Source organism: Kitasatospora sp. NPDC001261 (assembly GCF_042896795.1).
Classification (GTDB): Bacteria; Actinomycetota; Actinomycetes; order Streptomycetales; family Streptomycetaceae; genus Kitasatospora.
This window is the reverse complement of the sequence record NZ_JBIAXP010000044.1, coordinates 1-55,718: the sequence shown is the minus strand read 5'-3', so window position 1 is coordinate 55,718 and position 55,718 is coordinate 1. Positions and strand designations below refer to the sequence as shown.

54 protein-coding genes are annotated in these 55,718 nt (G+C 73.5%); 37 read left to right on the top strand and 17 right to left on the bottom strand.

Annotated elements, in window-relative coordinates; translation table 11 throughout:
• Nucleotides 1–106 precede the first annotated feature (106 nt).
• The 6 genes from ACFY4B_RS39935 (at nt 107) to ACFY4B_RS39910 (ending at nt 7,695) form a co-directional block, all read left to right on the top strand.
• Complete coding sequence (locus tag ACFY4B_RS39935; RefSeq protein WP_049654299.1) at nt 107–457, top strand: hypothetical protein; 351 nt, start codon at nt 107–109, stop codon at nt 455–457.
• A 167-nt stretch (nt 458–624) separates the two neighbouring features.
• Entirely contained in the window at nt 625–1,440 is an 816-nt protein-coding gene (locus ACFY4B_RS39930) for a hypothetical protein (protein ID WP_387976291.1), read from the top strand.
• A gap of 220 nt (nt 1,441–1,660) precedes the next feature.
• On the top strand, nt 1,661–2,704 hold the full coding sequence (locus tag ACFY4B_RS39925; protein ID WP_380777461.1) for a hypothetical protein: 1,044 nt from the start codon (nt 1,661–1,663) through the stop codon (nt 2,702–2,704).
• A 7-nt stretch (nt 2,705–2,711) separates the two neighbouring features.
• Complete coding sequence (locus ACFY4B_RS39920) at nt 2,712–4,286, top strand: SCO6880 family protein (RefSeq protein ID WP_049654294.1); 1,575 nt, start codon at nt 2,712–2,714, stop codon at nt 4,284–4,286.
• Between the two features lie 74 nt (nt 4,287–4,360).
• Nucleotides 4,361–5,710 carry an ATP-binding protein gene (locus tag ACFY4B_RS39915; protein WP_380777462.1) on the top strand — a complete coding sequence of 450 codons (1,350 nt, stop codon included), beginning with the start codon at nt 4,361–4,363 and terminating at the stop codon, nt 5,708–5,710.
• 191 nt (nt 5,711–5,901) lie between these two features.
• On the top strand, nt 5,902–7,695 hold the full coding sequence (locus tag ACFY4B_RS39910) for a bifunctional metallophosphatase/5'-nucleotidase (protein ID WP_387976288.1): 1,794 nt from the start codon (nt 5,902–5,904) through the stop codon (nt 7,693–7,695).
• An 87-nt stretch (nt 7,696–7,782) separates the two neighbouring features.
• Here ACFY4B_RS39910 and ACFY4B_RS39905 read toward each other — a convergent pair whose 3' ends face one another.
• The 5 genes from ACFY4B_RS39905 to ACFY4B_RS39885 all read right to left on the bottom strand — a co-directional run bounded on the left by ACFY4B_RS39905 (nt 7,783) and on the right by ACFY4B_RS39885 (nt 13,449).
• Complete coding sequence (locus ACFY4B_RS39905; protein ID WP_387976285.1) at nt 7,783–9,288, bottom strand: ATP-binding protein; 1,506 nt, start codon at nt 9,286–9,288, stop codon at nt 7,783–7,785.
• Nucleotides 9,285–10,055, bottom strand: coding sequence for a response regulator transcription factor (locus tag ACFY4B_RS39900; RefSeq protein WP_074006426.1), 771 nt, complete (start codon nt 10,053–10,055; stop codon nt 9,285–9,287). Before ACFY4B_RS39900 ends, ACFY4B_RS39905 begins: the two co-directional genes overlap by 4 nt.
• Nucleotides 10,056–10,123: 68 nt before the next feature.
• Nucleotides 10,124–11,380, bottom strand: coding sequence for a S1C family serine protease (locus tag ACFY4B_RS39895; RefSeq protein WP_117489014.1), 1,257 nt, complete (start codon nt 11,378–11,380; stop codon nt 10,124–10,126).
• Between the two features lie 153 nt (nt 11,381–11,533).
• Nucleotides 11,534–12,592 carry a LacI family DNA-binding transcriptional regulator gene (locus ACFY4B_RS39890; RefSeq protein WP_380666580.1) on the bottom strand — a complete coding sequence of 353 codons (1,059 nt, stop codon included), beginning with the start codon at nt 12,590–12,592 and terminating at the stop codon, nt 11,534–11,536.
• 125 nt (nt 12,593–12,717) lie between these two features.
• Complete coding sequence (locus tag ACFY4B_RS39885) at nt 12,718–13,449, bottom strand: response regulator transcription factor (RefSeq protein ID WP_074006427.1); 732 nt, start codon at nt 13,447–13,449, stop codon at nt 12,718–12,720.
• Nucleotides 13,450–14,190: 741 nt separating this feature from the next.
• Between ACFY4B_RS39885 and ACFY4B_RS39880 the strand changes: the two genes are divergently transcribed.
• The 7 genes from ACFY4B_RS39880 (at nt 14,191) to ACFY4B_RS39850 (ending at nt 18,964) form a co-directional block, all read left to right on the top strand.
• Complete coding sequence (locus tag ACFY4B_RS39880; RefSeq protein ID WP_049659718.1) at nt 14,191–14,484, top strand: MoaD/ThiS family protein; 294 nt, start codon at nt 14,191–14,193, stop codon at nt 14,482–14,484.
• A gap of 5 nt (nt 14,485–14,489) precedes the next feature.
• Nucleotides 14,490–15,932 (top strand): hypothetical protein, encoded by a 1,443-nt coding sequence (locus ACFY4B_RS39875; RefSeq protein WP_387976280.1) that lies wholly within the window; start codon nt 14,490–14,492, stop codon nt 15,930–15,932.
• Between the two features lie 189 nt (nt 15,933–16,121).
• Nucleotides 16,122–16,856, top strand: a complete 735-nt coding sequence (locus ACFY4B_RS39870; RefSeq protein ID WP_387976278.1) for a DUF2993 domain-containing protein — start codon at nt 16,122–16,124, stop codon at nt 16,854–16,856.
• 281 nt (nt 16,857–17,137) lie between these two features.
• On the top strand, nt 17,138–17,218 hold the full coding sequence (locus tag ACFY4B_RS39865) for an Ms5788A family Cys-rich leader peptide (protein ID WP_350517234.1): 81 nt from the start codon (nt 17,138–17,140) through the stop codon (nt 17,216–17,218).
• A gap of 233 nt (nt 17,219–17,451) precedes the next feature.
• Nucleotides 17,452–18,288 (top strand): sulfurtransferase, encoded by an 837-nt coding sequence (locus tag ACFY4B_RS39860; RefSeq protein ID WP_049656251.1) that lies wholly within the window; start codon nt 17,452–17,454, stop codon nt 18,286–18,288.
• A gap of 37 nt (nt 18,289–18,325) precedes the next feature.
• Nucleotides 18,326–18,616 carry a DUF1416 domain-containing protein gene (locus tag ACFY4B_RS39855; protein ID WP_030059605.1) on the top strand — a complete coding sequence of 97 codons (291 nt, stop codon included), beginning with the start codon at nt 18,326–18,328 and terminating at the stop codon, nt 18,614–18,616.
• Nucleotides 18,617–18,691: 75 nt separating this feature from the next.
• Entirely contained in the window at nt 18,692–18,964 is a 273-nt protein-coding gene (locus ACFY4B_RS39850) for a DUF3099 domain-containing protein (protein WP_082346012.1), read from the top strand.
• A 20-nt stretch (nt 18,965–18,984) separates the two neighbouring features.
• On the opposite strand, the gene ACFY4B_RS39845 is transcribed toward ACFY4B_RS39850, so the two are convergent.
• Complete coding sequence (locus tag ACFY4B_RS39845; protein WP_049656255.1) at nt 18,985–19,347, bottom strand: DsrE family protein; 363 nt, start codon at nt 19,345–19,347, stop codon at nt 18,985–18,987.
• Between the two features lie 348 nt (nt 19,348–19,695).
• Here ACFY4B_RS39845 and ACFY4B_RS39840 point away from each other — a divergent pair, with 348 nt between their 5' ends.
• The 3 genes from ACFY4B_RS39840 (at nt 19,696) to ACFY4B_RS39830 (ending at nt 21,830) form a co-directional block, all read left to right on the top strand.
• Entirely contained in the window at nt 19,696–20,280 is a 585-nt protein-coding gene (locus tag ACFY4B_RS39840) for an FABP family protein (RefSeq protein ID WP_049656257.1), read from the top strand.
• Nucleotides 20,281–20,383: 103 nt separating this feature from the next.
• The gene (locus ACFY4B_RS39835) at nt 20,384–20,848 is read left to right on the top strand and encodes a Fur family transcriptional regulator (RefSeq protein WP_049656259.1); all 465 of its coding nucleotides are present in this window, start codon (nt 20,384–20,386) and stop codon (nt 20,846–20,848) included.
• A 19-nt stretch (nt 20,849–20,867) separates the two neighbouring features.
• On the top strand, nt 20,868–21,830 hold the full coding sequence (locus ACFY4B_RS39830; protein WP_117491889.1) for a folate-binding protein YgfZ: 963 nt from the start codon (nt 20,868–20,870) through the stop codon (nt 21,828–21,830).
• 66 nt (nt 21,831–21,896) lie between these two features.
• Here the strand turns inward: ACFY4B_RS39830 and dtd are convergent, their stop codons facing one another.
• Nucleotides 21,897–22,337 carry a D-aminoacyl-tRNA deacylase gene (dtd, locus tag ACFY4B_RS39825; RefSeq protein ID WP_049656260.1) on the bottom strand — a complete coding sequence of 147 codons (441 nt, stop codon included), beginning with the start codon at nt 22,335–22,337 and terminating at the stop codon, nt 21,897–21,899.
• Between the two features lie 626 nt (nt 22,338–22,963).
• Between dtd and ACFY4B_RS39820 the strand changes: the two genes are divergently transcribed.
• The 3 genes from ACFY4B_RS39820 (at nt 22,964) to ACFY4B_RS39810 (ending at nt 24,929) form a co-directional block, all read left to right on the top strand.
• Complete coding sequence (locus tag ACFY4B_RS39820; protein ID WP_234348561.1) at nt 22,964–23,584, top strand: ABC transporter substrate-binding protein; 621 nt, start codon at nt 22,964–22,966, stop codon at nt 23,582–23,584.
• Between the two features lie 75 nt (nt 23,585–23,659).
• Nucleotides 23,660–24,619, top strand: a complete 960-nt coding sequence (locus tag ACFY4B_RS39815; RefSeq protein ID WP_074006429.1) for an asparaginase — start codon at nt 23,660–23,662, stop codon at nt 24,617–24,619.
• A 100-nt stretch (nt 24,620–24,719) separates the two neighbouring features.
• Nucleotides 24,720–24,929, top strand: coding sequence for a dodecin (locus ACFY4B_RS39810; protein ID WP_049661518.1), 210 nt, complete (start codon nt 24,720–24,722; stop codon nt 24,927–24,929).
• 15 nt (nt 24,930–24,944) lie between these two features.
• On the opposite strand, the gene ACFY4B_RS39805 is transcribed toward ACFY4B_RS39810, so the two are convergent.
• From ACFY4B_RS39805 to ACFY4B_RS39795, 3 genes are read right to left on the bottom strand one after another with little or no spacing between them, the layout of a single operon-like run.
• Nucleotides 24,945–25,754 (bottom strand): heme ABC transporter ATP-binding protein, encoded by an 810-nt coding sequence (locus ACFY4B_RS39805; protein WP_259316906.1) that lies wholly within the window; start codon nt 25,752–25,754, stop codon nt 24,945–24,947.
• A 2-nt stretch (nt 25,755–25,756) separates the two neighbouring features.
• Nucleotides 25,757–26,845, bottom strand: coding sequence for a FecCD family ABC transporter permease (locus ACFY4B_RS39800; protein WP_387976276.1), 1,089 nt, complete (start codon nt 26,843–26,845; stop codon nt 25,757–25,759).
• Nucleotides 26,842–27,867: a hemin ABC transporter substrate-binding protein gene (locus ACFY4B_RS39795; protein ID WP_387976273.1), complete on the bottom strand. Its 1,026-nt coding sequence runs from the start codon at nt 27,865–27,867 to the stop codon at nt 26,842–26,844. Before ACFY4B_RS39795 ends, ACFY4B_RS39800 begins: the two co-directional genes overlap by 4 nt.
• A gap of 172 nt (nt 27,868–28,039) precedes the next feature.
• Between ACFY4B_RS39795 and ACFY4B_RS39790 the strand changes: the two genes are divergently transcribed.
• Both ACFY4B_RS39790 and ACFY4B_RS39785 read left to right on the top strand, forming a co-directional pair.
• Nucleotides 28,040–29,593 (top strand): HtaA domain-containing protein, encoded by a 1,554-nt coding sequence (locus ACFY4B_RS39790; protein ID WP_387976271.1) that lies wholly within the window; start codon nt 28,040–28,042, stop codon nt 29,591–29,593.
• A gap of 53 nt (nt 29,594–29,646) precedes the next feature.
• Entirely contained in the window at nt 29,647–31,293 is a 1,647-nt protein-coding gene (locus ACFY4B_RS39785) for an HtaA domain-containing protein (protein WP_387976268.1), read from the top strand.
• Nucleotides 31,294–31,375: 82 nt separating this feature from the next.
• Here ACFY4B_RS39785 and ACFY4B_RS39780 read toward each other — a convergent pair whose 3' ends face one another.
• Together ACFY4B_RS39780 and ACFY4B_RS39775 are read right to left on the bottom strand one after the other, a co-directional pair.
• The gene (locus ACFY4B_RS39780; protein ID WP_387976265.1) at nt 31,376–32,044 is read right to left on the bottom strand and encodes a heme oxygenase (biliverdin-producing); all 669 of its coding nucleotides are present in this window, start codon (nt 32,042–32,044) and stop codon (nt 31,376–31,378) included.
• Nucleotides 32,045–32,258: 214 nt separating this feature from the next.
• Entirely contained in the window at nt 32,259–32,750 is a 492-nt protein-coding gene (locus ACFY4B_RS39775; RefSeq protein ID WP_030244505.1) for an inorganic diphosphatase, read from the bottom strand.
• Between the two features lie 76 nt (nt 32,751–32,826).
• On the opposite strand from ACFY4B_RS39775, the gene dacB reads away from it, so the two are divergent.
• From dacB to folE, 6 genes are all read left to right on the top strand, one after another.
• Nucleotides 32,827–34,482 (top strand): D-alanyl-D-alanine carboxypeptidase/D-alanyl-D-alanine-endopeptidase, encoded by a 1,656-nt coding sequence (gene dacB, locus ACFY4B_RS39770; RefSeq protein WP_387976262.1) that lies wholly within the window; start codon nt 32,827–32,829, stop codon nt 34,480–34,482.
• Between the two features lie 131 nt (nt 34,483–34,613).
• Complete coding sequence (locus ACFY4B_RS39765) at nt 34,614–35,786, top strand: zinc-dependent metalloprotease (protein ID WP_049659916.1); 1,173 nt, start codon at nt 34,614–34,616, stop codon at nt 35,784–35,786.
• A gap of 284 nt (nt 35,787–36,070) precedes the next feature.
• Complete coding sequence (gene tilS / locus ACFY4B_RS39760; RefSeq protein WP_074006435.1) at nt 36,071–37,198, top strand: tRNA lysidine(34) synthetase TilS; 1,128 nt, start codon at nt 36,071–36,073, stop codon at nt 37,196–37,198.
• Nucleotides 37,199–37,269: 71 nt separating this feature from the next.
• Nucleotides 37,270–37,824 carry a hypoxanthine phosphoribosyltransferase gene (gene hpt / locus ACFY4B_RS39755; protein WP_049654051.1) on the top strand — a complete coding sequence of 185 codons (555 nt, stop codon included), beginning with the start codon at nt 37,270–37,272 and terminating at the stop codon, nt 37,822–37,824.
• A gap of 229 nt (nt 37,825–38,053) precedes the next feature.
• Nucleotides 38,054–40,108 carry an ATP-dependent zinc metalloprotease FtsH gene (gene ftsH / locus ACFY4B_RS39750; protein WP_074006436.1) on the top strand — a complete coding sequence of 685 codons (2,055 nt, stop codon included), beginning with the start codon at nt 38,054–38,056 and terminating at the stop codon, nt 40,106–40,108.
• 106 nt (nt 40,109–40,214) lie between these two features.
• The gene (gene folE, locus ACFY4B_RS39745; RefSeq protein WP_049654054.1) at nt 40,215–40,820 is read left to right on the top strand and encodes a GTP cyclohydrolase I FolE; all 606 of its coding nucleotides are present in this window, start codon (nt 40,215–40,217) and stop codon (nt 40,818–40,820) included.
• A gap of 20 nt (nt 40,821–40,840) precedes the next feature.
• On the opposite strand, the gene ACFY4B_RS39740 is transcribed toward folE, so the two are convergent.
• On the bottom strand, nt 40,841–41,635 hold the full coding sequence (locus ACFY4B_RS39740) for a ferritin-like domain-containing protein (RefSeq protein ID WP_387976260.1): 795 nt from the start codon (nt 41,633–41,635) through the stop codon (nt 40,841–40,843).
• Nucleotides 41,636–41,748: 113 nt separating this feature from the next.
• On the bottom strand, nt 41,749–42,903 hold the full coding sequence (locus ACFY4B_RS39735) for an esterase family protein (protein ID WP_063780220.1): 1,155 nt from the start codon (nt 42,901–42,903) through the stop codon (nt 41,749–41,751).
• 377 nt (nt 42,904–43,280) lie between these two features.
• Here ACFY4B_RS39735 and ACFY4B_RS39730 point away from each other — a divergent pair, with 377 nt between their 5' ends.
• From ACFY4B_RS39730 to ACFY4B_RS39700, 7 genes are all read left to right on the top strand, one after another.
• Nucleotides 43,281–45,122, top strand: a complete 1,842-nt coding sequence (locus ACFY4B_RS39730; protein WP_380741892.1) for a phosphatidylglycerol lysyltransferase domain-containing protein — start codon at nt 43,281–43,283, stop codon at nt 45,120–45,122.
• Nucleotides 45,123–45,212: 90 nt separating this feature from the next.
• Entirely contained in the window at nt 45,213–46,085 is an 873-nt protein-coding gene (folP, locus tag ACFY4B_RS39725; protein WP_049654059.1) for a dihydropteroate synthase, read from the top strand.
• Nucleotides 46,086–46,113: 28 nt separating this feature from the next.
• Nucleotides 46,114–46,593: a nuclear transport factor 2 family protein gene (locus ACFY4B_RS39720; protein WP_049654066.1), complete on the top strand. Its 480-nt coding sequence runs from the start codon at nt 46,114–46,116 to the stop codon at nt 46,591–46,593.
• Nucleotides 46,594–46,839: 246 nt separating this feature from the next.
• Nucleotides 46,840–47,199 (top strand): dihydroneopterin aldolase, encoded by a 360-nt coding sequence (gene folB / locus ACFY4B_RS39715; RefSeq protein WP_049654068.1) that lies wholly within the window; start codon nt 46,840–46,842, stop codon nt 47,197–47,199.
• 120 nt (nt 47,200–47,319) lie between these two features.
• On the top strand, nt 47,320–47,919 hold the full coding sequence (gene folK / locus ACFY4B_RS39710) for a 2-amino-4-hydroxy-6-hydroxymethyldihydropteridine diphosphokinase (RefSeq protein ID WP_049654060.1): 600 nt from the start codon (nt 47,320–47,322) through the stop codon (nt 47,917–47,919).
• Between the two features lie 178 nt (nt 47,920–48,097).
• On the top strand, nt 48,098–48,586 hold the full coding sequence (locus tag ACFY4B_RS39705; RefSeq protein ID WP_049654061.1) for a DUF3180 domain-containing protein: 489 nt from the start codon (nt 48,098–48,100) through the stop codon (nt 48,584–48,586).
• Between the two features lie 214 nt (nt 48,587–48,800).
• Nucleotides 48,801–49,901: a hypothetical protein gene (locus ACFY4B_RS39700; RefSeq protein WP_387976256.1), complete on the top strand. Its 1,101-nt coding sequence runs from the start codon at nt 48,801–48,803 to the stop codon at nt 49,899–49,901.
• Between the two features lie 88 nt (nt 49,902–49,989).
• On the opposite strand, the gene ACFY4B_RS39695 is transcribed toward ACFY4B_RS39700, so the two are convergent.
• A complete protein-coding gene (locus ACFY4B_RS39695) occupies nt 49,990–50,565 on the bottom strand; it encodes a TerD family protein (protein WP_117489042.1) in 576 nt (191 codons plus the stop codon).
• Between the two features lie 134 nt (nt 50,566–50,699).
• Entirely contained in the window at nt 50,700–51,197 is a 498-nt protein-coding gene (locus ACFY4B_RS39690; protein WP_369808326.1) for a hypothetical protein, read from the bottom strand.
• Between the two features lie 98 nt (nt 51,198–51,295).
• Here ACFY4B_RS39690 and arfB point away from each other — a divergent pair, with 98 nt between their 5' ends.
• Entirely contained in the window at nt 51,296–51,730 is a 435-nt protein-coding gene (arfB, locus tag ACFY4B_RS39685; protein ID WP_117489044.1) for an alternative ribosome rescue aminoacyl-tRNA hydrolase ArfB, read from the top strand.
• An 11-nt stretch (nt 51,731–51,741) separates the two neighbouring features.
• On the opposite strand, the gene ACFY4B_RS39680 is transcribed toward arfB, so the two are convergent.
• Nucleotides 51,742–52,278: a flavin reductase family protein gene (locus ACFY4B_RS39680; RefSeq protein WP_369808329.1), complete on the bottom strand. Its 537-nt coding sequence runs from the start codon at nt 52,276–52,278 to the stop codon at nt 51,742–51,744.
• Between the two features lie 362 nt (nt 52,279–52,640).
• Here ACFY4B_RS39680 and ACFY4B_RS39675 point away from each other — a divergent pair, with 362 nt between their 5' ends.
• The gene (locus ACFY4B_RS39675; protein ID WP_387976252.1) at nt 52,641–54,428 is read left to right on the top strand and encodes a diguanylate cyclase domain-containing protein; all 1,788 of its coding nucleotides are present in this window, start codon (nt 52,641–52,643) and stop codon (nt 54,426–54,428) included.
• Nucleotides 54,429–54,585: 157 nt separating this feature from the next.
• The gene (locus ACFY4B_RS39670) at nt 54,586–55,599 is read left to right on the top strand and encodes a hypothetical protein (RefSeq protein WP_387976249.1); all 1,014 of its coding nucleotides are present in this window, start codon (nt 54,586–54,588) and stop codon (nt 55,597–55,599) included.
• Nucleotides 55,600–55,718 lie beyond the last annotated feature (119 nt).

Here is a 55,718-nt window from a genome sequence, read left to right as displayed (position 1 = left end):
GAGAAGTAGCCAAGTCGACATCAGATCTGGCCAAGAATAGGTACCGACCCTTCGCGCGGGCCGGGTCCGGGCCCTTGAATTTGCCTGATCGGGCGGTGAGATGGAAATGAACCTGAGCAGCGTGCACACCAATGCGGTCAGCCACCTGGCCGAGGACCCCCCCAAGAAGCCGAACATCGACACCATCATCGGCGGAATCGCCCCGGACTGGGGGCCGTTCGCGACCCTCGGGTCGGAGGCGCGGGTGATGGTCGAGGTCATCATGGCCGTCGCCATCCTCCTCTGCCTCGGCATCGCGGTCTGGGGCGCGGCCAAGCAGCGGATCGGGGCGACCGCGATGCGCGACAGCTTCGGCGCCGAACAGGGCAAGGGGCTGATCGTCGCCGGACTGACCGGCGTGTTCATCATCGGATCACTCGGCACTCTGTTCACCATTGTCTACGGCATGGCGATCTGACGATCGGACAGCAGTAGTCCGACCTGCCTGAGACCGGGTCCCCGTCCGGACCCCCTCCGACGGCCGGCCCGCCAGGACCCCACCCCCGTTCCCACCCTCCGCTCGCGCCCGCCCCCGGGCGGAGGGCCCCCGGAGCCGCCCCGGCTCCCCGCACCAGGAGGGCCGCCGTGCCGTTGTCCGACGACCAGCCGCGCACCCGTACGCGCCTGCCGGTCGGCGAACAGTCCTCCCCCCAGCAGAACCACCGTCAGTCCCGCCCGCTGCGCGCCCTGCTGGCCGTCCTCGTGGTCGTCACCCTGCTCGTCGTGGCCATCGCCATCGCCAACCGGGTCACACCCGGCAGCGGAAGCGGCACCGGAGGCGGCGGCGCCTCCGCCGACCGCGCCGGTTCCGGCGCCGGCCCCGCCCCCAGCGGCGACCAGCCCGTCGGCACCACCGTCAACGGCATCCCCACCGGCTACCCGCACACCGAACCCGGCGCCCAGTCGGCCGCCACCAACTACGCGGTGGCGATCGGCTCCGCGGACATGTTCCGCACCGACAGCCGGCACGGCATCATCGCCACCATCGCCGACCCGGACGCCCTGGCAGGGCTCCAGGGCCGGCTGGACCAGGGCTTCGGCGGCGACACCGCCACCCGCTACGGCCTCGACGCCCAGGGCCACGCGCCCAAGGGCCTCACCTTCGTCAGCCGCACGGTGCCGGTCGGCACCAAGTCGACGGGCTACAGCGACGGCGACGCCAAGGTCGAGGTGTGGTGCACCGGCCTCACCGGCCTCGCCGGCGAGCACTCCGTCCAGCCGGTGACCACCAACTGGTTCACCCTCACGCTCTCGCTGCACTGGACGGGCAGCGACTGGAAGCTCACCGACTTCACTCGTAAGTCAGGCCCGGCCCCCCTGCCGGGCGACCAGCAGGCGGCCACAGCGGATGAGATCGCCGGATCAGCAGAGCAGTTCGGAGGGTTCCGCTATGCGCGTTGACGGTGAGATCAGGAAACGGCTTCCTCGGTTCGGCCGGGTCGTCACGGCCTTCGCTCTCTTCCAGGCCGCAGCCATCGGTATGGCGTCCCGGGCCATCGCGGACCCGAGCCCGAGCCCTTCGGCCAGCAACAACTGCGACGTCCTACCGTTGCCCGGTAGCGACGTCTACTGTGCCTCCAAGCCCGGAGGTTCGGTCCCCGGGGGCGGCGCCGTCGGGGCCGTGACCGATCCGCTCGGGTCGTTGGCCAAGAGCTGTGCGCAGGCCGCGGCGTGGGTGGTGCGGAAGCTGTCGGGGGCGATCGACGGGACGACGCAGGTGGACTTCACCAACGCGTCGTTCCTGCAGCAGTACGCCGTGGTGTTCGCCGTGTCGACGGTGATCACGCTGGTGCTGTGGCTGCTGGCGGTGGCGAAGCGGGCGGTGCGGGGGGCGCCGTTGGCGACGGCGTTCTCGGAGGCGATCGGCTTCCTGTGGCTGACGGTGGTGGCGTCCGCGTTCACGCCGTTGATCCTGTACACCGTGGTGAGCGTGACGGACGGGCTGACCAAGGCGATCGCGGTCGGGACGAAGACGGACACCGGGTCGTACCTGGGGGGCTTCGCCGACACGCTGGAGAAGGGTGACGTGGGCGGCGGCCCGCTGATACTCGTGATCGTGTCGCTGGTCGCGGTGCTGGCGGCGGCGGTGCTCTGGGTGGAGCTGCTGATCCGGGCGGCGATGCTGTACGTCGGCGCGCTGCTGGGTACGGCGGTGTACGCGGGGCTGGTGGACCGGCAGCTGTGGAAGCACGTGCGGCGCTGGGCGGGGGTGATGCTGGCGGTGGACCTGGCGAAGCCGATCATCGTGGTCATCCTGGGCCTGGCGGGCGCGGTGGCGACCGGCTCCGGGGCTGACGACGACTTCGCCCGGGTGCTGTCCGGGCTGGCGATCCTGTTCCTGTCGATCTTCGCGAGCGCCTCGGTCTACCGCTTCGTGCCGGGCTTCGGCGACGAGATGCTGAACATGCGCGGGGCCCGGGCCAATGCCGTGCAGGCCGGTTCGGCGATGATCAACGGCACTGCGAACCTGATGAAGCAGGGCATCAGCACCCACGGCGACCGCGGTCAGGCGGCCGGTACGGGGGGTGGCGGGGGTGCCGGCGGCGGTTCGGTCGCGCCGGGCATTGCCGCGCACGCCGGGCGGACGCCGTCCCCGCCGCCGCAGGGCGGGCCGAAGCAGGGCCCGGTTCCGATCCGCGACAGCAATCCAGCGAAGGGAGGGTGACGGGTAAGTGAGCAGTGAACCGCTCGGCCAGTACGGTGCCCAGTACGCCCAGCCGTACGTCCACCAGCGCCGCACCTACCTGATCGGCAAGGCCCGCCCGAACGCGCCGATCGGCCGGAACCGGGAGTCCGGCGAGATCGTGCTGATCATCTTCGGGGCCTTCCTCGGCATGCTCTGGGGCCTGCTGATGCCGGTCCTGCCGCTGCGGATCGGCGGTCTGGTCGGTCTGCCGGCGCTCGCCATCGCGGCGGTGTACGTGCCGTACCGCAGGCGGACGTTCTACAAGTGGGTGGAGATCAACCGCACCTACCGCCGGACGGTCCGCAGCGGGCGGGCGGTGTGGCGTTCGGACGTGATGGACGCGGGCACCCGGCTGGACGGCCGGGAGGTGGAGGTCGGCCCGCCGCCGGGGGTGGGGCGGCTGCGCTGGCTGACGGCGCCGTTCGGGCCGGACGAGGTCGGGGTGCTGATGCACCTGGAGCGGCGCACGGTGACGGCCGCGATCGAGATCGAGGGCCCGGGCGTGGGCCTGCGGGACTCGGAGGACCAGGAGGCCCTGGTCGACCGCTTCGGGACGCTGCTGAAGCACGTCGCCAACGGGGACGGCTTCGTGACCCGGCTGCAGATCCTGGCCCGGACCCTGCCGGCCGACCCGGACGCGCACGCCAAGGACGTCGAGCGGCGCGGCGACCCGTCCTCGCCGCGCTGGCTGCAGGACTCGTACGACCAGCTCCAGTCGATGGTGTCGACCTCCTCGGAGCAGCACCGGGCGTACCTGGTGGCCTGCATGCACTACACCCGTGACCTGGCCGCCGAGGCGCACGCGATGGGCCGGACGGCCACCGGGCGGCGGGCGCGGGACGACGAGGGGCTGGCGGCCGTCATGGCGCGCGAACTGACCGACATCTGCGCCCGGCTGGCCGAGGCGGACATCCGGGTGCGCCAGCCGCTGGGCCAGGCCCGGCTCTCCTCGCTGCTGCACTCGATGTACGACCCGGACCACCCGATCGACCACATCCAGGCGATGTCCCGGCGCAACGCCTGGCCGGCCGAGCTGGACGCGACCGACCCGCAGTACCTGCAGGCGAAGACCCGGGAGTCGGCGACCCGGGAGCCGTGGTGCCACGCGACCGCGTGGATCAAGGAGTGGCCGCTCACCCCGGTGGGCGTCAACTTCCTGGCGCCGCTGCTGGTGCACACCCCGGACGTGATCCGGACGGTCGCGGTGACGATGGACCTGGAGCCCACCGACGTCGCGATCGAGCGGATGCTGACCGAGAAGACCAACGACGAGGCCGAGGCGAGCCGCGCGGCCAAGATGAACCGCACGGTCGACCCGCGCGACCTGGCCCACACCGGCCGGGTGGACCAGCGCGGCGACGACCTGGCCTCCGGCGCGGCCGGGGTGAACCTGGTCGGCTACATCACGGTCTCCTCGCGCAACCCCGACGCGCTGGCCCGCGACAAGCGGACCATCCGGGCCTCGGCCGGCAAGAGCTACCTCAAGCTGGAGTGGTGCGACCGCGAGCACCACCGGGCCTTCGTCAACACCCTCCCGTTCGCCACCGGCATCCGCCGCTGAGCGGACGCACCCGCGCACCCGTGCACCCGCACATCCGTACGTCCGTCCACCGCTGACCCGTCAGGAGCCCGCCCATGGCGCTCGGCAACCTCTCCGAGGCGTTCACCAGCCTGATGTTCGGCAAGGTGGAGACCACCCGTCTGCCGGTGCGCACCTCCACCGGCCAGGCGCAGGCCGTCTACCTGCCGACCGCCGCGCCGGGGCTGGGCGACTCCGGGGTGATCATCGGGCGTGAGGTGTACAGCGGCAAGGGGTACGTCTACGACCCGTTCCAGCTGTACGGGCAGCAGCTGCCCGCCCCGCACTGGCTGGTGCTCGGCGAGTCCGGCAACGGCAAGTCGGCGCTGGAGAAGACGTACGTGCTGCGGCAGCTGAGGTTCCGCGACCGCCAGGTCGTGGTGCTGGACGCGCAGGGCGAGGACGGCGTGGGCGAGTGGAACCTGATCGCCAACGCGCTGGGCATAAAGCCGGTCCGGCTGGACCCGATGGCGGCCCGGGACGGCGGGGTGAAGCTCAACCCGCTGGACCCGGCGATCACCCAGAACGGCCAGCTGTCGCTGCTGCGCACGATCGTCGAGGTGGCGATGGGGCGCGGGCTGGAGGAGCGGGCCGGCTTCGCGCTGAAGGCCGCGCACGCCCACGTGGTGGCCTCGGTGAGGGACCGCCAGCCGGTGCTGGACGACATCATCGACACCCTGCGCAACCCCGAGCTGTCCTCGGTGGAGTCGCTGGGTGTGGCGGTGGGCGAGGTGCAGTCCTGGGGCCTGGACGTGGCGCTGGTGCTGGACCGGCTGGTCGACGGCGACCTGCGGGGCATGTTCGACGGGTCGACGACCGACGGCATCGACCTGGACGCGCCGCTGATCGTCTTCGACCTCTCGCACATCGACCGCAACTCGATCGCGATGCCGATCCTGATGGCGATCGTCGGGGTGTGGCTGGAGCACACCTGGATCCGGCCGGACCGGAAGAAGCGCATCTTCCTGGTCGAGGAGGCCTGGCACATCATCAACAGCCCGTTCGTGGCCCAGCTGTTCCAGCGGCTGCTGAAGTTCGGCCGCCGGCTCGGCCTGTCCTTCGTCGCGGTGGTCCACCACCTGTCCGACGTGGTGGACGGCGCGGCGGCCAAGGAGGCCTCGGCGATCCTGAAGATGGCCTCGACCCGGACGATCTACATGCAGAAGGCCGAGGAGGCGCGGGCCACCGGCCGGGTGCTGGGCCTGCCGCGCTGGGCGGTGGAGATCATCCCGACCCTGTCGCCGGGCATCGCGGTCTGGGACGTCAACAGCAACGTCCAGGTGGTCAAACACATCATCACGGAGGCGGAGCGCCCGCTGGTCTACACCGACCGCGCGATGACCGAGGACGCGGTGGCCGAACGGGTGCGCGCGGACCAGAAGTTGGCGGCCGAGCCGGGGGTCTGAGGGGCCTTCTCCGCAGGCTCCGCACCCGGCGGACGGTGACGGTTCGTCCGTAGGTAATCCTCTCGTTACGTTCCACGTCCTGACAGCTACGCGCGTTGACCCTAGGCTTCGCAGTCGCAACACATGTCACACGCCCGAACGCCGCCGCTGTCCGCAGCCGGTGCTCCCTCCAAGGTGCAGGGGAACCCTTCATGCTCACCGTCAGATCCCGACGGACGGCGCTCGCCGTCGTCGCCGCCGCTGGTCTGTTCGGCACGGTCGTCGTGCCGACGGCCGCCCAGGCCGCCGACGCCAAGCGCCACAAGACCGTCAACCTCCAGCTGCTGGCGATCAACGACTTCCACGGAAACCTGGAGCCTCCGGCCGGTTCGTCCGGCACGATCAAGGAGATCGACCCGGCCACCGGCAAGGAGATCGCCACCCCGGCCGGCGGCATCGAGTACCTGGCCACCGAGCTGCGCAAGGCGCGCATCCCGGCCGACGACTCGATCACCGTCGCGGCCGGCGACATCATCGGCGCCAGCCCGCTGACCTCGGCGCTCTTCCACGACGAGCCGACCATCGAGGCGATGGACAAGCTCGGCCTGGACGTCACCTCCGTGGGCAACCACGAGTTCGACGAGGGCGCGCAGGAGCTGCGTCGCATGCAGGACGGCGGCTGCCACCCGACCGACGGCTGCTACGAGCCCGGCCGCACCTTCAAGGGTGCCAACTTCAACTACCTGTCGGCCAACGTCACCGACGAGAAGACCGGCAAGCCGCTGCTGGCGCCCTACTGGGTGACCAAGTCCCAGGGCGTGAAGGTCGGCTTCATCGGCGTCACCCTGGAGGGCACGCCGAACATCGTGACCGCCGAGGGCGTCAAGGGCCTGAAGTTCGCCAACGAGGTCACCACGATCAACAAGTACGCCGCCGAGCTCAAGGCCAAGGGCGTCAACTCGATCGTCGCGCTGATCCACGAGGGCGGCTACCCGGCCAGCAGCGTCTACAACTACGACTGCGGCGCGGCCGGTCAGGGCATCTCCGGCCCGATCGTCGACATCGCCAAGAAGATCGACCCGGCGGTCGGCGCCATCGTCACCGGCCACACCCACAACGCGTACGCCTGCAGCATCCCCGACCCCGACGGCGTCCCGCGCTCGGTGACCAGTGCCGCCTCCTTCGGCCGGCTCTTCACCGAGATCGACATGAAGCTGGACAAGACCACCGGCGAGATCGTGCGCCCCTCGGTCAAGGCCGAGAACCACGTGGTGCGCCGCACGGTCGAGAAGGCGTCCGACATGACGGCGCTGGTCGACCACTACTCCAAGCTGGCCGCCCCGATCGCCAACCGTCCGGTCGGCTACGTCGCCGCGGACATCAACGGCCGCGGCAGCAACGACCTGGAGAAGCCGCTCGGTGACGTGATCGCCGACTCGCAGCTCGCCGGGCTGGCCCCGGCCGACAAGGGCGGCGCGCAGGTCGCCTTCATGAACCCCGGCGGCATCCGCTCCGACCTGGTCTACAAGGCCTCCGGCGGCGAGGGCAACGGCGTGGTGACCTACGGCGAGGCGTTCACCGTCCAGCCGTTCACCAACATGATGCAGGTCAAGACGCTGACCGGGGCCCAGCTGATCCAGCTGCTCCAGCAGCAGGTGAGCGGTTCCAACGCGGCCGCGCCGAAGGTCCTCCAGGTGTCCTCGAACCTGCACTACACCCTGGACATGCGCAAGACCGGTGCGGACCGGGTGGTCGTGGACTCGGTGCGGCTGAACGGCGCACCGGTCGACCCGGCGGCCACTTACCGGGTCGCGGCCAACGAGTTCCTGGCCGGCGGCGGCGACGGCTTCCCGGCCTTCGCGGCCGGCACCGACAAGCTGGTCGGCGCCTCGGACCTGGACGTCTTCGTGGCCTACCTGAGCGCCCACAGCACGGCGGCCTCGCCGCTCCAGGCTCCGGCGCGGGACCGGATCAAGATCATCGGCCCGGGCAGCGACATCGACTGACTGTGAGCCGGCTCCGGGGCGTGAGCCCTGGGACGGGGGCGGGTGGGGCGCTGTCGGGGCGCCCCACCCGCCCCTTTCGTCATTCCGTCATTCCGGGGCGGGGCCGCCGGGCAGGCGGACGGTGGCCAGCGCACCCGGACCGCCGTCGGCGGCCGGGCCGAGGGTGACCTCGCCACCCGCCTCCCGGACGCTCTGCGCGACGATCGACAGCCCGAGGCCGGAGCCGGGCAGCTGGCGCGAGGAGGGCGAGCGCCAGAACCGGTCGAAGACGTACTGGAGCTCGTCCGGCGGGATGCCGGGGCCGTGGTCGCGGACGGTCAGCACGCCTCGGTGCAGCCGGACGTCGATGGTGCCGCCGGGCGGGCTGTACTTGACCGCGTTGTCCAGCAGGTTGATCACCGCCCGTTCCAGCCCGGCCGCGTCGCCGTGCACGTACCAGGGCTCGGTGTCGGTCTCGAAGACCAGCCCCGGGCCGCGCAGCTTGGCCCGTTCGACGGCCCGTCCGGCGAGCTCGTGCAGGGCGACCACGGTGGGGGCCGGGCCGCTCTTCGGGGTGTCCGGGCGGGAGAGCTGGAGCAGGTCGCCGATCAGCACGGTGAGCTCCTGCATCTGCGCCTTCATGTTGCCGAGCAGCTTGGTCTTGGTGGCGGCGGGCAGCGGGCGGCCGGTGTCGTTGCTGCGGATCAGCAGGTCGACGTTGGTGCGCAGGGAGGTCAGCGGGGTGCGGAGCTCGTGCCCGGCGTCGGCTATCAGCCGGGTCTGCCGCTCGCGGGAGTTGGCGAGGGCGGTGCTCATCGAGTTGAAGGACGTGGAGAGGCGGGCGATCTCGTCGTGTCCGTTGACCGGGATGGTGGTGCCCACCTCCTCGGTCCGGGCGATGTGCTCGACGGCGTCGGTGAGCTGGTCGACGGGCTTGAGGGAGGAGCGGGCGACCAGCCGGCCGGCGATGGCGGCGAGCAGGATGCCGCCGGCGGAGACGGAGCCGAGCAGGATGGCGAGGCCCTGGAGGGAGTCCTCGACGGGCTGGGTGGAGGTGGCCACCATCAGCAGGGCCGGGCGCGATGGGAAATGGGTCAGTGAGATCCGGACGACCGCAGGCGTGCCATCGGTGAACCGGCCGTCGCGGATGATCGATTGGCCGTTCTTGAGGCTGAACCCTGCCGAGTCACTGGGCTTGAGCTCGATCGCCTTGGTCGCGTACGGGGGCAGGCAGACGCCCGTCGGGTTGGCCACGACGTACTGGGTGTCCCGGACGACCGCTGCGCTGTTCTCCGCAGCGGTGCCGCTCGGCTGGTTCTGCAGGGCCTGGTCCGGCGTCGCGTAGCACGGGAGGCCGAGTACTCCACGAGGCGGCGGCGGCAGCGTCGCGTTGGCCAGGTCGGTCCGCACCTGGTCGTAGAGCTGCTTCTCCACGATGAACCAGCACGCCAGCGCCGACAGCGCGATCGCCACCGCCACCGCCGCCGCGCTCAGGAAGGTGAGGCGGCTGCGCAGCGAGCGGGAGCGGAACCAGTGGAGGAGGCGCTGTCGGCGGCGGGGCGTGCGGGGCGGTGCCAGCGGGGGTGCCAGCGGTGGGGGCGGGACGTGGTTCACGCGCTCGTGCCGGCGGCCGGGCGCAGGGCGTAGCCGACGCCGCGTACGGTCTGGATCAGGCGGGGCATGCCGCCCTGCTCGGTCTTGCGGCGCAGGTACATCACGTACACGTCGAGGGAGTTGGAGGAGGGCTCGAAGTCGAAGCCCCAGACCGCCTTGAGGATCTGTTCGCGGGTGAGGACCTGGCGGGGGTGGGCGAGGAACATCTCCAGCAGCATGAACTCGGTGCGGGTGAGCTCGATCGGCTTGCCGGCCCGGGTGACCTCGCGGGTGGCGGTGTTCATCCGCAGGTCGGCGAAGGCGAGCACCTCGCTCTCGTCCTCGACGGCGGCGCGGGCGGCGGCCTCGGCGGCGAGGGCGTTGCGGCGCAGCAGGGCGCGGACGCGGGCGAGCAGTTCGTCGAGCTCGAAGGGCTTGGCGAGGTAGTCGTCGGCGCCGACGTCGAGACCGGTGACGCGGTCGCCGACGGCGTCGCGGGCGGTCAGCATCAGCACCGGGACGGTGTCGCCGCGCGAGCGCATCCGGCGGACGGCGGTGAGGCCGTCCATCCGGGGCATCATGATGTCCAGCAGGACGAGGTCGGGCCGGTCGCGTTCGACGGATTCCAGGGCTTCGTAGCCGTCGGTGGCGGTGGCGACCTCGTACCCCTCGAAGGCGAGGCTGCTCTCCAAGGCGTCCCGGAGGGCGGGTTCGTCGTCGACCACGAGGAGCCGGGCGAAGGGGTGGCCGGCCTCGGCGGTGGTGCGGTCGTCGGCGGACGGGGTCATGGGCGGGTGCCCTTTCTCGTCGGGTGGAGGGCCTGCTGGGAGCAATTGTCCGTCTCAGGGAGCGGTGCTCACAGGTTCTGGCCGGCTTCGAGCTTCGGCAGGACCTGCTTGATGTCGTTGATCGGGATGGCGAAGCCGAGGCCGACGCTGCCGGCCGAGCCGCCGGAGGAGCCGGAGCCGCCGGGCGCGTACATCGCCGAGTTGATGGCGATGACCTGGCCGTTGGCGTTGATGAGCGGGCCGCCGGAGTTGCCGGGGTTGAGCGCGGCGTCGGTCTGGAAGGCCTTGTAGGTGGTGGTGCTGCCGCTGTCGGACTGCGGGGCGGTGCCGCGCAGGCCGGGCACGCCGGGCAGGTAGGGGAGGCCGAAGCCGCCGTTGTTGCTGGTGCTGCCCTCGTCGAGCTGGACGGTGACGTCGCGGTTCTCGGCGCTGATGATGCCGGAGGTGACGGTGCCGGTGAGGCCGTCGGGGTTGCCGATGGCGACGACCGGGTCGCCGATGGCCACGGTGGAGGAGTCGCCGAGGACGGCGGGGGTGAGGTTCTTCGCGCCGGTGGCGGTGATCACGGCGACGTCGAGGGCCTTGTCGGTGCCGGTGACGGTGGCCTGGGCGGTGGAGCCGTCCTTGAAGGTGACGGTGATCCGGCCGCCGGCGGACGCGGTGTCGATCACGTGGTAGTTAGTGAGGATCTGTCCGTCGGTGTTCAGGACGACGCCGGTGCCGGTGGCGGTGCCGTTGCCGGTCTTGACGGTGATCTCGACGGTGCTGGGCGAGACGGCGGCGGCGACGGCGGCCACGTCGGCGGTGCCGTCGGAGCGGGCGGAGACCGGGCTGGCGATGGTGCCGACGCGGTTCTCGGCGCTCTGGTGGTCGGCGGCGACCAGGCCGCCGGTGACCCCGCCGAGGACGGCCGCGACCGCGGCGACGGCGGTGACCAGGGCGAGCCGGCCGCGCAGCAGTCCGCGCCGGGCCCGGCCGCCGTGGTGGCCGGGGCCCTCGGGGGAGCCCGGTCCGAGGATCGTGGGCGGCTCGGGCGGGATCGGCGGGGGCGGCGGCGGGGCGTCGAAGCCGCCGTCGGAGTGGTCCTCGCGGTAGCTGTACCCGGGCCCGTACCCGTCCGCGCCGGTGGTGCCGGAGCCGCCGGCGGCCGGGCCGCTGCCGAGCACGGTGCCCTCGATCACCCGGGGCTCCTGGGCCTCGTACTGCCCGTGGGCCTGGTACTGGCCGTGCTGCCCGTACCGGCCGTGGGCCTGGTAGGGGTCGTACTGCTCGTGGGGCTCGTACGGGCCGTACTGCTCGCTGGGGTGCTGCTGCTTCTCGCTCATGTCGACCAAGCTCGGCCCGGTGCATGAGGAGTGGATGAGAACCGGCTCAGAACGGGGAGAGAAGCCCGTTGGGTTCTCATAAAGCCTGGTCAGCCCGCCTGCCGAGCGGAACCGGCCGTTCCGGTACGGGCCCGCCGCTCCGGTCCGGGCCGGCTACTCCGGTACGGACCGGCCGGGGGCGTCGCCGCCGCAGCCGCAGGAACGGCGGATGACCAGCCGGGACGGGAAGGTGCGGACCCGCTCGGTGTCCGAGCCGGGCACCATCAGCGAGTCGTCCAGCACCAGGTCCACGGCGGCCCGGGCCATCGCGTCGCGGTCGGAGGCGACGGTGGTCAGCGGCGGGTCGGCGAGCGCGGCCTCCGGCACGTCGTCGAAGCCGGCCACCGCGAGGTCCTCCGGGACCCGCAGGCCGACCTCGCGGGCGGCCCGCAGCACGCCGATCGCCTGGTCGTCGGTGGAGCAGAAGATCGCCCGCGGCCGGTCCGGCGAGCGGAGCACGCCGAGCGCGACGTCGTAGGCGCCGTAGCGGTGGAAGGGCGCGTCGATCAGGTGCGGCTCGGTGGGGACGCCGTGCGCGTCCATGGCGCGCTGCCAGCCCTCGACGTGGTCGATGACCGGGTCGCCGGGGGCGGGGGACTCGACCGGGCCGCCGAAGCAGGCCACGTACGGGTGCCCGTGCACCTCCAGCAGGTGGCGCACGATCGCCTCGGCGCCCGCCACGTCGTCGGTGACCACCGCGACGTCGTCGATCGCCTCGGGCCGGCGGTGCAGCAGCACGACCTTGGCGCCCTCCATCGCGGCGAACTCCTCGGCGGCGCGCTGCGAGGGGCCCTGGCTGACCAGGATCAGGCCGGAGACGCGCATCCCGAGGAAGGCGCGGACGTAGTGCACCTCGCGGTCGTCCACGTAGTCGGAGTTGCCGATCAGCACGAGCTTGCCGCGCTCGGAGGCGGCCCGTTCCACGGCGTGCGCCATCTCGGCGAAGAAGGGCTGGCGGGCGTCCGGGACGACCATGCCGATCAGGTTGGTGCGCCGGGAGGCCATCGCCTGGGCGACGCTGTTCGGCCGGTAGCCGAGCTGGTCGATCGCCGCGAGGACCTTCTCCCGGGTCGCGGGTGCGACCGGGCGCGGACCGTTGTTGATGACGTAGCTGACGACCGCGGTCGAGGTACCAGCCAGCCGGGCTACATCGTCGCGCGTCACTTTGGCCACGGGGGGAGTCTACGCGTGTGGCCTCCGGGGCGGCAGGGGGAGCTGGGGCCTTGTTCGGCAGGCCGGCGGGCGGCTCCGGGAGGAACCGGACAAGCCGGGCGGGGGACGGCCCGCCCGGCCGGTCCTCAGGCGTCCAGGGGGGTGGCGGGGCGCTGGGCGAGCTCCGGCCGTTCGCCCTTCTCGGGCTTCTCCGGGACGACGAAGCGGTAGCCGACGTTGCGCACCGTGCCGATCAGCTGCTCGTGCTCCACGCCGAGCTTGGCGCGCAGCCGCCGGACGTGCACGTCCACCGTCCGGGTGCCGCCGAAGTAGTCGTAGCCCCAGACCTCCTGCAGCAGCTGCGCCCGGGTGAAGACCCGGCCGGGGTGCTGCGCGAGGTACTTGATCAGCTCGAACTCCTTGAAGGTGAGGTCGAGCGCCCGGCCCTTGAGCTTGGCGGAGTAGGTCGCCTCGTCGACCGAGAGGTCGCCGTTGCGGATCTCCATCGGGCTGTCGTCGGTGACGACCTGGAGGCGGCCGAGCGCGAGCCGCAGCCGGGCCTCGACCTCGGCCGGGCCCGCGGTGTCCAGCAGGACGTCGTCGATGCCCCACTCGGCGGTGACGGCGGCCAGGCCGCCCTCGGTGACCACCAGGATCAGCGGGCAGCCGATGCCGGTGGACCGCAGCAGCTGGCAGAGGCTGCGGATCTGCGGCAGGTCCCGCCGGCCGTCGACCAGGATGACGTCCGCGCTGGGCGTGTCCACCAGGGCCGAGCCCTCGGCGGGGGCCACCCGGACGTTGTGCAGCAGCAGTCCGAGGGCGGGCAGCACTTCGGCGGACGGTTGCAGCGCATTGGTGAGGAGGAGGAGAGAACTCATACCCGGTGGTCCCCTTTCCGGGTCGTCGCGGTCGCGTGACGGCTGCCGCCACAGCCGGATGGCGCACGTGCTGAGGGGGAGGGGAGGACGACGGCCGGTCGCGGCGGACCGGGGGAGCGGACGGCGTGCGGGGCGCGACGGCGGGTCCGCCGGGGGTCCCGCAACCCCGGGCGCACCGTTTCTGCCCTGTTCCTCACCGCGAACCCTCCGGTCTGGTCCGGCGCCGGGTGGCGGCCCGGTGCCGGGTGGCGATGCCCCGGCCGGCCGGGGCACGTCGTTGTGCCGCGCCGGCCGGGAGGTCCCTGCTGCGCGCCGGGGGTGGGCCGACGAATCGCAAGAACGTCCGTACCGGCGTCCTGGAAGCACAAAAGGACCCGGGGGCGACTCTGCCCGGATCCCTCTTGGTGGTCGAGGATAGCCGACCGCCCCCTCCGCCGGGAGTGCCGGAATCCGGCGGTTCGCCCAATTCGGGCGTGCGCCGGGTGAGGCTGGACACAGCTTCGAGCGCCGGTCCGGCGCTGGTCCGGCGCCTCCGGGTGGCGGTCCGGTGCGAGGCCGGTGCGTACTCCGTGCCGGTCCGGCCAGGGCGATTGCCGCTCGTGGTGGCCGACACGCCATCATGGGGGGCGCACATCGGAGGCGCTGTTCGGGTCCATCGTTCGGGTGGTCGGGCGGCCGTCGCGGTGGCGAGCCGGACCGGGGTACCGGAGCCGGGCGAGGACGACGAGAAGGGGTGGCCCGATGGGCGCGACCACCGAGCCCGCGAGCGGCGCCCGGGTGCGCGGGACGATCCGCTACTGGGCGGCGGCGAAGTCCGAGGCCGGGCTGGCCGAGGAGCCGTACGAGGCGGCGACCCTGGCGGAGGCGCTGGCGGCGGCCAGGGCGCGGCACGCCGACCGGCCGAAGCTCGTCCAGCTGCTCGGGCACTGCTCGTACCTGGTCGACGGGGCCCAGGTGGGCGGCCGCGACCACGCGACCGTCGCCCTGACCGAGGGCGGGACGGTCGAGGTCCTCCCGCCGTTCGCGGGAGGCTGAGCGGCGTGACGGACATGAACAACCCGAACCACCCGAACCACGGCGGCCACGGCGAGTGGCCGCAGCAGCCCCACCAGCCGTACCCGCCGCAGGGACAGCAGCCGTACCCGCAGCAGCAGCAGCAGCAGCCGTACGTCCCGCCGCAGCAGCCCGGCCACCAGCCGCCGTACGGCTACCCGGTGGACGACGCGGCGGCGACCGCGGTGCTGCCGGCGGTGCCCGCGTTCGACGACGCGGCCGCGACCACCCTGCTGCCGCCGGTGCCGGCGGTGAGCGACGCCGAGGCGACGGCGCTGCTGCCGCCGGTGGTGGTGTCCGGTCCGCTGTCGGGCGCGCCCCGGCCGCAGGGTCACCAGCCGCATCAGCCGCAGGGTCACCAGCCGCAGCAGGCCCACCAGCCGTACCAGCCGCCCCAGGTCCCGCAGGCCCAGCAGCCCCAGCAGGTCCCGCAGCCGCAGCAGGCCCCGCAGCCGCGGCAGCGGCGGCGGCCGCCGGAGCAGCCGGTGCAGCCCCAGCCGGATCCGACGATCCAGCTGCAGCTCCCCCGGCCGCCGGGGCCGCGGGCCCGGCACGCGGCCCCGGCGCCGCAGCAGGCCCCCGCGCAGCAGGCGGCGGAGGCCTTCGACCCGCCGACCATGACGCTCAAGCGCCCGGTCGCCCCCGGCCCGCTGGGCGCCCCCGCCGCGCCGCCGTACGGGGCCGTCCCGCCGCAGGCGGCGCCGCCCGCCGGTCCGCGCGGCCGGACCGGCTCGCCGATCATCGACCCGGGCCTGCAGCCGGCCCTGATCACGGTGGGCATCGCCGCGCTGCTGGCCGGCGGTGCCGCACTCGGGCAGGTCGCGCTGGCCCTGGTGGTCGCGCCGCTCCAGCTGCTGACGGCGGCCGGCTGGTTCCGGCTGAACGGCATGTGGCCGGCCCGGCAGGGCATCCTGCTCGCCGCGCTGGCGGGCCTGACGGCGGACGTGGCGGTGCTGCTGGCGGACTCCGACGGCGGCGTGGCGGCCGTGGTGGGCACCCTGGGCGGGTTCTTCCTGCTCGTCCTGGTGCTGCAGACGTTCCGCCCGTCGGACCCGAAGGAGCGGTTCTACGCGCTGACCGTGCTCGGCTCGGCCACCGTGGTGACGGTGCTGTGCACCGCGCTGCTGCTGGCCGACTGGGTGCCGGCCGCGGTGGGCGCGGTGGCGCTGGCCACCCTGCTGGCCGCGGCGCCGCTGCCCGGGCCGAAGCAACTGGGCCCGGTGCTGGGCCTGGCCGCGGCGGTGCTGCTGGGCCTGCTGGTCGGGGCCCCACCGGCGCTCGGTGTGCTGGCCGGGCTGGGTGCGCTGGTCGGCCGTCGGGTCGCGGCGTACGACTTCCCGTCCCGCTTCGTGCACATGACGGCGGGCGTGGCGCTGCCGCTGGCGGTGGCCGCGCCGCTGGCCTGGATCGCCACGGAGCTGCTGGCCTGAGCCACCCGTACCCACCCGTCCAGGCCTGTTCAGGTCGAATTCCCGCCCCGGAACCATGTTCCGGGGCGGGACGTCGTACGGTCGTGCGAGGGCGGACGTGTCCTGCGTCCGCCACGGAACGGTGAACGACCCACTGCGAACGACCACAGCGACGAACGACCACAGCGACCGGCGACGACGGGGGACACGATGCGCGGATGGCTGAAGGCCACGATCGGTCTGGCGGTGCTCTCCGGCCTGCTGCTGGGTGCGGACCGGATCGCGGTGGGCGTGGCCGAGGACGAGGCCGCCGACCGGATCGTGAAGAGCGGCCGGATGAGCCAGCGCCCGGACGTCTCGATCGAGGGCTTCCCGTTCCTCACCCAGGTGCTGTCGATGAAGCTGGACGACGTCCGGATCTCCTCCGACGGCCTGGCCGTCGGCGACGGCAGCCACCAGGTGGCGCTGCACTCGTTCAAGGCGAGGCTCGCCGGGGTCAAGGTCAGCGACAGCATGAGCAGTGCCACGGTGGACAGCGGCACCGGCAGCGGGGTGATCTCCTACCCGGACCTCGCGCAGCTGCTGCCGCCCGCCTCCCAGCTGCTGCACGGGGCCAAGCTGCCGGTGGGCGGCAACTCCCGGCTGAGCCTGGCCTACGCTGGTCCGGGCAAGGTCAAGGCCTCGCTGGGTCCGATCGAGATCGGCGAGGGCAGCGTGCGCAACAAGGGGAACACCCTCACGGTGGACGGCTTCCGGCTGAGCTCGCTGGCGGGGCTGGTGGCCGGCGCCACCAACCAGCAGCTGGAGCCGATGAGCTTCACCCTGGACTCGCTGCCGGCCGGGCTGAAGCTGGCCGACAAGGAGGGCGGGGGCGGCGGTGTGACGCCGCTGCCGGAGGGCCTCCAGCTGACCTTCGACGGCAAGGACGTCAAGCTCCTGGGCTGATCCCGGCCCGTGCGCGGCCCGTGCCCAGTCCATCCCCGGCCCATACCCGGCCCGGTCCCGGGGCCCGCCCACGGCTGTGCCGAATCGTTCCGCTCCGCGAGACGCGCTGTCCAGCGCGGGCCGTGGAGCGGTGTCGTTCGCGCCCCGCGCACGCCCTCCGGGGGCCGCCGGCCGGGCCCGGACAGGCCGGACCGGGGGTAAATCCCATCATCCGGTCGTTCTGATCCCACTATTCGATACGCTGATGACAGCGGGCCTCCGGTGTCCCTAGCATCGTCGGCATGAAGCGACAGACGGACCTCACGAAGCGGCGGGCGGTAGACCTGTGCCGCGTGGCCGCCTGTCTGTGTCGAATGCGCTGATTCGGCGCCCCCGGCAGGGCAGTTGACGCCCGCCGCCGATCTTTCCGGCGACCGCGCCCGGCCCCCCGGGCCGGCGGTCGCCGAGGTACTCCGCAGTCTCCTGCCCGGCCGCACCGGCCCACCCCCTCGTCCCGCTATTCGGACAGGGTTTCGGACCGCACCCTCCCGGGCACCCTGCAGCACCCTCCTGAGCAGCACCTTCCGCACAACCGCCCTCGGATGGAGAACCCACCATGAGCCGCAGCGACGTCCTGGTCGACGCCGACTGGGTCCAGGCCCACCTGGACGACCCGAAGGTCGTCATCGTCGAGGTCGACGAGGACACCTCCGCGTACGAGAAGAACCACATCCGCAACGCCGTCCGGATCGACTGGAAGCAGGACCTCCAGGACCCGGTCCGCCGCGACTTCATCGACCAGGCCGGCTTCGAGGCCCTGCTGAGCGCCAAGGGCATCGCCAACGACCAGACCGTCGTGCTGTACGGCGGCAACAACAACTGGTTCGCCTCGTACGCCTACTGGTACTTCAAGCTGTACGGCCACGGCGACGTCCGCCTGCTGGACGGCGGCCGCAAGAAGTGGGAGCTGGACTCCCGCGACCTGGTCGCCGAGGTGCCGGCCCGCCCGGCCACCGAGTACACGGCGCAGGCCGCCGACGCCTCGATCCGCGCCTTCCGCGACGACGTGATCGCCGCCATCGGCACCCTGAACCTGGTCGACGTCCGCTCGCCCGACGAGTTCTCCGGCAAGCTGCTCGCCCCGGCGCACCTCCCGCAGGAGCAGTCGCAGCGCCCCGGCCACGTGCCGAGCGCCCGCAACATCCCGTGGGCCAAGAACGCCAACGACGACGGCACCTTCAAGAGCGACGACGAGCTCAAGGCGCTGTACGAGGCCGAGGGCATCGACCTGGCGAAGGACACCATCGCCTACTGCCGCATCGGCGAGCGCTCCGCGCTCACCTGGTTCGTGCTGCACGAGCTGCTCGGCCAGGAGAACGTCAAGAACTACGACGGCTCGTGGACCGAGTACGGCAGCCTGGTCGGCGTGCCGATCGAGCTCGGCAGCAACTGAGCCCCCGGCTCGACCCGTAAGTCAGAAGGAGACAGACATGTGCGGTGCGAAGGCCGGCGGCCCGGACCTGGCAGGAGTTGACGTGGCGAACGAGACGATCATCCAGGGTTCGGTGACCCGCGACGGAGAGCCGGTCAACGGCTACGTGCGGCTGCTGGACGAGGGCGGCGAGTTCACGGCCGAGGTGCCCACCTCGGCGACCGGCCAGTTCCGGTTCTTCGCCCGCCCGGGCAAGTGGACCCTGCGCGCGCTGGTGCCGGGCCAGACCGTGGACCGTCAGGTGGTGGCCTCCCAGGGCACCGCCGTCGAGGTCGCGATCGCGGTCTGACCGGAGCCGGGACGATCCCGGACCAGACTCCGAGGGCCCCTGCCGAGCAGGGGCCCTCGGTCGTACCGTGGAGGGGTGCAGGCAAGGCGGCGGCGTCGCTACTACTTCGCCATGATGGGCGTGTGTCTGGGCCTGTTCGTCATGGCCTGGGGCGTGGTGCGGTTCTTCTCGGTCGGCGCGGCGATCGGCATGTGCGTGGTCGCGATGGTCATCCCGCCGGCCGCCGCGGTGTTCGCCAACAAGCGCGACCCGGACGACGACTGGTGGAACGACCCGCGCTGGGACGACCCGAAGTGGGACGAGCCCGGCCACGACCGGGACCGCCCCGACCACGAGGAACGCCCGTAGGCGTCGATACGCGAGGTGCCTCAGTACACGAGCGCCTGGACGTTGTCCGACATGATCTCGCTGACGAAGACCTGGGCGCCCGCGATGCGGACACCCTCGACGGTGTCCTGCTGCGTGATCCCGCGCCGGGCCGCGCACTGGGTGCACAGCGTCACCGAGCCGGCCGCCAGGATCGACTCCAGCAGGTCCGGCAGCGGCGCCGCGTGCGGCAGTTCGAACTCCGCGGCCCGGCCCGGCAGCGCGAACCAGGAGGACTCCCCGGTCAGCCAGAGCGAGACCTCGATCCCGCTGGCGACGGCCACCGCCGCCACCGTGAACGCCTGCGAGCACCGCTCCGGCGCGTCCGCCCCTGCGGTGACCTTGATGACCAGTTTCTTCGCCATGGCGCCACCTTAGAGGTGCCGGCGCCCCCGCCGTCCGGCATCCCCGGAAGCCTTGGGCAAAGCTTGAGCAGCCGCGGGAGGACGGCGCGAACGGCGACGTGGTGGGGCTCACCGCGACCCTCCGGAACCCGGCGGATAGAGTGAGCCGAGCACAATCCACCACACTGTCGCCGCCTGGGAGCCACCCGTGTCCGGTCTGGAAATCTTCTTCGACGGTCTGCTGGCCCTCATGGCCGTGCTGATCACCTGGTTCGCCATCTTCTCGGTGATGAAGCTGTACCAGGGCCAGCGCTGAGACTGCCGTACGGTTGAGGCAGTCCCACACCGACGAGAACAGCGACCAGGAACATGATCGAGATCCCTTCTGACCTCCACAGGGACGTCGTCCCGCTCGCCTTCCTCCTCGGCACCTGGGAGGGCGCGGGCGTCTACGACTTCCCGGGCGCGGAGAAGTGCAACTTCGGCCAGGAGATCGTGATCCGCCACGACGGCCGCCCCTTCCTGGAGTTCCGCTCCCGGACCTGGGTGCTGGACAGCGAGGGCGAGAAGGTCCGTCCGCTGGAGAACGAGCACGCGTTCTGGCGCATCACCAGCAACCACGACGGCACCAGCGGTGTCCGGGGGATCGAGATCTCCTCCGTCCGCGACGACGGCACGGTCGAGATCTGGTACGGCGAGCTGGCCGACGGCAAGCCCCAGGTCGACGTCTCCACCGACGCGGTCGCCCGGATCGAGGGCTCCCCGGAGTACTCGGGCGGCAAGCGGCTGTACGGCTTCGTCAACGGCGAGCTGCTCTGGGTCGGCGAGAAGGCCGCCCCGAGCGTGCCGCTGCGCCCGTACATGTCCGCCCAGCTGAAGAAGGTGCTCAGCCCGGCCCAGCTGATCAAGGACATCAACGACCTGCCGGACGACGGCATCGCCTTCTTCAAGTAGGCCGATCGCGCGACCGGCACTTCCGTGCACGAGGTAGGGACCGGCCCCCGGCCGGTCCCTACACTTGCTCCAGGACCCCCGACCATTGGCAGGGACGAGTACCGTGGCGGACACCGGCACCACCGACTGGCAGCTCTCCGGCGACTGGAAGGCCGACCTGCGCGAACGCGGGTACCGGCTCACCCCGCAGCGGCAGCTCGTGCTGGAGGCCGTCGACGAGCTCGACCACGCCACCCCCGACGACATCCTCTGCCACGTCCGCCGGACCGCCAGCGGCGTCAACATCTCCACCGTCTACCGGACCCTGGAGCTGCTGGAGGAGCTGGGCCTGGTCTCGCACGCCCACCTCGGCCACGGCGCCCCGACCTACCACCTGGCCGGCCGCCACCACCACCTGCACCTGGTCTGCCGGGACTGCGACAAGGTCACCGAGACCGGCACCGAGATCGCCCAGCCGCTGATCGACAGCCTGCGCGAGCGGCACGGCTTCGACACCGACCTCAAGCACTTCGCCATCTTCGGCCGCTGCGCCGACTGCACCGCCAAGCTCGTCGGGGACCAGCCGTAAGCTGGCCGGTATGACCGGTGTGAAGAGCCCGCTGCTTTCCCTGCCCGGAGCCGTCCCCGCCGAGGGGGCCGACGAGGGCGTCGCCGCCCACTACGGCGACATCTTCCGCGAGCAACGCAGGCTGTCGCAGGGCGTCGGCTTCGTCGACCTCTCGCACCGCGGCGTGGTCACCGTGACCGGCGCGGACCGGCTCTCCTGGCTGCACCTGCTGCTCACCCAGCACGTCAGCGAGCTGCCGCCGCAGCAGGCCGCCGAGGCGCTGGTGCTCTCCCCGAACGGGCACGTCGAGCACGCGCTCTACCTGGTGGACGACGGCACCACCACCTGGGCGCACGTCGAGCCGGGCACCCAGGAGGCGCTGGTCGCCTACCTGGAGGGCATGAAGTTCTTCTACCGGGTGGAGGTCGCCGACGCGACCGCCGAGTACGCCGTGGTGCACCTGCCGGCCGGCTCCACCGCCTCCGTCGAGGGCGCCGCCGCCGTCCGCGAACTCCCGTACGGGCGCGACCTGTTCGTGCCGCGCGCCGAGCTGGAGCGGCTCACCGCCGGGTACGGCCCGGCGGCCGGGGTCTGGGCGTACGAGGCGCTGCGGATCGAGGGCCACCGGCCCCGGCTGGGCTTCGAGACCGACCACCGGACCATCCCGCACGAGGTGGACTGGCTGCGCACCGCCGTCCACCTGCAGAAGGGCTGCTACCGCGGCCAGGAGACCGTCGCCCGGGTGCACAACCTGGGCCGCCCGCCGCGCCGGCTGGTCTTCCTGCACCTGGACGGCACCGAGGAGACGCTGCCCCCGCACGGCACCGAGGTGCGGCTGGCCACCGACCCGGACGGGCGGGCGCTGGGCTTCGTGACCTCCTCGGCCCGGCACCACGAGCTGGGGCCGATCGCGCTGGCGATCGTCAAGCGGAACGTCCCGGTGGACGCCGTGCTGCTGGCCGGCACGGTGCCGGGCACCCAGGACGTGATCGTCCCGCAGTAGGGCCGTCCAGGGCCGCGCCGGGGCCGCTCGGCGCCCCGGCCGGGCCCGGTGGGGCCCCCGGCGGGGTCAGACCTCGACGAGGACGGTGAACGGGCCGTCGTTCACCAGCGCCACCCGCATGTCGGCGCCGAACCGGCCCGTCTCCACCTTGGCGCCCAGCGCGCGCAGCTGCGCCACCACCTCGTCCACCAGCGGCTCGGCGACCGGGCCGGGGGCGGCGGCGTTCCAGGTGGGGCGGCGGCCCTTGCGGGCGTCGCCGTAGAGCGTGAACTGGCTGATCACCAGCAGCGGGGCGCCGAGGTCCGAGCAGCTCTGCTCGACGCCCTCGTCGTTCGCGGGCAGCAGTCGCAGCGTCCAGAGTTTGCGGGCCAGTTGGGCGGCCTTGGCGGGGGTGTCGTCGTGGGTGGCGCCGACCAGGACGCAGAGCCCGGGCCCCTCGATCGCGCCGACGGTCTCACCGGCCACGGTCACCCGGGCCTCGGTCACTCGCTGCACCACTGCTCGCATGCCGCCATTGTGCCGGAGCGCCGTACGGCCCCCGGAGGAGCCCCGGGTGCTTTCCGCGCGGCCCGCGCCCGGCGCGTCCGCCGCCGCTCCGCGCCCGCGCATCCGCCGTGCCCCCGGCTCAGCGCCGCACCCTTCCCGGCCGTTCTGCCCGGCCGCCCCTCCGGTCGGCCCCGTCCCTCCGCCCCGGCGGCCTCCCCAGGGCGCACACCAGGGGCGCGCATGGAGGCCGTGCACGCCCTGGGGTGCGCGCCTGCGCGGAATCGGGCGCCACTCTTCCTGGGGAAAGGGCTGGTCATATCAGCCACCCCCGTTCGCCAGGGGGCCGTTCGGGTGCACGGGCGGTGCGCGTGCGCCGGGTGGGGTGGCACGCTGGTGGACCGTACGAGGGGTCCGGGGCGCCAGGAGGTCCGCCGCGCCGGACCCGGGTTCGGCCGGGCGGTCGAGCCGGTAGGTCAGGCGTCTGGCGGTGCCGCCCCGGTGGGCGTCACGGCCGGGGACCGGAGCCTCCGGGGGTTCCCGGCGGGCCGGTGGACGGGACGCGCGGCCCGTCGGGGGACGGGTCGGACCGGCGGCAGCGACGGGGTGCCGCGAGCGGGCGGGATCGGACGACGTCAGGTGGTTGGGTGATGGACGCGAGCAGCGTGGCGCGGGACCGGTCCGGGTCGGTGGTGCGGGCCCCCGGGGGCCCGGACGGTCCGGCGGCGGGCGCGGAGGACGAGCCCGACCTGGAGGGGCTGGGCCTGGAGCAGCTGCGGGTGCTGCGCCGGGAGACCCTGGAGCAGGAGGCCGACCTGTCCTACCTGCGGCGGCTGCTGCACGGGCGGATGGACATCCTGCGCGCCGAACTCGACCGGCGGCCCGGCACGGGCCCGGTCCGTACGGCCGACCCGTCCGGCCCCGACCCGGCCCCCGGCGACCTGCTGGACCGGCTGCCGGCCATCCTGACCGACGCGCCCTCCACCGTGCGGCGCTCGGCCCGGCACGTCACCCTCGGGCCGCCGCGCACCCGGGAGTCCCGGCTGGAGGCGGACGCGCTGATGGGCGACGTCCAGCTCGCCGACCTGGCGGCGCACCCGGCCGAGGAGCTGCTGGCCGCCCTGGAGCGGCTGCGGGCGTACGAGCGGGAGGTGTCCGGACGGCGCCAGCGGCTGCTGCGCACGGCCGACGGTTGCAACGCCGAGATCACCCGCAGGTACCGTGATGGGGAAGCACGGGTCGACGACCTGCTCGCACGGGGGCCGCTCTGACCGGGTGGGTCGCCGCGGGCGGGTGAGGCCCGGCTCGCTCCCGGCCCACCCTCGCCCCGGAAGGCTCACACCGCCATGTCCCTGCCCGCCCCCGCGCCCGTTCTCGCCGAGGTCATACGCTCCGGCTTCGTCGAGGGCCGCCACCGCGGCTCCCTGGTGCTGCTCGCGGCCGACGGCTCGGTCGAGTTCGCGCTCGGCGACCCGGACGCCCCGGTCTTCCCGCGGTCGACCGCCAAGCCGTTCCAGGCGGTGGCCACGCTGCGGGCCGGGCTGGCGATCGAGGGTGAGCTGCTGGCGCTGGCGGCCTCCAGCCACTCCGCGGAATCGTTTCACCTCGACGGCGTGCGGAGCATCCTCGGCTCCGCCGGGCTCGACGAGTCGGCCCTGCGCACCCCGGCCGACCTGCCGCTGGACGAGACCGAGGCGGAGCTGCTGCTCGCCGCCGGCGGCGGGCGCGCCCCGATCCTGATGGACTGCTCCGGCAAGCACGCCGGCTGGCTGGCCGCCTGCACGGCGAACGGCTGGGACACCGAGAGCTACCTCGACCCGGCCCACCCGATCCAGCGGCTGGCCCGCGAGGCCCTGGAGGAGGCCACCGGCGAGACCGCCGCCCACGCCGGGGTGGACGGCTGCGGCGCGCCGCTGCTGGCCGTGTCGCTGACCGGCCTGGCCCGCGGCTACCGCGGCCTGCTGCTGGCCGCCGAGGGCAGCGGGCCGCGCCGCGTCGCCGACGCGATGCGCGCCCACCCCGAGTACGTGGCCGGCACCCGGCGGGCCGACACCTGGCTGATGCGGGCGGTGCCGGGCGCGCTGTCCAAGATGGGCGCCGAGGCCGTCCAGGTGGTCGCGCTGCCGGACGGCCGGGCGCTGGCCTTCAAGATCGAGGACGGCGCCGAGCGGGCCCGCGGCCCGGTGCTGGCGGCCGCGCTGCGCCGGCTCGGGGTGACCGGGGCGGACGGGACCGTCGAGCGGATCGGCGCGGCCCCGCTGCTCGGCGGCGGCGTGCCGGTCGGCGAGGTGCGGGCGGCGTTCTAGGACCAGCCCGCGGCGTCGGAGGCCGCCCGTCGGGGTGCGGGCGGACCCGGGTCGGTGCACGGTGGACCGGGGGGCGTCCGTACAGCTGAGGGAGTCCGCCATGACCGACCATGTGTACCGGGTGACCGAGATCGTCGGGTCCTCGGCCGAGAGCGTCGACGCCGCGATCCGCAACGGGGTGGAGCGGGCCTCCCGGACGCTGCGCAACCTCGACTGGTTCGAGGTCTCGCAGGTCCGGGGCCACCTGGAGGACGGCCGGATCAAGCACTACCAGGTGTGCATCAAGGTCGGCTTCCGGCTGGAGGACTGAGCGCCGGCGAAGCGCTCAGCGCTCCGGCAGCACCAGCGGCACCCCGGTGCGCGGGTGCGCCAGCACCTCGACGGGGTGCCCGTACACCTCGCTGAGCAGCGGCGCCCGCAGCACCTCGGCGACCGGCCCGTCCGCGACCGTCGCCCCGCCCGTCAGCAGGACCACCCGGTCCGCGTAGGCCGCCGCCAGGGACAGGTCGTGCAGCACCACGACCACCCCGTCCCCGGCCGCGGCCCGGGCCCGGGCGACCCGCAGCACCAGCTCCTGGTGGCGCAGGTCGAGGGCGGCGGTCGGCTCGTCCAGGAGGAGCAGCGGGGTGCGCTGGGCCAGCACCCGGGCCAGCGCCACCCGGGCCCGCTCGCCGCCGGACAGGGCGGTGAACGGGCGCCCGGCGAAGGCGGTGGACTCGGTGGCCGCCATCGCCTCGGCCACGGCCGCCGCGTCCTCGGCGGCCGCCGCGGTGCCCGCCCACGGCGCGCGGCCCATCCGGACCACCTCGTCGGCCGGGAACGGGAAGGACAGTGCGGCGGACTGCGGCAACAGGGCGCGGTGCAGGGCGAGTTCGGCGGCGCCGTAGTCGGCCGGCGGGCGGCCGCGCAGGGTGACCGACCCGCCGTCCGGCCGGACGTCGCCGGCCAGTACGGACAGCAGGGTGGACTTGCCGGCGCCGTTCGGCCCGAGCAGCGCGACCAGTTCGCCGGCCGCGACCCGGACGGCGGCGCCGTCCAGCAGCGGGCGCCCGCCGAGGCTCAGTCGGACGCCCTCGGCGGCGAGCAACTCGCTTCCGGGCTCCGGTCGTTCGGGGATCTCCCGGTGGCGTCGCAGTCTCACGCCCAGCCTCCCTGCCTGGTCCTGGTCCGGCGCAGCAGCCAGAAGAAGAACGGGCTGCCGATCAGTGCGGTGACCACCCCGAGCGGGATCTCGGCGGGCTCGGCGACGGTGCGGGAGGCGAGGTCGGCGGCCACCAGCACCAGTGCGCCGCCGAGTGCCGAGGCGGGCAGCAGGAAGCGGTGGCCGGGCCCGGCGAGCATCCGCAGCAGGTGCGGGACGACCAGGCCGACGAAGCCGACGATGCCGCTGACCGCCACGGCCGCCGCGGTGAGCAGGGCGACGACGGTGATCAGCGCCAGCCGCATCCGCTCGACGTCCACCCCGAGGTGGCGGGCCGGGCGCTCGCCGAGCGCCAGCAGGTCCAGCCTGCGGGCGTACAGCGGGGCGACGGCCAGGCCGGCCAGCGCGAACGGCAGGACGGCGAGCACCTTGCCCCAGGTGGCCTGGGAGAGCGAGCCGAGCTGCCAGAAGGTGACCTGGCTGATCGCGGCGGGGTCGGCGATGAACAGCAGGATGCCGATCAGCGCGCCGCAGAAGGCGTTCACGGCGACGCCGGTGAGGATCAGCGTGACCACCTCGGTGCGCCCGCCGGAGCGGGACATCGCGTACACCGCGACGACCGTCAGCAGGCCGCCGGCGAAGGCGAAGACGGGGGCCGTCCAACCGCCCAGGGTGTTCAGGCCGAGCACGATGCAGGCCACCGTGCCGACCGCGCTGCCGGAGGAGACCCCGATCACGGCGGGCTCGGCGAGCGGGTTGCCGAACACGCCCTGCATCAGTGCCCCGGCGCAGCCGAGCGAGCCGCCGACCAGCAGGGCGAGCACCACCCGGGGCAGCCGGACGTTCCACAGCACGGACTCGGGCACCCGGTCCAGGGCGTGGCCGCCGAGGCCGAGGCGGTGGGCGGTGGAGGCGAGGATGTCGCCGAGCGGGATGCGGTAGGCGCCGACGCCGGCCGCGAGGAGGGCGCAGAGGAGCAGGGCGGCGGCGAGTCCGGCGGTGAGCAGGGCGGTCCGGCCGGCGGTCGGCGCGGCGGTCTCCCCGGGGGCCTCGCGGGAGGTCTCCTCCCGTACGGCGGTGGTCACTTGGCGTCCGCCGGGTAGAGCTGGGCGGTGATCCCGCGCAGGACCTGCGGGGTGCGCGGGCCGTAGCTGAGCAGCTGGCCGTCCTCGATCGAGACGATCCGGCGGTCGAGCCCGGCCGGGGTCTGGGCGACGCCGGGCAGCTTGAGCAGGCCGTCCGTTCCGCCGACCGAGTCCAGCCCCTTGCTCATCACCAGGATCGCGTCGGGCGCGGCCTTGACCAGGGCCTCGCTGGTGAGCGGGACGAAGTCGTTGGTGAGGCCGGCCGCGGTGCCGGCGTCCTCGCCGCCGACCGCCTCGATCAGCGAGCCGGCGCCGGAGCCGGGGCCGCCGAGCAGGTAGACGGAGGCGCTGCCGCGCAGGTAGAGGAAGGCGACCCGGGGGTGCCGGCCGTCGGCCGGGACGGCGGCCATGGCCTGGTCGATCCGCTGCTCGGTGCGCTCCTTGAGCTGCCGTCCGGCGTCCGGGACGCCGAGTGCGGCGGCGACGGTGTCGATGCGCGGTCCGACGTCGGCCAGCCGCTTGGCGTCGTCCAGGACGATCAGCGGGACGCCGGCCGCCCGGATCTGCGCGATCGCCTCGGCCGGGCCGGTGGAGCGGTCGGCGAGGACGACGGTGGGGTGCAGTGAGAGCACGCCCTCGGCGGAGACGTCGTGGGCCTGGGTGATCACCGGCAGGGCGGCGGCCTGTTCGAAGGTGGTGGAGACGTCCCGGGCGACCACCTTGGGGCCGAGGCCGAGGCTGAACACCAGCTCGGCGAGGCTGCCGTTGAGCGGGATGACCCGTTCGGCGCTGGTGACGGTGACCTGGCGGCCGTCGGCGGAGGCGGTGGTGGCCGGGAGCCGGGGGGCGGGCTCGCCGGGCAGCGGTTCGACGGCGTCGGGGGTGCGGGAGACGGCCGCCCCCGCTGCCCCGGCCGTCCCGCTCGCGGCGCCGCAGGCGGTGAGGGCGAGCAGCAGGCCGAGGGCGAGCAGCAGGAGGACGGGCCCGCGGGCCGCCCCGGATCGGATCGTAACGCTGCTCAACCTGGTTCCCTTCACCGGGACTTGGTGCCTGTGGCGCCCCGCCGCCGGGGGAGGGGGCGGCGGGGCTCTTGACTCATATATTAGGTTAGCCTTACCTGAGTTTCGCAAGGGGGTGGTGCCCGCCGGGCCCCCTTTGCGGCATCCCCCCATGCCTCCTGAGGAGTGATTCGCCGTGCCCCTGTCCAGCCGGCTCCGCCGTCTGGCCGCCGCCCTGGTGGCCTCCCTCGCCGCCCTGCTGGCCGTGGGCCTGTCGCCGGGGCCGGCGGCCGCCGCCGAGGGCAGGGTCTCCGGCGGCCGGCTGGACTGGGGCATCAAGCAGTCCTTCCTGACCTACGTCACCGGGCCCATCGCCAAGGGGAGTTGGGGGCTGACCGGCGGCGCGGCCACGGTCGGCGGCAGCACCTTCCGGTTCCACTCGGCGAACGGCACGTACGATCCGGCGGCCGGCGCGCTGACCGCCGCCTTCTCCGGCGGCGTGCGGTTCACCGGGCACCAGGAGGGCGGCTCCAACGCGCTCGACCTGAGCATCGGCCGGCTCACCTTCAAGGCCGTCCAGGGCGGCGCGGCCGGGCTGTACGCCGACGTCAGCAGCAAGTCCAAGGAGACCGGGCAGGTCAGCAGCGCGAGCCAGGCCAAGCTGGCCGACCTCTCGCTGGCCGGCGTCGACCTGCGCGGCGCGGCCGGCACCCTGACGCTGAGCGGTGTCCCGGCGACCCTCACCGACGCCGGGGCGAAGGCCTTCGGCGGCTTCTACCAGGCCGGCACGGCCCTCGACCCGCTCAGCCTCTCGGTCAACCTGCCCGCCGCGCAGCCGACGCCGGCGGCCCCCGCCCCGACGTCCGGCGCGGCCGCCACGGCCGTGCCCGCGACCACGCCGCCGGCAGCCGCCCCGTCGCCGGCCGAGCCGGCCGCCCCGCCGGCCACCGAGCCGGCCGCCCAGGCCCCGGCCCGTACCGGGTTCGCCGACGGCGCCCTCGACTGGGGCGTGCGCCGCACCTTCCGCGACTACGTCACCGGCACGATCGCCCAAGGCCGTTGGGAGCTCGGCGGCGGCGCGGCCGACGGCGGCGCGTTCTTCCGCTGGACCCCGGCCAAGGGCGCGTACGACCCGGCGACCGGCGAGCTGACCGCCGCCTTCACCGGCACCGTCCGCTTCACCGGCATGCGCGCCGGCGACGGCTACGGCCTGGACCTCACCCTCGCCAACCCGGGCGTCAGCGTCTCCGGCGGCCAGGGCCGACTGCTCGCCGACGTCTCCGGCCGGACCCCGGACGGCGGCACCCGGCAGCTCCCCGGCGTCGAGCTGGCGACCTTCGACCCGGCCGGCCTCAAGGCCGAGGGCGGCCTGCTGACGGCCGTCGAACTGCCGCTCACGCTCGCCGAGGGCGGCGCCGAGGCCTTCGGCGGCCTGTACCCGGCGGGCACCGCGATGGACCCGCTGAGCTTCGCCGTCGCCCTCGACCCGGCCGCCGCGCTGCCCCCGCTGCCCGACCTCGGCAGCGCCCCGGCCACCCCGCCGGGCGCCGTCGCGAGCTCGCCCGCCTCCCCGGCCGCCGCGCCCGTCGCCGCGTCCTCCCCGGACGGCGTCCCGGTGCCGGCCGTGGTCGGCGGCGCGGTGCTGGTGGCGGCCCTCGCCACCACCGGCGGCCTGCTCGTCCGCCGCCGCCGGGCGGCCGCCGCGGCCGGGGCCCCCGCCGCCGGGCCCGACGCCGACGACGCGGCCTGACCCCTCCGGGAGCGTCCCCCCGCTCCCTCCCCCATCCGAACGGAGTACCCAGCATGTCCCGCAACCGCACCCGGCTGGCCGCCCTCGCGGCCGCCACCGCCGGCCTCGGCCTGACCGCCCTCGGCGCCCCCGCACTGGCCTTCGGCGCGGGCGGCCCGAGCAGCGTCACGTACGACACCGGAGCGCTGGACTGGGGTGTGAAGGCCAGCTTCCGCAGCTACATCGAGGGCCCGGCCTCCCAGGGCGGCGCGATCGAGCTGACCGGCGGCGCGACCCGCAACGCCGACGGCACCTTCCACTTCGGCCTGGCGAACGCGGCGTACGACCTCACCACGCACGCGCTCAGCTCCTCCTTCGCCGGCGGCGTGCACTTCACCGCCCACCACGGCGCGCTGGACGTCGCGCTCAGCGACCTGCGGATCACCACCTCCGGCACCACCGGCACGCTGACCGCCGACACCGCCTCCAAGGAGTCGGTGGGCGCCGCCGACGTCACCCGCCGGGACGACGTGCCGCTGGTGACGTTCACCGTCGCGCGGGACACCACCAACGGGACGCCCGCCGCGGCCAAGCTGACCGAGCAGGGCGCCCGGGCCTTCGCCGGCTTCTACCCGGCGGGGGCGGACATGGACCCGCTGTCGCTGCTGCTGAAGCAGAGCCCGGCCACGACCCCGCCGACCGTGCCGCCGACCGCGACGGCCACCGCCACGCCGTCCGCCACCTCCTCGCCGAGCACGGGCCCGACCGGCGGCCCCACCGGCAGCCCGAGCGCGAGCCCCACCGCCACGGCCACCGGCACGCCGACCGCGGCCCCGTCGTCCGGCACCCCCTCGGCCGGCTCCTCGCCGTCGGCCACCCAGGCGCCCGGCGCCACCGCCTCCCCGTCCGCGAGCGGGGGCCCCGGCACGGCCCCGGCCACCCTGCCGGTGGTGAACGGGACGCTGGACTGGAAGGTCAAGGAGAGCTTCCGCACGTACCTGGAGTCCCCGATGGCCGCCGGGAAGGTCGAATTCGGCGGCGGCGCGGCCGACTACCGCTTCGGCGGTGCCACCGGTGCCTACAACACCACCGACCACTCCCTGAGCGCCGCCTTCAACGGCTCGGTCCGCTTCCTCGGCCACCCCGGCAAGGACGGCTGGGCGCTGGACACCACGCTCTCCAAGCTGGGTCTGACCATCGACCGGGACGGCGCCTTCCTGACCGCCGACGTCAACGGCAAGTCCCAGGACGGCGGTTCGACCTCGCTGAGCGGTGTCAGGATCGCCCGGCTGGACGTCCCGGCCTCCGCCCTGAAGCCGGTCGGCGGCGTGGTGACGCTCTCCGGCGTTCCGGCCACGCTCACCGCCGAGGGGGTGCCGGCCTTCTCCAACTACCCGGCCGGTACGGCCCTGGACCCGGTCAGCGCCACCCTCGCCTTCGACAAGGACGCCAAGCTGCCGCCGGCCGGCTCCTCCGGCAACGGCAACGGCAGCGCCGGCGGCGGTTCCGCGGCCGGCGGCGGCCAGGGCACCGGCAGCGGTACCTCCGGTGGGGCCTCGCTGACCACCGGCGGCCTGAGCGGTACGGGCGGCGGCTCGCTGGCCGCCACCGGTGCGGACACCCCGGTGGTCCCGCTGCTGGCCACCGCGGCCGGTCTGCTGCTGGTCGGCGGCAGCGCCACCGTCCTGGTGCGCAACCGCCGTGGCGCGGTCCAGGCCTGACGCCCGGACGGAGTGCCGAAACGGCCCCGGCGAGCAAGCGCTCGCCGGGGCCGTTTCCCGTGACCGGGGTAAGGAGGAACGTTTACGCACTCAGCGGGTAGCGCGTGTCCAGGTCGCGGAAGACCGCCCCGTTGAGCACGAAGGCCCGCTTGCACTCCTCGACCACCCGGCGCCGCTCGACCTCGTCCATCGCCTCCCCGGCCGCGTCCAGCTTCGCCCGGTACTCGCGCTTGAAGGCGGCCGGGTTGTCGACCTCCTCGAAGACGTAGAACCGCACGCCGTCGCCCTTGCGCTCGAAGCCCCAGGTCTTCTCCGCTATGCCCCGGATGATCTGACCGCCCGACAGGTCTCCCAGGTAGCGGGTGTAGTGGTGCGCGAGGTACCCGGCCGGCCACTCGGCGGCCAGCTCCTCCAGCCGGGCGACGTACGCGGCGGTGGCCGGCAGCGGGGCCAGGCCGTCCCGCCAGTCGGGCCCGCGCAGGTGCGCCAGGTCGCGCTCGATGGCGGCGGTGCGCAGCAGCGCCCGGTCGATGAAGGGGCCCGCCAGCGGGTGCTCCGCGAGCTGCCCGGCCCGGTCCTCCAGGGCCCGGTAGACGTACCAGAGCTGGCCGGTGAGGTCGGCGTACGCCTCGATCCCGAGACCGCCGCCCAGCAGCCGGCTCATGAACGAGGACTGTTCGGCGGCCTCGTGCTCCTCGCTGCTGGCGGTGCGGAGCACGGTGGAGAACGGGGCGGGCGCGGGCGTGGGCATGCGGCCTCCAGGGTCCGGGATCGGCCGGTGGGAATCGGCTGAATATGTGGTTAGCCTAACCTAACTTCACGTCTTGCCGACAGGCTGTCGGCAAGACGTCCCGTCCCCGGACACGACAGAGGCCGGGGTCCGCGGACGAATCCGCGAACCCCGGCCCCGGGCTGTCCCGACCTGCCTCCGACCGTCCCCGGCCGAGTGGGATCGGAACGACGGCTCAGTGGCCGCCCTGCTCCGCCAGACGCTTGATCGAAGCGGTGACCTCGGCCTCGGCCTCGGCGCGGCCGACCCAGTTGGCGCCCTCGACGGACTTGCCCGGCTCCAGGTCCTTGTAGACCTCGAAGAAGTGCTGGATCTCCAGGCGGTCGAACTCCGACACGTGGTGGATGTCGCGCAGGTGCTCCCAGCGCGGGTCCGTCGCCGGGACGCAGAGCAGCTTGTCGTCGCCGCCGGCCTCGTCGGTCATCTGGAACATGCCGATGGCGCGGCACTTGATGAGGCAGCCCGGGAAGGTCGGCTCGTCCAGGATGACCAGGGCGTCCAGCGGGTCGCCGTCCTCGCCGAGCGTGCCCTCGACGTAGCCGTAGTCGGCCGGGTAGCGGGTCGAGGTGAAGAGCATCCGGTCGAGCCGCAGACGGCCGGTCTCGTGGTCGACCTCGTACTTGTTACGAGAGCCCTTCGGGATTTCGATAAGGACGTCGAACTCCAACGGTTCCTCCAAGGTAGGGACTGACAGAATCCAAGTGTCTCCTACGGGAGCGGGTGCTCGGGAAAGGGGCCGGTCGGTGGGCACAGGGGGAGGGGCGGCGGGCCGCCGCGGGGGGACGGCCGCGGGGCTGTTCGGAGCGGCGCTCCTGGTCGTCGGTACGGTCCTGACCTCGGGTGGTGCGGTCGCGCAGCCGGCCCCGCCGCCGGGCGGGCACAGCGCCGGGCCGGGCGAGGGCGAGGACCACGACGGACCGAACGGCCACGGCGGGAGGAAGGGCGACCACGGGAAGGGCGGCGCCGGTCCCCGGTCGAACGACGACCCGGGCGCCGCACCCGCCCGTCGCGCCGCGCCGCCCGCCGCGCCCACGCCCGCGGCCTCCGTGCCCGCCGCCTCCGTGCCCGCCACCGGGGGTGGCGACACGTCCGCTGCGCGCCCGGCCCCCGCGCCGGGCGCCGTCCTGGCCGCCGTCGAGGGCGGCCCGGGCGCCGCCGTCCCCACCGCGCAGGGCCTCCGGCAGGCGCTCGCCGCCGTGCTCGCCGACAAGAGCCTCGGCGAGGTCACCTTCGCCGTCGCGGACGCCGGCACCGGCCAACTCCTGTACGGCTCCGGGGAGAACACCCCGGCGACCCCCGCCTCCACCACCAAGCTGGCCACCGCGGTCGCGGCCCTGTCCCTCATCCCGGGCGACACCCGGCTGCACACCCGGGTGGTCCAGGGTGCGGCCCCGGGCACCATCACCCTGGTCGGCGGCGGCGACCCGACGCTCACCGCGCTGCCCGCCGACCAGGTGCAGATCGGCGGTCAGCCGGCCGACGCCGACACCGCCCCCGCCTCACTGGACTCCCTCGCCCAGCAGACCGCCGACAGCCTCAAGAGCCTCGGCACCACGACGGTCCAGCTGGACTACGACCTGTCGATGTACGCGGGCGGCCCGCAGCACAGGAACCACGACGCCCAGAACATCGCCCTGGTGGTCCCGCTGATGGTGGACGAGGCCAAGGCGGACCCGAAGAGCCGGGAGGACGCGCCGGACCGGGTCGCCGACCCGGCGGCCGCGGCCGCCGAGGCCTTCGCCGCGCTGCTCCGGGCCCGCGGCATCACCGTGACGGGCAAGGCCGGCCCCGCCGCCGCGCCCGCGCCCGCCCCGACCGCCACCGGCACGGCGCCCCTCGGCGACGTCTTCTCGCCGACCGTCGCCCGGCTGGTCGAACGCCTGCTGACCACCTCCGACAACCAGCTCGCCGAGGCGATCGCCCGTCAGGTCGCCATCGCCGCCCACCAGCCCGCGAGCTTCGAGGGCGCCGCGGCCGCCGTCACCCAGGAGCTCACCCGGCTCGGCGTGCCGATGGGCACCGTGGTCCTCAACGACGGCAGCGGCCTGCACCCGGGCAACGCGATACCGCCCGCCGTCCTGGTCCGACTCCTCGCGCTGGCCGCCTCCGAGCAGCACCCCGCCCTGCGCCCGGTGCTCACCGGCCTCCCGGTCGCCGGCTTCACCGGCACCCTCAACAAGCGCTACGGCTCCGGGTCCGGCGCTGCCGACGCGGCCGGCCTGATCCGCGCCAAGACCGGCACCCTCAGCGGCGTCAACACCCTCGCGGGCACCGTCGTCGACGCCGACGGCCGCCTGCTCGCCTTCGCCGTCATGACCCGTACCGCCGCCCCCGCCGACACCGCCCGCGCCGCGATGGACCGCGTCGCCGCCCGCCTCACCACCTGCGGCTGCCACTGACCCGCCGCCGCGCACCGGTCCGCCGCCCGCCACCGGCCGCGGCCGGAGACCGGTGGGGCCGGGGCCCGTTGGGGAGAGGTGTTCGCGGCGGGTGGCTGCCGTTGGTGGTGGGGAGCACGTACGGTGAGGGCATGACGAGCGCGAGTGGCGGTGCTGACATGGTCGACTGGAACCTCGCGGTCGCAACCGCGACCAGGTTGGTGCGGCCGGGTCCGGAAGTGAGCCGGGAGGAAGCGGCGGCGGTGGTCGCCGAGCTGCGCCGGCACGCCCTGGAGGCGGAGGAGCACGTGCGGGCGTTCACCGGCATGCGTTCGTCCAGCCTGTCCCAGGCCGCGGCGACGCCGGTGCTGGTGGTGGACCGTCCGGGGTGGATCCGGGCCAACGTGGCGGGCTTCCGCACGGTCGTCCAGCCGCTGGTGGAGAAGCTCCAGGCGCGTCGGGCGAACAGCACGGCGGCCGGGGTGTTCGGCGCGGTGGGCGAGAAGGCGACCGGGATCGAGGTCGGGGCGCTGCTGGCGTTCCTGTCCACCAAGGTGCTGGGCCAGTACGAGACCTTCGCCCCGGCCGAGCCCCCGCTGGAGGCGCCGGACAGCCCGGCGGCGCTGTTCGACAAGCCGCGGCTGGGGCCGGAGGGCCCCGGGCCGGGCCGGCTGCTGCTGGTGGCGCCGAACATCGTGCACGTCGAGCGGGAGCTGGACGTCGACCCGTCCGACTTCCGGCTCTGGGTGTGCCTGCACGAGGAGACGCACCGGACGCAGTTCACCGCGGTGCCGTGGCTGCGCGACCACATCCAGTCCGAGGTGCAGTCCTTCCTCGCCGAGACGGACGTCGACCCGGGCGCCCTGCTGGAGCGGCTGCGGGACGCGGCGGGTTCGCTCGGCGGCCTGCCGGGTGGCGGCAGCCGGGAGGGCGCCTCCTCCGGGAACCTGCTGGAGATCGTCCAGTCGCCCGCGCAGCGCGAGATCCTCGGCCGGCTGACGGCCGTGATGTCGCTGCTGGAGGGCCACGCGGACGTGGTGATGGACGGCGTCGGGCCGGCCGTGGTGCCGACGGTCGCCGAGATCCGGGAGAAGTTCCAGCAGCGCCGGGACCGCGGCGCCAACCGGCTCGACCTGCTGCTGCGCCGGCTGCTCGGCATGGACGCGAAGCTGCGCCAGTACCAGGACGGCGCCGTGTTCGTGCGCGGGGTGGTGGAGCAGGTCGGCATGGAGGGGTTCAACCGGGTGTGGACCTCCCCGAACACCCTGCCCACCAAGGACGAGATCCACGACCCGGCCGCCTGGGTGGCCCGGGTGGCGCGCTGAGCGCGGTCGTGACGCGGGCGCGCCGTACGCCGGACGGCAAGCGGCGCGCGCCGGTCAAACCCGCTCGTACGAGTGGTCCAATCAGGCCGACGACGAGTGAAGAAGCGTTTCTTCATTCACCCGAACGTGGGACGGTCGACCTGCCGGGGGCGCGGGTGGCGTAGTGGGTGGCCACTATCTGCCACCATCTGTGAGCGCCCGGTAACCGGGTGCTCATGCGGGTGCGCGGTCCCCGCCGCGTCCGCCGCACGTCCTGTCCCCCCTCCGTCGAGGAGTCGTCCGCCGTGGGTCCTCACCCCGCCGTCGCCGCGATACGCCTGGCCGTTCGCCGTACGCTCACCGACCTCGCCGCCGAGGCCGGTTCCACCTTCACCGCGCCCGTGCGCCGACCGCGGGAGCGCCCGGCCGGGGCGCCGCTGGTGGGTGCCGCGGTCGGCACCACCCTGATCGGCAACGCCGCGCGCCACCCCTCCGGGCTGCCCCGGACCCCGGCCGCGCCCGGCTCGCCGCTGGTCCTGGTCGCGGTCAGCGGCGGCGCCGACTCGATGGCGCTGGCCATCGCCGCCGCCTTCGAAGCCCCCAAGATCGGCCTGCGGGTCGGCGCCGTCACCGTCGACCACGGCCTCCAGGCGGGATCCGCCGAGCGCGCCGCCCAGGTGGCCGACCGGCTGCGCAGCCTCGGCCTCGACCCGGTGGAGGCGGTCCCGGTCCGGGTCGGCCGCGCCGGGGGCCCGGAGGCCGCCGCCCGGGACGCCCGCTACGCCGCCCTGGACGCGGCCGCCGACCGCCACGGCGCGATCGCGGTGCTGCTCGGCCACACCCGGGACGACCAGGCCGAGACCGTGCTGCTGGGCCTGGCCCGCGGCTCCGGCTCCCGCTCGCTGGCCGGGATGCCCGCCCAGAAGGGCCGCTACCGCCGCCCGCTGCTGGAGCTGGACCGGGCGGCCACCCGGCAGGCCTGCGCCGCCCAGTCGATCCCGGTCTGGGACGACCCGCACAACTGTGATCCCGCCTACACCCGCTCCCGGGTCCGCCACGAGGTGCTGCCGGTCCTGGAGAAGCACCTGGGCGGCGGGGTGGTCGAGGCGCTGGCCCGCACCGCCCGGCTGTTCCGCGACGACGCCGACGCCCTCGACCAGTGGGCCGCACTGGCCGAACGCGACCTCCGTACGGGCGACGGCGCCCTGGACGCCGTGAAGCTGGCCGAACTGCCGCCCGCGGTGCGCCGCCGGGTGCTGCGCCGGGCCGCGCTGCGGGCGGGCTGTCCGGCCGGGGACCTGTTCGCCCGGCACCTGGAGACGATCGACCTGCTGGTCACCGGATGGCGCGGACAGGGCCCGCTGCACCTACCCGGGGGCGTCGAGGCCACCCGCAGGTGTGGCACGCTGGTCTTTCGGCGGCAGGGCGACTGACGGGCGAGGCATGCCCAGGGGGAGCCGACCGCCGGCCACACAGACCCCGAACGTTTGAGGACGTATCCCCGGTGGACCAGAACGACATGGGCGCTGACCTCGCGAAGGTGCTCATCAGCAAGGACGAGATCGACGCCAAGCTCCTGGAGCTGGCCGAGCGAATCGACCGGGACTACGCAGGCAAGGACCTGCTGATCGTCGGCGTCCTCAAGGGGGCTGTGATGGTCATGGCCGACCTGGCCCGGACCCTGCACTCGCAGGTCACCATGGACTGGATGGCCGTCTCCTCGTACGGGATGGGCACCAAGTCCTCCGGTGTGGTGCGGATCCTGAAGGACCTGGACACCGACATCGCCGGCCGTGACGTCCTGATCGTCGAGGACATCATCGACTCCGGTCTGACGCTGTCCTGGCTGCTCGGCAACCTGGGCTCGCGCGGTCCGGCCTCGCTGGAGGTCTGCGCGCTGCTCCGCAAGCCGGACGCCGCCAAGGTCGAGATCGACGTCAAGTACGTCGGCTTCGACATCCCCAACGAGTTCGTGGTCGGCTACGGCCTGGACTACGCGGAGAAGCTGCGCAACCTCCCCTTCATCGGGACCCTCGCCCCGCACGTCTACGGCGGCTGACGGCCCCGTTCGGGTTACGGGCGGGAACAGTAGGCCGTTCCCGCCCGTTGGACCCCCGGGGACAAAGAACCACAGCCGTCTCGCCGTGCTCCCGCCATGGGTGGGTCCGACTGCGGTACGGTCCAATAAACCGCTCTTCACATGAGCACCAATCGGATTGCGCCGCGGCCCAACAGCCCCCCGGCGCCGTTGAGTGGCAGGAGGGACGGGGCGGCAACGCCCCGCATGGATGGACGTCAAGCGATACTTCCGTGCGCCGATCATGTGGATCGTGCTGGCCGTCCTCGCCGTCATCGTGCTGATGCAGGTCGTTTCGGACTCCAACGGCTACAAGACGGTGGACACCGGTCAGGTCGTCGCGGCGATCGACGCGCACAACGTCAAGTCGGCGCAGATCACCACCGGTGACTCGAACACGATCAAGATCCAGCTCAAGGACGGCGCCACGCTGCCCAGTGCCGGAACGGGCAAGACCCCGTCCGGTACCAAGTTCCAGGCCTCTTACATCGGCGACCAGGGTGTCGCCATCGCCGACAAGCTCCAGGCCCAGGTCAACGACAAGGACGCGAGCACGCTCGCCGAGGGCTACACGATCAGCCCGGAGAAGCAGAGCACCTTCGTCAGCCTGCTGCTGTCGATGCTCCCGATCGTGATCATCGTCCTGGTCTTCCTGTTCCTGATGAACCAGATGCAGGGCGGCGGCTCCAGGGTCATGCAGTTCGGCAAGTCCAAGGCCAAGCTGCTCACCAAGGACACCCCGAAGACCACCTTCGCCGACGTCGCCGGCGCGGACGAGGCGGTCGAGGAGCTCCACGAGATCAAGGAGTTCCTCCAGGAGCCGGCCAAGTTCCAGGCCGTCGGCGCCAAGATCCCCAAGGGCGTGCTGCTCTACGGCCCGCCCGGCACCGGCAAGACCCTGCTGGCCCGCGCCGTCGCGGGCGAGGCCGGGGTGCCCTTCTACTCCATCTCCGGCTCGGACTTCGTCGAGATGTTCGTCGGTGTCGGCGCCAGCCGCGTCCGCGACCTCTTCGAGCAGGCCAAGGCGAACGCCCCGGCGATCGTCTTCGTCGACGAGATCGACGCCGTCGGCCGGCACCGCGGCGCGGGCCTCGGCGGCGGCCACGACGAGCGCGAGCAGACCCTCAACCAGCTGCTGGTCGAGATGGACGGCTTCGACGTCAAGGGCGGCGTGATCCTGATCGCCGCGACCAACCGCCCCGACATCCTGGACCCGGCGCTGCTGCGCCCGGGCCGCTTCGACCGCCAGATCGCGGTCGAGCGCCCCGACCTCCAGGGCCGGCTGGACATCCTCAAGGTGCACCAGAAGGGCAAGCCGATCGCGCCCGACGTCGACCTGTCGGCCGTCGCCAAGCGCACCCCCGGCTTCACCGGTGCCGACCTGTCGAACGTCCTCAACGAGGCGGCGCTGCTGACCGCCCGCTCGGACAAGAAGCTGATCGACAACGGCATCCTGGACGAGGCGATCGACCGCGTCGTGGCCGGTCCGCAGAAGCGCACGCGGATCATGTCCGACCGGGAGAAGAAGATCACCGCGTACCACGAGGGCGGCCACGCCCTGGTCGCGGCGGCCTGCCAGTACAGCGACCCGGTGCACAAGATCACCATCCTGTCCCGCGGCCGGGCCCTCGGCTACACCATGGTGCTGCCGGACGAGGACAAGTACTCCACCACCCGCAACGAGATGCTCGACCAGCTCGCCTACATGATGGGCGGGCGCGCGGCGGAGGAGCTGGTCTTCCACGACCCGACCACCGGTGCCTCGAACGACATCGAGAAGGCCACCGCGACGGCCCGGGCCATGGTCACCCAGTACGGCATGACCGAGCGCCTCGGCGCGATCAAGTTCGGCTCGGACAACTCGGAGCCGTTCCTCGGCCGCGAGATGGGCCACCAGCGCGACTACTCGGAAGAGGTCGCCGGGCTGGTCGACGAAGAGGTCAAGAAGCTCATCGACACGGCGCACAACGAGGCCTGGGAGATCCTGGTCGAGAACCGCGACGTGCTCGACAACCTGGTCCTGGAGCTCCTGGAGAAGGAGACCCTGAACAAGGAGCAGATCGCCGAGGTCTTCGCCCCGATCGTCAAGCGCCCGACCCGGCCGGCCTGGACGGGCTCCGCCCGTCGCACGCCGTCCACCCGGCCTCCGGTGCAGTCCCCGAAGGAGCTGGCGCTCACCAACGGCGCCGCCTCCGGCGAGGCCGCTCCGGTGGACGTCGTGAAGCTCCCGCCGCTGCCGGCCACCGAGCCGCCGACCGAGGGCTGACCCCCGCTCCGTAGGGAATGGATGCCGCGTCACCAGGGTTTGTACCCTGGAGGCGCGGCATCCGTGCTGTTCAGCCAGAGTCTTCCGATACATAAGCGAGGCCCGCATGATCGACCCGGTGACCTTCGACGGTCCGCCCGCCGTCGGTACCTTCGACCAGAAGCGGGCCGAGAACGCCATCCGCGAGCTGCTCCTCGCCGTCGGGGAGGACCCGGACCGCGAGGGCCTGCTGGAGACCCCGGCCCGGGTGGCGCGCGCCTACAAGGAGATATTCGCGGGCCTCTGGCAGGAGCCCGAGGACGTCCTCACCACCACCTTCGACCTCGGCCACGACGAGATGGTGCTGGTCAAGGACATCGAGCTGACCTCGGTCTGCGAGCACCACCTGGTGCCGTTCCGCGGCGTGGCCCACGTCGGGTACATCCCGTCCACCAGCGGCAAGATCACCGGGCTGTCCAAGCTCGCCCGGCTGGTCGACGTCTACGCCCGCCGGCCGCAGGTGCAGGAGCGGCTGACCAGCCAGGTCGCCGACGCGCTGATGCGGATCCTGGAGCCGCGCGGGGCGATCGTCGTGGTCGAGTGCGAGCACATGTGCATGTCGATGCGCGGCATCCGCAAGCCCGGCGCCAAGACCATCACCTCCTGCGTGCGCGGCCAGCTGCGCGACCCGGCCACCCGGGCCGAGGCGATGAGCCTCATCATCGGCCGGTAGGGCGCCGGCCGGGCCGCGGTTCAGGAACCGGGCACCTCGTGCTCCGCGTGCGGCGGAGCCGGGGTGCCCAGCGCGTTGCGGTGCTCGGGCATCCGCAGCGTGACCATCCGGCGCCAGCCGTAGGCGCGGTCGTACAGGTGGAGCGCGCGCACCCCGAGGGTGATCAGGGCGAGCTGCCAGCGCGGCCAGCACAGGATCCGGGCCATCCGGGCGGTGACGGCGAGGCCGACGTCCCGGTAGGTGCGGACCTCGCCCCGGGCGCTGGTCTCCAGGGCGTGCCGGACGTACGGGCCGTGGCCCTCGGAGATCAGCCGCAGCAGCTCCTCGTGGCAGTAGGCGAGGTGGTCGTCCTCGTCGGCGGAGATCACCCGCATCGCCCGGCCGAGGGCCGGGTTGTCCGCGTACGCCCTGACCAGCTGCCGCATCTGCTCGGCGGCGCGCTGCTCGGTGACCCGGCTGTGCGCGAGGTAGGTGATGAGCTCGCGGTCGGTCAGCGGGACGTCGGTGTTCAGCCGTTCGTGCGAGAGGCCGATGCCCTGGCGCTCCAGCAGCATGCAGTAGTCGGTCTCGTCGGGCACGGGCACCTTGGGCAGGCCGCGCCGGTTCAGCAGCTGGGCGAAGATCCGGCCGTGCTTGCGCTCGTCGGCACCGTGCCGGGCGACCTTCGGGGCGAGGACCGGGTCCCGGGTGAGGGCGGCGATCCGCTCGTTCTCCCAGCCGCCCTGGTCCTCGCCGCCGGCTGCGATGCTGCAGAACAGCTGGTACGCCTGGTCGTTGCGGTAGATCTCGTCGAAGAGCGAGCGGGTGCTCAGCACAGTGCCTCCTGCGCGGGTCCGGGGGCGCCCGGCAGGGGCCGACGGGCGGTCGCGATACGTTCCCCCGGGCCGCCGGCCGGGCGGGCCGACCGGCGGGTAGTCACCCACGTGCGCTAGCCGAGGTGCGAGCCCAGCCATTCGAGGGTGGCCGGCAGCTCCCTGGTCCAGCTGTCGAAGTTGTGCCCGCCGTCGTCCAGGTAGAGCGAGTCGATCTTGAACTGGGGGTTGGCCGCCGCGGTCCTGGTGGCGAGGTCGACGAACTGGACGGTCTGCGGGTAGTCCCCCTCCGCGCGGGTGGAGACCGCCAGCACGTTGAGCGCCGGGACCGGCAGGTTCTGCAGCCGCCAGCCGAGGTCGTGCTGCTGGGCCAGCGCCTTGTCGCCGTTGAAGAGGTCGCCGCCGGTGTAGTTGTCCTGGCGCACGGTGAAGTCGCCGTGCAGGCTCGCCGCGCTGCCGTAGACGTTCGGGAAGCGCATCGCCAGGCGCAGCGCGCAGCTGCCGCCGGTGGAGTAGCCGAGGGTGCCCCAGGAGCCGGCCGTGCGGCCGACCCGGTAGGCGCTGAGGATGGCCTCGGGGACGTCCTTGACGAACCAGGTCTCGGTGCGCGGCCCGCCGGGGACGTCCACGCATTCGGTGTCCCGGGACGGGACGACCGCCGGGCGGGCCATCACCAGGACGGTCGGCGGCATCTTGCCGGAGCGCTGCAGCTCGATCGCGGTCTGGGCGAGGGGCAGCTCGTGCAGCAGGTTCAGGGTGGTGCCCGGGTAGCCGGCGATGGCCAGCAGGACGGGGAAGCGGACCAGGGTGAGCTTCGGGTCGAAGTACGCGGGCGGCAGGTAGACGAACATCTGGTCGGAGAAGCCCGTCTCCTTGCCGCTCACCCGGACCGACTCGATCCTGCCGACCTCCTCGGGAGGGCCCTTCGGCAGGTTGGTGATGGTCTCCAGGCCGCCCTCGGTGGTGGGCTGGACCAGCGCGTCGGGGACCGGGGTGCCGCCCCTGTGGTTCTCGTTGCCGGCCAGCGCGAGCTTGGCGCCGCCGGGGCTGAGCAGGTCGTCCCAGGAGGTGTAGAACCCGAAGGAGTTGTTCACCGACAGCGCGAGCACGGCCAGGACCGAGGCTTGAACGACCGTCAGTAACCCGATCCGGCCGAGCACCGGCAGCGGACGTTGCGGCGCCAGCCGCGGCCAGAGCCACAGGGTCGTGACGACCGCCGCGGCGCCGAGTGCGAGAAGCGAGTTCACCAGCGCGTCGCTGGTCAGTTCCATGCCGTCGGCCTTCCGGTGGGACACTGTCGGTGCAGGCTTCATCGTCTGGCGGTCCGTCAGGCCGGGCCACCGTGGCTAGGCTGTCCGGATGCCCGGGCGGGCTGGTAGGGCGGGGAGAGCCGGAGGCAACCGGCGCCCTAGAATGCGGCGTCCACCGTACGTAACGCGTCCCGGAGGGTCCCGTCGCGCCACGCTGCGGCGGGCCCCCGGCTCCCACCGCCGGCTCAACCCGCAGCGCGACCACGGCCCCGGTTTACCGACCGTTTCCGGGTCCTTGGTATGCGCATTGCCTGATGAAGGAATAGGCATGAAGGTCCATCACGCGTCCTCCCCCGGAGTGACCGGACACCGCACCGCAGCCTCTACGCTGAGCTTCCATGAGCGTTCCCGTGTCCGTTGAGCCGAGCCCCGAGCAGCCGCCGCGCCGTCGCCGCGGCCTGCAGACGCTGCGCAACCAGGCGTCCGCCGTCCCGAGGGCCTGGCTCCCCGGAGCGGTCGGCTACGCCTGTCTGCTGATCGGGCTCGTGGACATCGCCAGCGCGGTGTTCCCCAGGCTCCGGCACACGAAGGTGCACACCTTCGCGGGGCAGCTGCCGGGCGGCACCACCAGCCTGGCGGCGGTCGGCGCGCTGATGGTCGGCATCCTGCTGGTGCCGCTGGCGCACGCGCTGCGCCGGCGCAAGCGGCGGGCCTGGCGGGCGGTCTGCGTGCTGCTGCCGGTCAGCGCCGGGCTGCACATCGTGCGCTGGCACCAGATCGGCCCGGCGGTCGTCTCGCTGGTGGTCCTCGCCGTGATGCTGGTCCACCAGCGCGAGTTCTACGCCAAGGCCGACCCGCGCACCCGCTGGCGGGCGGTGGTCAACCTGGTCGTCATGGGCGTCCTCAGCGTGCTGCTCGGCCTGCTGATCGTGAGCACCCGGACCAAGTACGAGATCGGCCACCCGGGCCTGACCGAGCGCCTGCAGCACGTCGGGTACGGACTGTTCGGCTTCGAGGGCCCGATCCGGTACAACAACGTCCGGATGTCCGACCTGGTCGCCTACCTGCTCGGCGGGCTCGGCCTGCTGACCGCCTTCACCACCGCGTACCTGGCGCTGCGCCCGGGCAAGCCGAAGCCCGAGCTGACCGCGGAGGACGAGGAGAAGGTCCGCGAGCTGCTCAAGCGGCACGGCGAGCGCGACTCGCTCGGCTACTTCGCGCTGCGCCGCGACAAGAGCGTGCTGTTCTCGCCCACCGGCAAGGCCGCGATCTCCTACCGGGTGGTCTCCGGCGTGATGCTGGCCTCCGGCGACCCGGTCGGCGACGTCGAGGCCTGGCCGGGCGCGATCAAGGTGTTCATGGCCGAGGCCCGCGAGCACGCCTGGGTGCCGGCCGTGATGGGGTGCAGCGAGGTCGGCGGCGAGGTCTGGACCCGCGAGGCGGGCCTGGACGCGCTGGAGCTGGGCGACGAGGCGATCGTGGACACCGCGTCCTTCTCGCTCTCCGGCCGGGCCATGCGCAACGTGCGCCAGATGGTCAAGCGGATCGAGCGCAACGGCTACTCCTGCCAGGTGCGCCGGGTCTCCGAGCTCACCGTGGAGGAGAAGTACCGGATCGCCGACGCCGCCGCCCGCTGGCGCGGCACCGACACCGAGCGCGGCTTCTCGATGGCCCTCGGCCGCTTCGGCGACCCGCTGGACGACGACTGCGTGGTGGTCACCGCCCACAAGGCCCCGGAGGAGGGCGAGGAGGGCGACGACCTGAAGGCCGTGCTGCACTTCGTGCCCTGGGGGCCGGACGGCATCTCGCTGGAGCTGATGCGCCGCGACCGCGCCGCCGACCCGGGCCTGAACGAGCTGCTGATCGTCGCCGCGCTGCAGGCGGTGCCCGCGATGGGCGTGCGCCGGGTGTCGCTCAACTTCGCGATGTTCCGCTCGGCGCTGGCCCGCGGCGAGCGGATCGGCGCCGGCCCGGTGCTGCGCGCCTGGCGGGGGCTGCTGGTGTTCCTGTCGCGCTGGTTCCAGATCGAGTCGCTGTACAAGTTCAACGCCAAGTTCCAGCCCGAGTGGGAGCCGCGCTTCCTGGTCTTCCCGAGCACCCGGGACCTGCCGCGGATCGGCTTCGCCGCGATGCAGGCGGAGGCCTTCATCACGCTCGGGATGCCGCGTTTCGGCCGTCGGCGCCAGCGCGAGGGGCTGATGCCGGTCCCGTCGACCCGTGAGGTCACCGAGGCCGCCTGAGGCCCGTCGCGGGCCTTCGGGGCCGCGACGGCACGGAACGGGGCCCCCGCCGAGAATCCTCGGCGGGGGCCCCGTTCGATAATGGGAAGCATGAACGATTCGCCCTCCTTCTCCCTGCCGGCCGGTCTGCCGCGACTGGAGCGCTGCGCCGTGATGGGCGTGGTCAACGTCACGCCCGACTCCTTCTCGGACGGCGGGATGTGGCACGACCCCGCCAAGGCGATCGCGCACGGCCTCGCGCTGCGGGCCCGCGGCGCCGACCTGGTGGACGTCGGCGGCGAGTCCACCCGGCCGGGCTCGCAGCGGGTCCCCGAGGAGGAGGAGCTGCGCCGGGTGATCCCGGTGGTGCGCGAGCTCGCCGACGCCGGGGTGGTGGTCTCGGTGGACACCATGCGCGCCTCGGTCGCCGAGCGGGCCGTCGAGGCCGGCGCCGCGATCGTCAACGACGTCTCCGGGGGGCTCGCCGACCCGGCGATGGCCCGGGTGGTCGCCGAGACCGGCGCGCCCTTCGTGGTGATGCACTGGCGCGGGCAGTCCGCCGACATGGACCGGATGGCCGTCTACGACGACGTCGTGCGGGACGTGGTCGCCGAGCTGACCGACCGGGTGGACGCGCTGCTGGCGGCCGGGGTCAAGGAGGACCAGCTGATCCTCGACCCGGGGCTCGGCTTCGCCAAGACCTCCGAGCACAACTGGGCGCTGCTCGGCCGGCTGGACGCGCTCACCGCGCTCGGCCGTCCCGTGCTCGTGGCGGCTTCGCGCAAGCGGTTCCTGGGTACGCTGCTCGCCGACCCGGCAACCGGGGAACTGCGCCCGGCCCGGGAGCGCGACGACGCGACGGCCGCGGTGTCGGTGCTGTCCGCACGGGCGGGAGCCTGGGCGGTGCGGGTGCACGACGTGTCCGGCACGGCGGATGCCGTCCGGGTGGTCGCGGCCTGGCAGCACGCGGCGCGGTTGGGGTGAGGGAGGGTCTGTGACAGGTGACGGCAGGTTGAGCGGCGGTACGGCCGGGCGGGCCCGCGAGGCGGACCTGGAGGCCGTTCTGGCGGCGAACCAGGGGCTCTACGAGGCGCTGGAACGGGGGGACCTGGAAGCGGTCGAGGACGCCTGGCTGGGCGCCGCGGACGCCGACGACAAGGGTGGCGTGGTGTGCGTGCACCCGGGCTGGCCGGTGCTCCGCGGCCGGGCCCAGGTGACCCGTTCGTACATGCTGATCATGATGAACACGGAGTACATCCAGTTCTTCCTGACCGATGTCGAGGCCGAGGTGCACGGTGATGTGGCCCTTGTCACGTGCACCGAGAACATCCTGTCCGGCGGAGAGTCGGAGGAGGAGGGGGAACTCGGGCCGCTGGTCGGCGGAAAGGTCGTGTCGACGAATCTGTTCCGTCGTACCCCGGCCGGGTGGAAGCTCTGGTCGCATCACGGTTCACCCGTTCTGACCAGCGGGGACGACGACGAGGAGAGCTGATTCCGGCACTTGCGGAAATGCGGTGCCGGGAAGTCGCCGGGAATTTCCGAGTGGTCACCGAACGTTCACGTCAATCGCCATATCGGTGCGCGTGGCGTCGGTTCGTGCCGGGTAGGACGGTCAGGCGTTGTCCGTGCTCGCGGGTAGATTCGAAACGGAGTGGCGGGCGTGCCGCCCGCCTTCGCCCTGCCCGTCCATGCCTTTCTCCGGGCGGGGCCCGTCCGACTGGGAGCAGTGATTCGTTTGCTGGACCGCGTCACCCTGCGGGGGCTGCGAGCCCGGGGCCACCACGGCGTCTTCGAGCGCGAGCGCGTCGAGGGGCAGACCTTCGTGGTCGACCTCGTGCTCCACCTGGACACCCGCCCCGCCGCGGCCGGAGACGACCTCACCCGCACCGCGCACTACGGGCTGGTGGCGGAGGAGGTCACCGCGATCATCGCCGGGGAGCCGGTCGACCTGATCGAGACGCTGGCCCAGCGGATCGCCGACCAGTGCCTCAAGCACGAAGCGGTCGAGGAGGTCGAGGTCACCGTGCACAAGCCGGACGCCCCGATCACCGTGCCGTTCGACGACGTGACCGTGACCATCCACCGGGGCCGCGCATGACCCCCACCGCGCGCCCGGTATCCGATGTAGAGGACGTTTTCCGATGAGCGAGCGAAGCGAGCGGATGATCAAGAGGTGCGCATGGGTGAGTGCCCCTGCTGAGCGAAGCGAGGCGGGCGCATGAGCACCAGTGACCCGACCGCCACGCCGAACGCGTTCGACCTGGAGAGCCGGGTGGACTCCGCCGACACCACGCTGCACAGCCAGCGCTGCGCGGTGATCGCGCTCGGCAGCAACCTGGGCAACCGGCTGGACACCCTCCAGGGGGCCGTCGACGCGCTCGCCGACACCCCGGGGCTGAAGATCAAGGCCGTCTCCGCGGTGTACGAGACCGAGGCCGTCGGCGGGCCCGAGGAGCAGCCGAACTACTACAACGCGGTCGTGGTGCTGCGCACCTCGCTGCCCCCGCGGGACCTGCTGGAGCGCGGCAACGCCATCGAGGACGCCTTCGGGCGGGTGCGGACCGTCCACTGGGGCCCGCGCACCCTGGACGTCGACATCCTGGCCTACGAGGGCGTGCTGAGCGACGACCCGCAGCTGCTGCTGCCGCACCCGCGCTCGCACGAGCGCGCCTTCGTGCTCGCCCCCTGGCTGGACGCCCAGCCGGAGGCCGAGGTGCCCGGGCACGGGCGGGTGGACGCGCTGCTGACCGCGCTGGGCGGTCCGGACGCGCAGGGCGTGAAGCGCCGCGAGGACATCGGGCTGACGCTGCCCGAGTAGGTCCGGAGGCCGGTGACCGGGGCCGTTGCCCGGGGAACTCGGCCGGGGGCCCGGCCGTACGAGTAGGTGTCCGCCGTTCACGCGGGTGCCCGCCCGGCCGGGCCCGGTACGGTGGCCTGGCGTCGCCGCGCCACCGGGCGGGCGGCCGGTTCGGGTACCCGGGAAGGACCTCCTCCGAGTGAAGCTGCTTCGCCTCCGCCTCCTGATCGGCATCACCGCCGCCACGACGGCGCTGTCCTGGGCCGGCTCCAAGCTGTGGGCCTCCGTGGACACGCTGCCTGCGGTGCCGGCCGCGGCGCCGGTGGTGCTGGCGGCGGTCGCGGTGGTCCTGCTGGCGACCGCGCTGTCGCTGCGGGCCCGGCTGAAGGCGGTGCGCGAGCGGCAGCCCGGGGCGAAGGGGGTCGACCCGCTGCTGGCGGCCCGGGCGGTGGTGCTGGGGCAGGCCAGCGCGCTGGTCTCCTCGGTGGTCACCGGGATCTACGCGGGGGCCGGGATCTACCTGCTGGGCGAGCTGGACGTGTCGGCCCGCAAGGACCAGGCCGTGACGGCCGGGCTCGCGGTGCTGGCGGGGGCCGCAGTGATCGCGGCGGCGCTCTGGATCCAGCACGTGTGCAAGCTGCCGGAGAACCACGACGACCCGGGTGGTCCGGCGGCGTCGCACCGCTGAGACGCGGCCGGGGCAGCGCCGGGGCGCCGCCCGGGCGTCACGGTGGCCTCGACGGCCCCGCCGGCACCGTCCGCCTCGTCGGCACCGCTGAGCAGGGCTTTCTTCGTGATCTTGCGTGAGAATCCGGGCACGTGCGGTAAAAACCGCACCCTGTCAAGGGCGGAAGGGGACCCTGGGCTGACAGGCCCCCAATTCGCACGCTAGTTTCTTGGACATGTCTCGCGGACGCCACCGTCATTCCTCCGTCCTCGGCCGGGTCTTTCCCCCCACCGCCGCCGGCGTGCTGCTGGTCGCCGCACTGGCCGCTCTGCTTTTCAGTCAGGACACCGTCCTGGTGCGCTCGGTGGGCGTCGCGGCGGTGATCGCGACGCTCGGCTTCGCGTTGCTGCTGCGCCAGCGGGACAAGGCGGCCCGGGCGGCCGCCGAGACGTCCGCGGCCCAGCGGCTGCGCGCCGAGGAGCGGTTCGAGGAGCAGCTGGCCGAGGCCGAGTACGCGGCGGAGGTCGCCGAGGAGCGGGCCACCCGGTTCGGGCGGCGGCTGACGGCGGAGAAGTCGCGGCTGGCGAAGGCCGAGACCGAGATCGCCCGGCTGCTGCGCGAGCGGGCCGTGGCGGTGGCCGAGCAGGCGCTCAAGGAGGCCGAGGCGGCCCAGCAGGCGCTCGCCGCGAGCCGTCCGAAGCACCCGGCCAGCCCGGCCGCCTACGTGCGGGCGGCGTCCGTGCTGCGGCTGCTGGAGCGCCGCGCGGCGGAGCAGGAGGCCCGGCGGGCGCGTACGGCGGGCGCGGAGGTGGCCCTGCGGAAGCCCGCGAAGGAGTCGCCGGTCGCCCCGGCCGCGTCGGTGGCCGTGCCGGCCCCGGTGGCGCCCTCGGTGCCGACCCCGGGGCGGGCTCCGGCGGCCCCGGCGCCGGTGCGGCCCGAGCCGGTGCGTCCGGCGCTGACCGCGACGGTCGGTCAGCTCGGCGGCGCGTCGGCCGGGCCGGCCGCGGCGCCCGCGCCGGTGGAGCGGCAGCGGCCGCGTCCGGCGCAGTCCGGTCCGGCCCGCGGACAGGGCTTCAGCTTCTTCGGCCGCGGTGCGGCTGCCCCGGCGCGCCCGGCGGCCCCGGCACCGGCGGTGGGCAGCGTCGCCGAACTGGGGGAGCGCGCCGACCTGGCGGACGTGGTGGGCGACGAGGCGGTGGCCGAGAAGGCCGTGGCCGAGGCCCGGGCGGCGGAGTCGGCCGAGCGGCCGGAGCAGGGCGGGCCGACCGTGGTGGACCTGACGCCGGAGGACGAGACCGAGCTGATCCAGCTGCCGGAGCTGCGCGCCTCGCGCTGAGGCCCGCCGGGCCCCGGAAACGGAGAAACCGCGGCGCGGGGAGTCGGACGGACCGACTTCCCGCGCCGCGGCGTTGTCCGCGGGTGCGTCAGAGCTGGACGCCGAAGTCCTGGGCGATGCCGGCCAGGCCGGAGGCGTAGCCCTGGCCGACGGCGCGGAACTTCCACTCCCCGTTGTTGCGGTAGAGCTCGCCGAAGATCATCGCGGTCTCGGTGGCGGCGTCCTCGGAGAGGTCGTAGCGGGCGATCTCGGCGCCGCCGGCCGCGTTCACCACGCGGATGTAGGCGTTGCGGACCTGGCCGAAGTTCTGGCCGCGGGCGGTGCCGTCGTAGATGGTGACCGGGAAGGTGATCTTGGCGGCCTCGACCGGCAGGCCGGCCAGGTTGATGTTGATCGACTCGTCGTCGCCCACGCCCTCGCCGGTGCGGTTGTCACCGGTGTGCACGACGGTGTTGTCCGGCGTGCTGGTGTTGTTGAAGAAGACGAAGTGGCCGTTGGACAGCACCTTGCCGTCCGCGTTCAGGACGATCGCGCTGGCGTCGAGGTCGAACTCGGCGCCGGTCGTGGTGCGGACGTCCCAACCCAGGCCGACGGTGACCGCGGACAGGCCGGGGGCCTCCTTGGTCAGCGAGACGTTGCCACCCTTGGAGAGGCTCACTGGCATGACGATTGCAGTCCCTTCGTTCGCTTCGTTCGCTATTTCCCGGGACAACGCAATACCGCGGTGGCTTGGTTCCGCAGGGGCCGTGAATTCTTCGTGGGCGCCCAACGGAGGGCAAAGACCGGGCAAAGGACGTGTCAGATGCGCCGGAACCGGCCCTGCAGCGTCCAGATGTTCGGGTTGTCGGCCAGGTCGGGGTGCATGTCGAAGAGGTCGGCCAGGGTGTCCTGGAGGAAGTCCCGGGCCTCGCGCCGCAGCTCGCCGTGGCGGACCACCACCGGCGGCTCGTCCGGCAGCCAGGTGGCGGTGACCTCGACCCAGTTGAAGCGGCGGGCGAAGCGCAGCAGCTCGGTGTTCTGGGTGAAGTCGAGGTCGGCGGTCTGCACCCGGGCGGCCCGGACGCCGTCCGGGTCGCGGTCCAGGAGTTCGGCGACGTCGCACAGCGCCCAGGCGAAGTCGAGCACGGGCACCCAGCCCCAGGCGGTGGACAGTTCCGAGCCCTCGCCGTCCAGGTAGACGTCGCCGCAGAACAGGTCGTACCGCAGGGCGTGCACGGACGCGGTGCGGTAGTCCGTCTGCGGGGGGTCGGGGAAGCGGTTGGAGAGGGAGTAGCCGAGCTCGATCACGTACGCCATTGTCGGGGCTCGGGGCGCCCGGGGGTAACCGGGTGCGGAAGCGGGGGGCGTACCGATATCCGGGTGACCGGGCGGGCCGGGCGCGGGATGATGGGCGCATGTCCGAGCCCATCCGCGTACGGGGGTCGGTGGTCGTCCCCGACGCCGAGCTCGTCTGGCGCTTCTCGCGTTCCTCCGGCCCCGGCGGCCAGCACGTCAACACCTCCGACTCCAAGGCCGAGTTGCGCTTCGACCTGGCCTCGACCAGGGCGCTGCCCGAGGTGTGGCGCGAGCGCGCGCTGGAGCGGCTGGCCGGCCGGCTGGTGGACGGCCGGGTGCTGGTGGTCCAGGCCTCGGAGTTCCGCTCGCAGTGGCGCAACCGGGAGGCGGCCGCGGCCCGGCTGTCGGCGCTGCTGACCGAGGCGTGCGCGCCGCCGCCGAAGGCCCGGCGGGCGACCAGGCCGAGCCGGGGGATGGTCCAGCGGCGGCTGGAGAACAAGAAGCACCGCTCCGAGCTGAAGCAGGGCCGCCGGGCGCCGCGGGGCGGCGAGTAGCCGGCGCGGCCTCAGCCGAGGGTGCGGTAGCCGCCGCGGAAGTAGAGCAGCGGGCGGCCGCCGGGGTCGGGCACCGTGGCCTCCAGGACGCGGCCGAGCAGCAGGGTGTGGTCGCCGGCGGGTATCCGCTGCTCGGTGCGGCACTCGACGGTGGCCAGCGCGCCGTCGACCAGCGGGGCGCCGGTGCGCGGGCCGCGGTGGTGCGGGGTGTCCGCGAACAGCAGCCGGTCGCTGAGCCGGCCCTTCATGGCGAACCGGGAGCCGAGCGTCTTCTGTCCCTCGGTCAGCACCGAGACCGCCCAGGTGTCCACCCGGGAGAGCACCTCGTCCATCCGGGAGTCCTCGCGGACCGAGATCAGCACCAGCGGCGGCTCCAGCGACACCGAGAGGAAGGACGTGGCGGTCATGCCGACGTCCTCGCCGTCCTCCGGGTCGTGAACGGTCACCAGGCTCACGCCGGCGGCGAGCTGGGAGAGGGCAGCCCGGAACTCGTCGGGCGTGGCGTGGGGGGCAGCTTCGGGCTGCGGCGACGGGTACACGTACCGCACGGTAGTCGTCACCCGGGAGGAACGGCATCGGGCCTTGGTCGTAGGACCGGCGGTCCGGCCGAAGGGTTACGCCCGGTGGCCGAACTCACCCTCAGGAGTGAAGCGACCGGACTGGCGGGCGCAGTCGGCTTCAGTCGGCGGCCAATGCGGTCGACCACCAGAAAAGTTCCGATGGCGCTGTATGTCCCACTACGGGACAGATGAACTGATTAAGGGCGCATTAGTCTCGTGTGATTTAAGTCACAAGTGATGGCCTATTGCTGACCGAGCGTGCCGAGCGCTGTGCTCCCTGTGATTCAGTTCTTCTGGCAATCGGACGATAACCAATCAAGAACTATCCGAAGCAGCCGGGGAGCCCCCGCATGGAAGCCGAGTCGGAGCCGTACGTCCGTCTCGCGACCCTCCGCACCTTGCACCGGGTCGTGGCGGACCTCAACGCTGCCCGCAGCCTCGCTGGCACGCTCCAGGCCGTGGTCGAGGGCGCGGTGCACGGGCTCGGCTTCGACGCCGCCGCGGTCAGCCTCGTCCGGCCCGACGGCGACCTCGTGGTGGCGGCCGTCTGGGAGCTGGAGGAGAGCCCGATGGGCGGCCCCTCCGTCCTGCTCGGCCAGGTCGGCTCCCGGGAGTCCTGGGACCGGCTGCTCGGCGTCAGCGACCACTGGGGCACCCTGCGCTTCCTGCCGTACGACCGCGGCTGGGCCGTCGCCAGCGACATCCCGCGCTGGATCGGGGACGGCCCGCTGCCGGTGTACGCCAACGACTGGCACCCCGCCGACGGGCTGCTCGCCCCGATGTACAGCGCCGGCGGCGACCTCCTCGGCGTCCTCTCGGTGGACCGCCCGCGCAGCGGCAAGCGGCCCGGCGCCTGGACCCGCGAGGCGCTGGAGATGTTCTCGCTGCAGGCCTCCATCGCGATCGGCAACGCCCGGCTGCGGGCCGAGATGCAGCGCGCGCTGGCCCGCCTGGAGAAGGAGCAGCAGGCGCTGCGGGCCAGCGAGGAGAGCTTCCGCCAGGCCTTCGAGTACGCGCCCAGCGGGATGGCGATCACCGAGCTGCACGGCGTCGGGCGCGGCCAGCTGACCAGGGTGAACGACGCGCTCTGCCGACTGCTCGGCCGGCCCCGGGCGGTGCTGCGCCAGCAGAGCTTCGCCGACCTCGTGCACCCCGAGGACCGGGCGCTGCTGGAGCGCACCAGCGCCGAGAGCGGCCGCGCGGAGCTGCGGCTGTCCCGGCGGGACGGCGGCTACCAGTGGGTCTGCCTGCGCAACTCGATCGTCGCGGACGCGGCCGAGGGCCCGAGCTTCCTGCTCACCCACGTCGAGGACATCGAGGACCGCAAGCGGCACGAGTTCCAGCTCGCCCACCGGGCCAGCCACGACGCCCTGACCGGGCTGCCGAACGGTGCCGAGCTCAAGGCCCGGCTGGCCCGCCGGCTCTGCGCCCAGCCGCAGCCGGTCGGCGCCACCGGCGGGCAGGTCGAGGTGGCCTACCCGCAGCCGTACGGCTACCCGGCCGACTCCTACAGCGCGCACGCGGCGCACGACGGGCCGGAGGGCGCGGACCGGTACGCCGGGCCGGCGCACGGCTACGGCCTGCCCGAGGGGCTGCCGAGCGGGCTCGGCCCGGGCTTCGGGGAGCACGTGCACGCGGTGGTCCCGGCCGAGTACGGGCCGGGCGGCGAGGCCTGGTCGGCGCCGTTCCGCTCGGGCGCGGCGGCGGCGGTGGACAAGGGGCTCGCGGTGCTCTTCTGCGACCTGGACGGCTTCAAGTCGATCAACGACCGGTTCGGCCACAACGCGGGCGACGCGGTGCTGGTCGAGGTCGCCCGGCGGCTGAGCCAGGCCGTCCGGGACGGCGACACGGTGGCCCGGCTCGGCGGCGACGAGTTCGTGGTGCTGGCGGACGGGATCGGCCGCGAGGAGGCCAAGGACCTCGCCCACCGGCTGCGGGGCGCGATCATCCCGCCGATGCGGATCGACGGACGGGCGATGCGGGTGGGGGTGAGCCTCGGCGTCGGCTGGGCCGGCTGCGGGATGAGCATCGAGGAGGTGCTGCAGACCGCGGACGAGCGGATGTACGACGAGAAGCGGGCCCGGGGCGGGGCGGTGCGCGGGGCGCGCGGCGAGCGCTCGCACCGGCGCGCGGGCTGAGCCGGCGGACGGCCCCCGCGGGCCCGGGCCGGCCCTGGTCGGTCCCGGTTACCCGTGAGTTGTCAAGGGTTCTTTTCCCGCCGTCACATACGGCAGGTAGGGTTCCCGGTACGACAGCGTCCATGATCTGCGCCGCCCGCAGCAGGCGGCGCACCGGATGGGGGAGCAGACCACCGTGACGACCGCCGGCAGCAACGGAGTGCCCGAGGGCCAGGGGGGCGGTGCCCCGCAGGACGACGACCCGTTCGGCTACCTCTACCGCCCGGCCGACGGTTCCACCGGGCAGCCGGCCGAGCCGCAGCAGGGGGTCCCGCGCACGCCGTACAGCCGCCCGATGGAGGTCGGGCGCGCCCAGTACGGCTACCCGCCGCGGGCACAGCAGCAACAGCAGCAGCCGTACGGCCAGCAGGGCATGCCGCCGCAGTACCCGGGCGGCCAGCCGCAGGCCCCGTACGGCCAGCCCGGCCCGCCGCAGCAGCCCGAGTACGGTGCGGCGTCCACCCAGCAGACCCGCTACGCCGAGCACTCCCGGCCGCAGCCGGGGGAGGAGCCGCGCAGCAGCGGCCGGAGCAAGGGCGCGGTGATCGGCGCGGTGGCCGTGGTCGCGGCGATAGCGATCGGGGCGGGCATAGCCCTCTCCACCGGGGACCCGGACGACAACAAGACCGGCAAGGGCGGCACCGCCACCACCGCCCCGCCGGCCCCCACCACCCCGGGGCCGACCGCCACGACCGCCAGCGGCTCCCCCTCGGCGAGCGCCACCCCGGTCTCCGGACCGACGACCGTGGACGCCGGCCAGCTCCAGGGGCAGAACGCGCCCTCCGGCAACACCGTCAAGGGCGCCAAGTCGGCCGACGGCAGCTACCTGACGCTCCAGCCGGGCGGCTCGGTGACCTGGACCGGCGAGATCGCCACCGCCGGGTCGTACAAGCTGACCGTGCACTACAACTACTCGGGCGCGGAGTTCAAGGGCTCGGCCGCGGTGAACGGCAAGGACTGGCCGAGCGGGGTGACGTACAGGATCTACGGGCCGCAGCCCAAGGACCAGACCTCCGCCTGGTACAGCACCTGGATACTGCCGCAGTTCCAGGCCGGGCCGAACACGGTGACCCTCACGGTGCCCTCCGGCGCGGTCCTGGTCGACCAGATCACCATCGAGCCGGGCGGCTGAGCCCGCCCCTCCTCCGGACACACCACGGCCGCCCGTCCCCGCGTGGGGGAGGGCGGCCGTCGGCGTCGCTCAGGCGGGCTCGACGGTGGAGAACCTCTCGCCGCCGACGATCCACCGGC

What these genes read in the sequence shown, in the direction of transcription:
- ACFY4B_RS39935 (WP_049654299.1), top strand. Translation starts at nt 107, where the DNA reads ATGAACCTGAGCAGCGTGCACACCAATGCGGTCAGCCACCTGGCCGAG.
- ACFY4B_RS39915 (WP_380777462.1), top strand. Translation starts at nt 4,361, where the DNA reads ATGGCGCTCGGCAACCTCTCCGAGGCGTTCACCAGCCTGATGTTCGGC.
- ACFY4B_RS39910 (WP_387976288.1), top strand. Translation starts at nt 5,902, where the DNA reads ATGCTCACCGTCAGATCCCGACGGACGGCGCTCGCCGTCGTCGCCGCC.
- ACFY4B_RS39900 (WP_074006426.1), bottom strand. Translation starts at nt 10,055, where the DNA reads ATGACCCCGTCCGCCGACGACCGCACCACCGCCGAGGCCGGCCACCCC.
- ACFY4B_RS39895 (WP_117489014.1), bottom strand. Translation starts at nt 11,380, where the DNA reads ATGAGCGAGAAGCAGCAGCACCCCAGCGAGCAGTACGGCCCGTACGAG.
- ACFY4B_RS39885 (WP_074006427.1), bottom strand. Translation starts at nt 13,449, where the DNA reads ATGAGTTCTCTCCTCCTCCTCACCAATGCGCTGCAACCGTCCGCCGAA.
- ACFY4B_RS39880 (WP_049659718.1), top strand. Translation starts at nt 14,191, where the DNA reads ATGGGCGCGACCACCGAGCCCGCGAGCGGCGCCCGGGTGCGCGGGACG.
- ACFY4B_RS39870 (WP_387976278.1), top strand. Translation starts at nt 16,122, where the DNA reads ATGCGCGGATGGCTGAAGGCCACGATCGGTCTGGCGGTGCTCTCCGGC.
- ACFY4B_RS39865 (WP_350517234.1), top strand. Translation starts at nt 17,138, where the DNA reads ATGAAGCGACAGACGGACCTCACGAAGCGGCGGGCGGTAGACCTGTGC.
- ACFY4B_RS39860 (WP_049656251.1), top strand. Translation starts at nt 17,452, where the DNA reads ATGAGCCGCAGCGACGTCCTGGTCGACGCCGACTGGGTCCAGGCCCAC.
- ACFY4B_RS39855 (WP_030059605.1), top strand. Translation starts at nt 18,326, where the DNA reads ATGTGCGGTGCGAAGGCCGGCGGCCCGGACCTGGCAGGAGTTGACGTG.
- ACFY4B_RS39845 (WP_049656255.1), bottom strand. Translation starts at nt 19,347, where the DNA reads ATGGCGAAGAAACTGGTCATCAAGGTCACCGCAGGGGCGGACGCGCCG.
- ACFY4B_RS39840 (WP_049656257.1), top strand. Translation starts at nt 19,696, where the DNA reads ATGATCGAGATCCCTTCTGACCTCCACAGGGACGTCGTCCCGCTCGCC.
- dtd (WP_049656260.1), bottom strand. Translation starts at nt 22,337, where the DNA reads ATGCGAGCAGTGGTGCAGCGAGTGACCGAGGCCCGGGTGACCGTGGCC.
- ACFY4B_RS39820 (WP_234348561.1), top strand. Translation starts at nt 22,964, where the DNA reads ATGGACGCGAGCAGCGTGGCGCGGGACCGGTCCGGGTCGGTGGTGCGG.
- ACFY4B_RS39815 (WP_074006429.1), top strand. Translation starts at nt 23,660, where the DNA reads ATGTCCCTGCCCGCCCCCGCGCCCGTTCTCGCCGAGGTCATACGCTCC.
- ACFY4B_RS39810 (WP_049661518.1), top strand. Translation starts at nt 24,720, where the DNA reads ATGACCGACCATGTGTACCGGGTGACCGAGATCGTCGGGTCCTCGGCC.
- ACFY4B_RS39785 (WP_387976268.1), top strand. Translation starts at nt 29,647, where the DNA reads ATGTCCCGCAACCGCACCCGGCTGGCCGCCCTCGCGGCCGCCACCGCC.
- ACFY4B_RS39780 (WP_387976265.1), bottom strand. Translation starts at nt 32,044, where the DNA reads ATGCCCACGCCCGCGCCCGCCCCGTTCTCCACCGTGCTCCGCACCGCC.
- ACFY4B_RS39765 (WP_049659916.1), top strand. Translation starts at nt 34,614, where the DNA reads ATGACGAGCGCGAGTGGCGGTGCTGACATGGTCGACTGGAACCTCGCG.
- ftsH (WP_074006436.1), top strand. Translation starts at nt 38,054, where the DNA reads ATGGACGTCAAGCGATACTTCCGTGCGCCGATCATGTGGATCGTGCTG.
- folE (WP_049654054.1), top strand. Translation starts at nt 40,215, where the DNA reads ATGATCGACCCGGTGACCTTCGACGGTCCGCCCGCCGTCGGTACCTTC.
- ACFY4B_RS39735 (WP_063780220.1), bottom strand. Translation starts at nt 42,903, where the DNA reads ATGGAACTGACCAGCGACGCGCTGGTGAACTCGCTTCTCGCACTCGGC.
- ACFY4B_RS39730 (WP_380741892.1), top strand. Translation starts at nt 43,281, where the DNA reads ATGAGCGTTCCCGTGTCCGTTGAGCCGAGCCCCGAGCAGCCGCCGCGC.
- folP (WP_049654059.1), top strand. Translation starts at nt 45,213, where the DNA reads ATGAACGATTCGCCCTCCTTCTCCCTGCCGGCCGGTCTGCCGCGACTG.
- folK (WP_049654060.1), top strand. Translation starts at nt 47,320, where the DNA reads ATGAGCACCAGTGACCCGACCGCCACGCCGAACGCGTTCGACCTGGAG.
- ACFY4B_RS39700 (WP_387976256.1), top strand. Translation starts at nt 48,801, where the DNA reads ATGTCTCGCGGACGCCACCGTCATTCCTCCGTCCTCGGCCGGGTCTTT.
- ACFY4B_RS39695 (WP_117489042.1), bottom strand. Translation starts at nt 50,565, where the DNA reads ATGCCAGTGAGCCTCTCCAAGGGTGGCAACGTCTCGCTGACCAAGGAG.
- ACFY4B_RS39690 (WP_369808326.1), bottom strand. Translation starts at nt 51,197, where the DNA reads ATGGCGTACGTGATCGAGCTCGGCTACTCCCTCTCCAACCGCTTCCCC.
- arfB (WP_117489044.1), top strand. Translation starts at nt 51,296, where the DNA reads ATGTCCGAGCCCATCCGCGTACGGGGGTCGGTGGTCGTCCCCGACGCC.
- ACFY4B_RS39675 (WP_387976252.1), top strand. Translation starts at nt 52,641, where the DNA reads ATGGAAGCCGAGTCGGAGCCGTACGTCCGTCTCGCGACCCTCCGCACC.
- ACFY4B_RS39670 (WP_387976249.1), top strand. Translation starts at nt 54,586, where the DNA reads ATGGGGGAGCAGACCACCGTGACGACCGCCGGCAGCAACGGAGTGCCC.